Consider the following 56130-nt stretch of genomic DNA (forward strand, 5'->3'; position numbering starts at 1 on the left):
GTTCCTCGCCCTTGTCCTCCTGCAGAAAATGCCCCGCGTCCCCGATCACCGGGTGCTCCAACCCCCGCGCTCCCCTCATCGAACGCCGCAACACCGGAGCCATCCCGCCAGTGATCGGATCACCATCCGAAAACGCCACCAGAAACGGCAATTCCAGCTCGCTCAACGTCTTCCAAGCAGCACGGTTGGCTTCCGACGCCGGGTTGTCAGGCCGGTACGGCACCAATCCCGGCATGGCCCTCGGCCCTGCCTTGTACATCTCGTTCGGGAACGGTGCGTCGTAAGCCGCCCGGACCTCCGATGACAGCGATGTGCGGCACCCCGCCTGCACCGACCGGCCGACGTCGAGCACCGGGGCCTTTTCGATCGCTTCACGGAACGCGTGCCACACCGGTGGCATGTCCTGGTCGCCCGTTGGCAGGCCGGTGTTCGAAGCCACCACCCGCGCGAACCGGGATGGCTGCGAAGCGACCAGGCGCAAGCCGATCAACCCGCCCCAGTCCTGGCCGACCAGCGTCACCTCGCGCAGGTCCAGTGCGTCGAACGCGAACGCGCGCATCCACTCCACGTGCCGGGCGTACGAGTGGTCCGCCATGTCGGCCGGCTTGTCCGACCGGCCGAAACCCACCAGGTCCGGTGCGATCGCCCGCAGGCCCGCCGCCGCCAGGACCGGGAGCATCCTGCGGTACAGGAACGACCAGCTCGGCTCGCCGTGCAGCAACAGCACCACCGGGCCGTCGGCCGGGCCTGCCTCGACGTAGCCCACTCTGATCCGGCCGCCGTGGGGGTCCGCCAGCTCCGCGTAACGGGGCTGGTACGAAAAGTCGGGCAGGTCCGTGAACCGGTCGTCCGGTGTCCTCAGCAGGCGCACGGACCCCACGGTAGTGGCGAACGTCAGGAGATGCCGACCGCCACCACGAGACCCAGGCCGAGGTGCGCCGCCGCGACCACGATGCTCACCGGGGCGAACTTCTCGCTCTCGATCGTCGAGGCCACGTCGATGCGGGTCGCCCACTCCAGGAGCCGGACCGCGATCACCTGGACCGCGATCCCGAGCAGGCCGTAGACCAGCGATGTGATCAGGCCCTCGGTGAGGTCGCTCGCCGAGTTGAAGATCGCCACGACCACGATGAACGCCATCGAGAGCATTCCGGACGCCGTCACAATCACCGCGTTCGGCAGGCCCTGCGTCACCAGCTTCGACAGCTTGCCCGGTGTGGTCCAGTCGATCGCGTAGAAGCCGGCGAACATCAGCAGCAGGCCGACGACGCCGTACAGCAGGATCGCGCCGATCCCCCGCACGAGGTCGGAGCCGAACGTGTCGGACAGCGCAAGGGTCGTGTTCACGAATTGTCTCCCGGGAGAAAAGAGCTGATCAGCAGCGGTGTTGTATCACGACTCGGGGATGCGGTGTGGGACGAATGCCGCACCGTCGTCCGTCACCAGGCCGCCGGTCTCGCGGATGCCGAGGCCCGCGGAGCTGTCGCCGACGATCCACGCACCCAGCGCCGGCCGGTAGCCGTCGAACTCGGGCAGCGGGTCGAACGCCTGGTAGACGAAGCCTTCCGCGCCGTAGACGCCGTCGGTCTGGGTCTCGTAGCCGGTCGCGACGATCTGGACGTTCGCGCCCTCACGGCCCAGCTTCGGCTTGCGGACGTACTCGGTGAGGATGCCCGGGTCGTCGGCGAACGCGGGCAGCAGGTTCGGGTGGCCCGGGTAGTTCTCCCACAGGATCGCCAGCAGCGTCTTGTTGGAGAGGATCATCTTCCACAGCGGCTCGATCCACAGCGTCCGCGGCAGCGACTCGACGGCGTGGCGGCCGAACTCCTCGTCGACCACCCACTCCCACGGGTACAGCTTCAGCACGGTCGCCATCTGCGCCTCTTCGAGGTCGACGAACCGCTTGAGCACCGGGTCCCAGCCGATCTCCTCGATCGCCAGGCCCACCGTGTCGAGCCCGGCCTCGGCCGCCGTCTCCTGCAGGTACGCCGTGGTGACGTTGTCCTCACCGGACGGATCCGCCGCCGACCAGGTGAAGTGCAGCTCGTTCGACGGCAGCTTGTCGCGCAGCAGCGACCACCGCTCGACCAGCTTCTCGTGGATCGAGTTCCACTGGTCGTCGTCCGGGAAGACGTCGGTCTTCCAGTGCCACTGCAGCAGCGACGCCTCCAGCAGCGTGGTCGGCGTGTCCGCGTTGTACTCGAGCAGCTTCGCCGGCGACTTGCCGTCGTAGCGCAGGTCGAACCGGCCGTAGACGTGCGGGTCCTGCCGCTTCCACGACTCGGCGATGTGCGGCCAGACCCACTCGGGGATGCCGAAGCGCTGGTAGCCCTCGGTCGTCACGACGTTGTCGACGGCCTCCAGGCACATCGAGTGCAGCAGCTCGACGTCGGCCTCCAGCGAGAGGACCTCGTCCATGTCGAAGACGTAGTGCACCGACTCGTCCCAGTACGGCCGCACCCGGCCGCTGGCGTCGCGGGCCGGCGTGCCGTAGACGAGTCCCTGCTCTTCGACGATCCGCTGCCAGTCGCGCCGCGGCTCACGCCGGTCCCGGTACACCTACGATCCCCCGCTCTTGCCGCTGCCGCCGCTGCCGCTCTTGCCGCTGATGCCGAACCCGCCCCGCTGGACGGACTTGCCGGACTTGGTCGTGACGTTGGTGCGCGACGACGGCGCGTCGAACGTGCCGCCGGAGACGCGCTGGCCGACCACACCGGTGCCGCCGTAGTTGTAGCGGTAGCTGTTGTAGCCACCGCCCGGGATCGGCAGGAACAGGAAGCCGCCGCTGTGGTAGCCGCCGTGGCTGGTGACGTAGTTGTCGTCGCAGTAGTCGTCGTTCTGGACGACGACGCCGTCCTTGTCGGTGCAGACCGCCGTGACGTTTTCGGTCTTCGCGACCGTGTAGAAGGTCGCGACCAGGCCGACGAGCCCGACCGTGACGCCGCTGCCGATCAGGATCTTGCGCCGGGTCGCCGCCTTGGCGTCGGCCTGGCGGGCCAGTTCCTCGTTGCGTTCCTCCTGGGCCAGCGCCTGCTGGCGGGCCCGCTGCTCGGCCAGCGAGGGCTGACGAGGCTGGGTGTTCGAATCCTGAAACCTCATCGAGCCGCGCTTCGGCGACTCGGGGGGCGGCTGGTCCCCAGTATTGTTGTCCTGCGTCATGTGCGCTCCGTAATCACCGGCCACCGCGAAACCTTGACCACCCTAACCACCCGGATCGCGCACGTCATGCGCGGCGCGGGCATCATGGAGTCCGATGTCTTCCAGCGCCGATCGGTTCCCCACCGCCAGCCAGACGCTGCGCACCCGCGTCGTGATGGGCGGGATCTTCGCGGGCGCGCTCATCGCGCTCGCGCTCAGCGTCGTGTTCTCGTGGAGCGACGGCATCACCGGCGGGTCCGGCGGTGGCGCCGGCAAGCTCTCCGCGGCCGCCCAGGAAGCGTTCCACTCCCCACCGGGCAGCTGCCTGACCTGGGACAACCCGGACGCCAGCGACGCGCGCAAGGTGGCCTGCACCGAGCCGCACCTGTTCGAGGTGACCGCGCTGGTGGACATCGGCCCGCAGTTCCCGGAGGGTGCACCCGTCCCGTCGCTGGACCAGTGGCAGCAGATCGCGCAGCAGAAGTGCACCGCGGACGTGAAGCCCTACCTCGGGCACAAGCTCGACCCGTACGGCAAGCTCACCACCAACCTGCTCCGCCCCACGCCGTCGCAGTGGGAGGACGGTGACCGCCAGCTGCGGTGCGGCCTGCAGTGGGCAGGCCCCGGCGGCAAGCTGCTGCCGACCACCGGGCCGGCGAAGGACCAGGACCAGTCGCTGGTCTTCGAGCCGGGCAGCTGCCTGGCGCTGCTCGGCAAGGGCGTCGGCGACCCGATCGACTGCACGAAGCCGCACTCCTACGAGATCATCGCCACCCTCGACCTCAAGACGAAGTTCAAGGAGGGCTACCCCTCCCAGGACGACCAGAAGGCCTGGCTCGACACCGAGTGCAACAAGGCGGCGGCCGACTACACCGGCGGCGCCGACCTCGACGCGAAGAAGCTGATCCTGACCTGGGACCTGCGGGAGCAGGAGAGCTGGGACACCGGGTCGACCAAGGTCAACTGCAAGGTGGCCTCGGCGCTGCCCGACAAGAGCGGCCTGCAGGCGGTGACCGGCAGCATCAAGGCCGCCCCGGCCGGCCCGGACGGCGGCCAGCCCCAGGACGGCGGCCCGCCGTCGGACGGCGGTGGCGGCCCGGCCACGCCGAGCTCCGCAGCGCCGTCGACGAAGCCGAGCAGCTGATGCCGGTCGAGATGAGCCGCGAGCGGTTCGAGGAGCTGGTCTCCGAAGCACTGGACGAGGTGCCGCCCGAGTTCGCCAAGGCGATGGACAACGTCGTCGTGCTCGTCGAGGAGTTCAACGACGAGGCGCCGGACATCCTCGGGCTCTACCACGGCATCGCGCTGACCGAGCGGACGTCGTCCTACGGCGGGGTGCTGCCGGACCGGATCTCGATCTACCGGCAGCCGATCCTGGCCATGTGCGAGGACGAGGACGAGGTCGTCGAGGAGGTCCTGATCACCGTCGTGCACGAGCTGGGCCACCACTTCGGCATCGACGACGCCCGGTTGCACGAGCTCGGCTGGGGCTGACCCGGCGAAATCCCCCGTCCAGTCCGGACGGTCCACCGAATTCCGCGCTTCCGGCCGTAAACTGTCACGAGTTTCACTGGTGGTGACAACGTGACCACGCGCAGCCATCACCGCGGTTATCCTCGTACCCGGAGTCGTTGGGCGTCGATTCGTGCGGGGAGGCACAGTGACCGAAGCCCGGAACGACGGCGGTGGCCGAAGACTCACCTGGCTGCTGACGTCGAGCGCGGCGTCCCACCTGGGGGACGGCATCGGCAAGGTGGCGCTGCCGCTGCTGGCCACGACGCTGACCCGTGATCCGGTGCTCATCGCCGGGCTGTCCGCCACCCAGTTCCTGCCGTGGCTGCTGTTCGCCGCGGTCGCCGGCGCGCTGGTCGACCGGATCGACCGGCGGCGGGCGATGATCGCCGCGAACACCGCCCGTGCCGTCGCGGTCGGCGCGCTGGCCGTGCTCGTCGCCGCCGGCGGGATGACGATCTGGCTCGTCTACCTGACCGCGCTGATCATCGGGACGGCCGAGACGATCGCGGACAGCGCGGCGAACGCGCTGATCCCGGCGGTCGTCGGCGACGGCTCTTTGGACGCGGCCAACAGCAAGCTGCAGGCCTGCGAGATCGTCGGCCAGACGTTCCTCGGCGGCCCGGTCGGCAGCCTGACGTTCGCGCTCTTCGCCGCCTTCCCGTTCGTCCTCAACTCCGCCGGCTTCGCGATCGCGGCCGCGGTCCTGCTCGGCCTGGCGGGCACCTACCACGCGAAGGCGGAGACGCCGGTCGCGCCGGCGAAGCTCCGCACCGAGCTCGCCGACGGCCTGCGCTGGCTGCGCGGGCACCCGCTGCTGCGGCGGCTGGTCGTCGTCGCGGGGCTGCTCAGCCTGGTCAGCGAGCTCGCGCAGGCCCAACTGGTGCTGTACGCGCTCGAGGACCTCCACCTGTCCGACGCGACCTTCGGCTTCTTCGCGTTCGTCGGCGGGATCGGCGGGCTGCTCGGCGCGGGCGTCGCCCCGCGGCTGGTGCGGGCGACCGGACGGCTGCCGGTCGTCGCCGGCGGGATCGTCTGCTGCGGGCTCGGCTTCGGCGGGATGGGCCTGGTGCGCTCGCCGGTCGCGAGTGCGGCGCTGTTCGGGCTGTTCGCGGCGGCGGTGGTGGCGGTGAACGTGGTGCTCGCGACGGCCCGGCACACGCTGGTGCCGGGTGAGCTGCTCGGCCGGGTGCTCGGCGTGTGGCGCACGGTCGTCTGGGGCGCGATCCCGCTCGGCGCGCTGCTGGGCGGCGTGCTGACCGAGCGCCTCGGCTCGGCCGCGCGGACGTTCGCCGTCTCCGGTGTGGCGATGCTGGTGATCGCCGCGTTCGCCTTCGTCGCGCTGCGCCGGTTCCCCCTCGGTGACGAATCGGACTCAGCCGCGGCGCTGACCCACCACGACCCCGGATTGTGAGCTGAAATAGCCCCTCACCCAGGTGGTGGTGAGGAGGCCGTCATGCACACCGTCGACCCGGGGACCGGCACCGACGCCGATCCCGACTTCGACGCGTCTTCGTCCGAGCCGGTGCCCACCCCGCCGTCACGCCGGTTGCTCGTGCTGTGCGGGGTGGCCGGGTTCGTGCTCGGCGGCAGCGTGCTCGGGCTCCTGTGGGGACTGTCCGGAGTGCACGCCGGCGCGCTCGAAGACGCCGTCGCGGCGTGCCAGGCGCTCGACCGCGTCGGCGAGCTGCCCGACACGAGCCGGGACGCGCAGCCGAAGCTGACCCCCGCCCTCAGCGGGGAGCGGCTGCACCGGATGGTGGCCGCGCGCGAGCTGTCGGCGGCCGCCGCCCAGATCAACGCCAACTACCAGCCGCTGGCCGACCACATCGACGGCGTCAGCCGGATGGTGCTGAGCCTGCACTTCAACGACATCTCCGGGCAGCGCCACCTCACCGAAGCGAAGGAGATCTGCGGCCGCATTTAGGCGGGGTGGACGGTCTTCACGGCGAGCTGGTTGCCGGGGATCTTCGTGCTCGCGCAGCCGGTGCCTTCGCTCGGCACGAAGTTCGACGCGGTCTCCTGCGGCAGGTAGATGCGCAGGCCCTTGACCGGCGTCGGCTGGCAGGTGCCCGGGTCGAAGTTCTGCACGTTGACGAACTGGATGTCGGCGGCCGCCGTCTGGCCGGGGTTCAGCTTCACCGCGTTGCCCTTGGTGCCTTCTCGGAAGGCGTCCTTGCCGACCTGGTGCCCGTCCGAACCGGCCACGTAGGACACGCCGGGGAACCCCTGGATGGTGCAGGGCTTCGCGCTGGCGTTCTTGATGAGCAGCGGGCGGTACGTCGAGCCGGCACCCGCGTCGCCCTGGCCGAGCGAGAGCTTGACGTCCCCGGCCTTGCACAGCCCGTTGTCCGCGGGCTGGGCGGCCGGCGGCGGGGCGGGGGTCGAGGCGGAAGGACTCGACGTGGCGGTGGTGACCGTCGTGGTGGCGGTCTCCGAGCTGGACGGCGTCGAGCTGCTCGCCGCGTTCGTGGTGCCGCCGCCACCGCAGGCCGACAGCGCGAGAACGCCCGCCGAGGCCGCGACGACCGGGAACAACCGTGAAAGCTTCATGTCATTCGCCTCCCTGGTGTGGTGCTACTGGGTAGACGTACCGGGGCGCGGCCGGGTTGGCTGCTTTCGTAAATTCCCCACCAGACGTGTTCTAAACGTGACGATCTCACACGTTCGGGTGCTCAGAGGGGCGTGTCGACCCAGGTCAGGCAGCGCCACTGGCCATCCGGCCGGGCGACGAGCTCCACGAGACCGGTGTTCGGGATCAGGGCCGCGTTGGCGACGTCCGCGTGCACGTTCGGGGCCAGCCACTCGGCGGCCAGCCGGATCGCACCGCCGTGGCTGACCAGTGCGACCACCCCGTCCGGATCGGCCTGCTCGTGCTTGGCGCGCAGCCGGCCGACGGCGTCCAGCATCCGGGTGCGCACGCTCGTGCCGCTCTCGCCGCCGGGCAGCGAAGGCGTCAGCTCGCCGAGCGTCCAGCGCCGGACGGTCTCCATGTACGTCCGGATCGACGTGTGGTCGGTCGCCCCTTCGAGATCACCCGCGACGACCTCGTGGACGCCGTCCACGACCTGCACGTCCATCGAGAACCGCGCGGCCAGCGGCGCCGCGGTCTGCTGGGCGCGCGTGGCCTGCGACGCGTACACGGCGACCAACGGCTCCTCCGCCAGCCGGGCCGCGAGGTCGTCCGCCTGCCGTCGGCCGAGGTCGGTCAGCGGCGGGCCCGGCAGGGCGGTGTCCAGCGCGCCGCGGACGTTCCCGTCGGTCTGCCCGTGCCGGATCAGCAGCAGCCTCACGCCTGGGCCCCCTTGCGGACCGCGTCGGCCCACGCGGCCGCGTCGACGAAGTCGTCGTTGCCGAAGCCCGGCTCGATCGTGGTGGGGATGCCGTCGGCGCGGGGGTGCGAGCCGAGGAAGCGCAGGTTGCGGCAGTGCCGGCGCAACGCCGTCAGCGCGTCGAGGACCCGCGGCTCGGCCACGTGCCCTTCGAAGTCGATGAAGAAGCGGTACTCGCCGAAGTTGTTGCGCGTCGGCCGGGCGTCGAGCCGGGTCAGGTTGATGCCCCGGCCGGCCAGCTCGGTGAGCAGCTCGGCGAGCGTGCCGGTGCGGTTCGCGGCCGCGGCGACCACGGACGTCCGGTCGGCGCCCGTCGGCTCCGGCAGCTCGCCCGGCCGGCGGACCAGCAGGAACCGCGTCGCGGCGTCGGCGACGTCGCCGACCTCGGTGGCCAGCACGTCGAGGGCGTAGTGCTCGACCGCGACCGGCGCGCAGACCGCCGCGTCGAAGTCGCCCTCCAGCACACCGACCGCGGCGGCGGACGTCGACGACGACGCCACCGCATTCGCGCCCGGCAGGTTCGCGTCGAGCCACTCGCGGACCTGGGCCAGCGCGTGCGGGTGGCTGGCGACGGTCTTGATCTCCCCGCCGCCGGGCCGGGTCAGCACGCTGAAGTGGACCGGCAGGATCGTCTCGGCCACGGCGACCAGCGGGGTCGACTCGCTGAACCCGTCCAGGGTGGCGGGCACGACGCCTTCGACCGAGTTCTCGATGGGGACGCAGGCCGCGTCCGCCTCGCCGTCGCGGACCGCCGACATCGCCAGCCGGACGGTCTCGTAGGGGATCAGTTCCTCGCCGGCGGCGAGCAGCCGCGCGGCCTGTTCGGTGAAGGTCCCTTGGGGCCCGAAGTATGCGATCCGTGACACAGCACCCAGGCTACGGGGGCCGGCCGTGGCGACATTCACTCGGACAGCCGGTACGCGAACCGGTTACGCCGGGTGGCATTTTTTGCGATGCTGAGGGCGTGACCGCCGAATCGGGCACGCACACCGGACGTGAGGGCACCAGGCCGCCGGTCACCCCTCGCGCACCCGAGCTGGTGCTGTGCGCCGTGGATGACCCACTCGCCGACGCCTGGACCGCCGCCGCCCGGAAACTGGCCGGCCGGGTCCGGGTACACCGCGGGTCGGTGCTCGACGTCGTCGCACAGGCCGTGGTCAGCCCGGCCAACTCCTACGGCTGGATGCGCGGCGGCATCGACGCCGTCTACGCACAGGCGTTCCCGGGTGTGGAGCAGAGCGTCCGCAGCGCGGTGCTGGCCTTCCACGGCGGCGAGCTGCCGATCGGCGACGCCGTGGTGGTGCCGACCGGCGAGGCCGAGCCGGCCTGGCTGATCAGCGCCCCGACCATGCGGGAGCCCGGCGAGCTGCTGCCCGCCGACACCGTCCACCCGTACCTCGCCGCCCGCGCGGTCTTCCTGACCTGGCGCGACGGCCGGCTCGACGAGGGGCCGGTGCGGGAGCTCGTCGAGACGATCGCGATGCCGGGGCTCGGCACCGGCGTCGGCGGCGTCGCCCCGGAAACCTGCGCCCGGCAGGTCGCCGCGGCCTGGGCCGAGGTCTTCGAATCGCGTAACGCTGGGTGACCAACCCCGGTTGGGGGGTGGACTACATCACAGCGCGTTCACCGGCCGTAAGCCCTACCGTTAATCACGCAGGTGAAACGCGTCCGCCAGTGCAGGCGACGGCCGGAGGAGTGTGCGATGACCCGGGTCCGCGAACTCAGCCCGTATGTCGAGCTGCACCGGGAACAATGGAAAGAACTGCGAAGTTCGACGCCGTTGCCGCTGACGGCGGCGGAGCTGCTGCGGCTGCGCGGCCTCGGTGAGCAGGTCGACCTGGCCGAGGTGGCCGATGTCTACCTGCCGCTGTCCCGCCTGATCAACCTGCAGGTCGCCGCGCGCCAGCGGCTCTACGAAGCGACCAAGACGTTCCTGGGTGACGACTCCCGCAGCACGAAGGTCCCGTTCGTGATCGGCATCGCCGGGAGCGTGGCGGTCGGCAAGTCGACCACGGCCCGCATCCTGCGCACGCTGCTCGCCCGCTGGCCGGACCACCCCCGCGTCGACCTGGTCACCACCGACGGCTTCCTGTACCCGCGCGCCGAGCTGATGCGGCGCGGGATCATGCACCGCAAGGGCTTCCCGGAGAGCTACGACCGGCGCGCGCTGCTGCGGTTCGTGACCGAGGTCAAGTCGGGTGCCGAGCGGGTCGCCGCGCCGGTGTACTCGCACCTGGCCTACGACATCCTGCCCGGCCAGGAGCAGGTCGTGCAGCAGCCGGACATCCTGATCGTCGAGGGCCTCAACGTGCTGCAGCCGGGCCCGCGGCTGATGGTGTCCGACCTGTTCGACTTCTCGATCTACGTCGATGCGCACACCGACGACATCCAGCGCTGGTACATCGAGCGGTTCCTGGAGCTGCGGCACACGGCGTTCGCGGACCCCGCGTCGCACTTCCACCACTTCGCCGGCCTGCCCGACGACGAGGCCCGCGCCGAGGCGCGGCACCTGTGGCACTCGATCAACGAGCCGAACCTGATGGAGAACATCAAGCCGACCCGGCCGCGGGCCACGCTGGTGCTGCGCAAGGACTGCGACCACACCATCAACCGGGTGCGGCTGCGCAAGCTCTGACTTGTCACGCACCTCGTCACCCACATGCCGCACATTCGCACGCTGAGCGAGTGCGCAGGCACGGTTCGTTGCGCCCCGGCGACTCTCCGCGCCGGATTCCGGCCGATCGGCCGAGGCGGCCCGTTCAGCCGTAACCGGTTGGCCGATACCGGGCGTGCGTTGTGAAAGCGACCCTGAAGGAGTCAGGAAAACGGCTCTGAGCTGGGGAGGAGGCCCACGATGTTCTCGATGATCCTCACGTGGGTCGGTGCGGTGCTCGGTCTGGCCTTGCTGATCGCGATGGCCGCCGGGACGTTCGTCGTGGACTTCGACGACCGGCTGCAGGAGCGCCGCCGCAAGGGAAAGCCCGCCGAACCGGCAGGCCCCCTCCCGTAAGCGTCAGAGCGCGGCCAGCGCCTCGAGGTAGGCGTCGGCGTCGTATTCGAGGTTTTCCGCGTCCAGCAGGCTGTTTTCCAGTGCGTCGATGAGCTGCTCGAAAATCTCGTCGCGGTCGAGCTCACCCTCCTGGAGGCGCTCGACGGCCTGCCAGACCTCGGCGGGCTCGTTGTCCCACAGCTGGTCGACGATGGTCGCGCGCAGGATCAGCCGCTGCTCTTCCTCGTCTTCGTCGGCCTCGGCGATGACGAGCGCGCGGCGCTGGTCGGCGTCGGTCGGGTCGAGGTCGACCTCTTCCTCGTCGATCTCCGTTGTCGTCGACGGCACGGCGAACATCCGCCGCTCCAGCGCGTCGGCCAGCTCGGTCGGCGACAGGTCGGCGGTGTCGGCGAAGTAGCGCTCCAGCGGCGAGTCGTCATCGTCGGCGTACTCGCTCAGGTAGTCCTGGACGGCTTCGTCGAGCGCGGCGATCGCGGTCTCGGTCAGGTGGGCCCGCTCGCCGGTCCACTGCACCCAGGCCAGCACGACCGGTTCGACGGCGTCTTCGTAGTCGGCGTCGAGCTCGTACTCCTCGCCGAGCAGCCCCTCGAGGAACCGCGCGATCTTCTCCGGCCCGACGCGCAGCGGGTTGCCGGGGTCGGTGCGCAGGCCGTGCTCCAGCAGCAGGCCACCGATCGCGCGGGCGGCGTCGGCGTCCTCACCGCTCGCGGTGACGAACTGCTCGACGACGGCGGCGCGCTCGGCGTCGGACCACTCGGCCACCTCGGGCACGAGCGCGGGCTCCGGCAGCGCGCGGCACCAGGTGAGCGCGACCGCGTGGAAGCGCGCGTAGTCCTCGCTGACGTCGGCTTCGTCGAGGTGGTCGGTGGCGGCGAGGCCGTCCGCGATCAGGCGGTGGGCCTCGGCCGGGTCGACGGCCTCGAAGACGACCAGCTCGGGGTCGGCGTCGGACTGCTCCCGCATCTCGGCGACGACGTCGGCGGGCCGGTCGATCACGACGAGGTCCCGCACGCGGCCGCCCTCGGTGTAGTCGAGCAGCGCGAGCAGGCCGTACGCCTGGTCGCCGTGGGAGAAGACGCAGAGCAGGGAGGACTCGTCGCCGTAGATGTCACCGGTCCGCCAGCACTCGCCGGCGACGACCCGGCCGAGCCCGGCGGCGAAGGCGGGCTCGGGGATGCCGCGGCCGAGCACGACCTGCAGCCCGGCGTCGGCGGCCTTGCGCTCGACGTCGGTCTCCGCGACGACCTTCAGCGCGGCCAGCAGCCCGGCGGCGCCCGGCGTGATCTTGCGCTGCGCGAAGCCGATGAGCTCCAGGCCGAGCGGCTCTTCGCCGTCCTCGACGGGCAGGTCGTGGAACTGGCCGAGCACCTCGGAGGCGAGCAGTTCGACGTCGACCGGCGCGGGGTCGGCGCCCAGCGCCGAGAAGTCGTTCAGGACGTCCTTGAACAGGCCGGTCACGCTGTGCGTGACGGGCTGCGGCTGCCTCTTGCGGGCGCGACTGACCGGGCTCATGGCCTCATGCTTTCACTTCACCGCGAGTGGGTCGCGGTGGCCCTGGCGCGGGTCCCGCCGCGGGCCCGGCGGGGAGGCGCCGAGCCGGGGCGGCGGAACTGGGCCACCGCGACGCCTGGCGCGCTCACGATGTCCCGGTGCACGTGTATCACCGGTTCTCCCGGCTCAACGAGGGCTGCGCGGGGAGGTTACGGCCTTCGGAAGAGCGATCCTGGCGGTCCGGATTTCCGTGATGAGCCGGGTTTTCCGCCGGTGGTTTTCCACCAGCGCGGCCAGGTAGGCGGTGAATTCGTCCGGCGTCTCGGCGCGCTTGTGCAAGGTGCGCAACAGCTTCAGCCGGCGGGCCGCTTCCTGGTACGCCTGCGGGTCCTTGCGCTCGATGAGCTCGTCGACGTGTTCGCGGAAGACCGGGATCGTCTCGGCCGGGTGCTCGGCCGCGCGCTGCTCGGCCAGTTCGAGCTTGAGCTCCGGCGAGGCCCCGAACCGCACGCAGGCCCGCCAGGCTTCGTCCGGACGGCCGTCGTCGAGCAGCACGCGGACCAGCTCGTCGGCCTGCCCGGTCCCTTCGGCCGCCCGTTCGCGCAGGCGGGCGAGCGCTTCCCGGCGCTGGACCGTCCACTTCCCGTCCTTCGTCGCGGCCTCGCGCAGGGCCGCGAACGTCTCGCGGCCCGGCTCGGCGTCGAAGTCCTTGCGGCGGCGGGAGGTTTCGCTTTCCGGCTCGGGCGACACCGACGGCGGCTGCTTGTCGTGGGTGAGCGCGCGGGCGGCGTGCGCGATGGCCTCGCTGTGCCGCCCGGCCGCGCGCAGCACCCGGACGATCTTGAGGCTGACGTCCACCCGCGGCGGCTTGGCCGACAGGATCGCCACCAGCTCGTCGACGTCGCCGAGCACCTCGGCCAGCTGCTCCCGCAGCCGTTCGGCCACGTCACGGCGGTGGCCGGAGCCGTTCGCGGCCAGCACGTCGTCCACAGTGGACTTGATCCGCTTGAGGCCGGGCTCGCCGAGCGCCGTCGCGAACTCGGCGAGGTCGATGACCGGGCGGCCGGGGCCGTCGAACTCGACCTCGAGGATCCAGTCGGCCAGCTTCTCCGGGTCCGGCGGCCGGGCGGCGCACGCGCGGGCGTACAGCTCCACGGCGCGGTCCAGCCGGTCGGCCAGGTCGCCGGCGTGGTCGCCGGACTGCTCCAGCACCTCGCTGATGTCGTCGACCGTGCGCCGGGCCAGCGGGGCCAGGTCGGCGCGGCTGCCGGCGTCGAGCATCCGCTGCAGCGTGTCGAGGACCGCGCCGATCTTCGCGGTGTACTCGACGTTCCCGTCGGTGACCGCGGTGTCCAGCAGCCGGTGCGCCTCGCTGACGTCACCGGATTGGGTGGCGGCGCGCAGTTCGAGCGAGTGCCGCAGCTCGGGATCGCGCTCGGCTTGGGCGTGCAGCAGGTCCGCCAGCGTCTCCGCGTCCAAAGTGCGCAGGTAGGGGCGAAGATCCGAGTGGGGACTCACGCGCACCAGTCTGCCCGACGGCCGCCGGCACGCGTGTGGGCCAACCGCGTGCTCTTTTCGGAGTAATCGTTGACGGACAGTGAGCGGCTCACCGACGCCGCAAGTCGTCGAACACGGCTTTCAGCGGCCACGGATCCGGCAGACCGGACCGTGGTGACCGTGCGTGGCGGGGGCGCGGGATGGCCGGGCGGACGGTCGGCACCATGATCGGGACGACCGGGACCGGCACCCGCGCCACGAGCCGCCGCACGACCACCATCAGGAGGACGGCGAACAGCAGGAGCGCCGTCCCCGCCGCGAGGGCACCGGCGAGGGTGCGGCGGCCGTCATCGAGCGTCAGCTGCACGGCGTACTGGCTCTGCTGCGTGTACAGCAGGCCGAGCCGGGCGGACACGGCGTAGGCGGCACTGCGCCACGTGGACTCGGGCAGCGGAAGCGGTTCGGCGGCGGTGAAAGCGTTCTCGGCCGCGGTGAGCCTGCTCCATTCGGCGCTGCGGGTGAGCGACTCGTACGCCATCCGGCCACTCTCGGTGAGCTGCGGGACGACCCGGGCCAGGTCGGCGCGGTAGGAGGCCACGGCGGAGGTGAACGACCCGCGCGTCACGTTGTCCAGCCCGGCCAGCGCGAGGGAATCGGAGCGATCCATCCCTTCGGCGACGGAAAGCAGCTCGACGGCGGTGGTCTGCTGGTAGGCGGACTCGGCGTCCGGGGCGTGGCGCGCGTAGTCGCGCAGGCCGGCGATGGCGGACTCGATCCGCTGGGTGTAATTCGCGTACGCGGCACCGCGCTGGTCGGGCGCGGCCATCGCCGCGCTCCGCTCGGCCTGCAGCGCGACCACCGCTCGGGCCGTCCGGTCCGCGGCGGCCGCCGTCTCCACGGCCTCGTCCCGCGTCCGAACCGCTTGGTGGATCAGGAGAATCGCGATCACGACAGCCACGGCGACGAGCGCGCCACCGGGGATGAACGCGATGCCCAGCATGCGGCCGCGGACGGATCGCAGGTACTTCAAGACGTTCCCTTCCCAGCCTTGGTCCCCGCAACAATCCCGACGGGATTCAACCTATTGAGTGAGAGATTCACCGGTCAACGGCAGTCCGCCATACGGGCGTTAGCTCACTGTGACGATGGAGGCACAATCGCGCCCGTGACCTTCGACGACGTGACCCAGCGGCTGCGCGGCTTCGCGGCGGCCCGTGCCTGGGAGCCGTACCACACCCCGAAGAACCTCGTGATGGCGCTTTCCGGCGAGGTCGGCGAGCTGACCTCGCTGTTCCAGTGGCTGACGCCGGAGGAATCCGACGCGTGGCGCGCGGACCCGGCGCTCGAGGAGAAGGTGCTGGACGAGATCGCCGACGTCACGCTCTACCTGCTGCAGCTGGCCGACCGCCTCGGCGTCGACCTGGCCGCGGCGGCGCACGCGAAGATCGACCGCAACGAGGTCCGCTTCCCGCCGCCGTCCTAACCCCAGAACACCCCGCCGGGGTTGCGGTCGATCTCGGCGAGCAACGCGGGCGGCGTGCTGGCGACCGGCGCGTCCGGGTGGTTCAGCCACTGCCCGGTCTGGTCGGTCCACCAGACCGACCAGATGCCGAACTCGTCGAACCGCAGCTGCGCGATCTCGTGCTCGCTCCACTCGGGCCCGGCCTGCGCGCGGCGTTCGACGATGGTGACGGCGCGGCCGCGGGTCCGGCACTCGACCCGGACCCGGTCCTGGAGGTGCTCGGGGACGCGCTGCGCGCACCACCGTTCGATCTGCCGCAGCGCGAGCTCCGGAATTGCCATGACTCCAGTGAACCGGACCGCGTCAGCCGGCGCGCAGGTGGGCGAGCACGGCTTCGTAGGTTTCCGACGGCGCGCACCCGTCGGTCGGCACGACGACGCAGCCGGGCCGCTGCGGCAGGTAGGCGGCGAGCTGGTCGTGGATCCGCCCGACCAGCGCGGGACCGCCGCGTTCCTGCACGACGTCGTCGACGCCCTTGGTCGCGGCGTCCCCGTTCGCCGCCCGCTCGGCGAACCGCCCGCAGGCGACGGACTTCTCGGCGGTGAGCAGGATTTCCCGGTACTCGGCCCGGCACGCTTCCGCGGCGGCCTCGAAGGGTTCGACGTCGGCAACCCGGGTGGCGAGCTGCGGCATGACGACGTCGTGCCCGGTCCGCAGGTGCGTTTCGGCCATGGCGACGGCGAGCAGCTGCGCGGCCTTGAAGGTCGGGAAGAAGGTCTCCCGCCAGCCCCCGATCAGGCAGACGACCCGATCGGTGTCCAGGTTCAGCACCCCGGGATGCGCTTCGGCGTAGGCCTGCGCGATCGTCGACTTCCCGATCCCGGACGGCCCGTTCAGGTGGATCAGTCGTGGCACCGGACCGAGGCTAGCGCGCCGCGGGCTCGGCCAGCCACCAGCCGCCGAGCAGCGTCCCCACCCCGAGTACGGCCAGGAAGATCCCGCCGGCCAGCGGGGTTCCGCCGAACATCGCGACCACCACGATGAACATCAGCAGCAACCCGACGCCCATCATGATCCGCCCGCCGACGAGCTTCGACGTCCCAGCCGCCGCCGCAACCGGCGGCGCGGGCGGCGGCTCGAAGCCGAGGGCCACCGGAGCGGCGTCGACGTCGAGCAGGACGGCGCCCAGTTCGGCGGCACGGGCCAGCCTGGGCTCGTTCGCGGGCACGGTCGGGTCGGCCACCAGGTGGGTCACGCTGGCGGTCAGCTTCTTGGCCAGCTGGACGCCCTCGGCGAGGACGCGCGCCCGCAGCCGGTCCGCCGCCACGGTGGTGCCGAGCACCAGCACCCGCGTCGGCTTCCCGCCGTCGGTCGGCCGCAGGTCCGCGGCGCCTGCCACGCCGAGCGCGGTCGCCACCTGCCGCAGTTCCCGCGCTTCGGCCGCGGTCACCACGCCGTCCCGTTCCGCGATTTCCCGCAGCGCGGCCACGAACTGCTCGTGCGTCGACCGCACGTGCGCTTCCGACAGCCCGGCCTCGCTCGCCAGCGCGGCCAGTGCCGTCACCTCGTCGGCCGTCAGGTGCTGGTCGGCGACGACACCGGCGAGCAGGTCCAGGTAGGCGTTCCCGGCCCCGCTGCCGGGGATCCGCTCGACGGCCTCGGCCATCCACCCCGGTTCGGCGGGCAGCTCCTCGGCGCGGGGCAGCAGCCGGCCACCGGCGAAGCGCGGCAGGCCGGGGAAGACCGGTGGGGTCGCGAAGGTCAGTCCGTAGCGCCCGAACAGGACCGTCGCCAACCGCGCGGTCGTCCTCGCCGCCGACAGGGCCGAGGTCCCGGTGGGCACGCCGAGGGCATGCGCCACGGTCGCCGTCCGGTAGTTGGGCAGCCGCAGCACCGACCGGGCGGCCGCCGTCGTCGAAACGCCCGGCAGCGCGGGCACCCGGACCCCCACCGCTCCGGTTTCGCGGTCGAGGAACGCCCCGGTGAAGGCGGGGTCGGGCGCGACGACCACGCTGCCGGCGCACAGGTCGAGCAGCGGCCCGAGCACCTCGCCGAACGACGGCGCGCCGTCGAGCTCGCCGCGCGTGATGCCGTGCACGAACGCCGGGCCGGGCGGCACGCCGGGCCCGGGGTCGACCAGCGTCGCGAACTCGCCGACCAGCGAGCCGTCGGCGTGGACCCGCGCGGCGGCCAGCTCGACGATCCGGCCCGGCCGCAGGCCGGTGGTCCGGATTTCCAGTGCGGTGAAGTCGAGACCGTGGGCGGGGTGGCCGCCGGCGCCGAGCAGCGGGAGGGATTCGATCACGTCCGCTGGTCGTTTCCCGGCCGGCCGTTGTGACAGCTTTTCGGCGTGGCCGCGTGGTTCGTGACGTGATCGTGACGGCAACATTCCGCCGGATAACGACTGGTGGTCGATCACGAGCTCGCCCGTAACAAGGACGGGAGATTTCCCGAGTACACCGTCGGCAGGTCGCTCGAGGAACGAGGAAATCCCGCATGCAGGCGAAGAAGCGCTTTCCGAACTGGCTGAAGATCGTCCTGGCCGCGTTCACGGTCCTGTTCGTGCTCGGCGCGATCTTCGGCGAGGCACCCGAGCCGAAGCTCGCCACCGCCACCGCTCCTGCACCCTCGGCACCCCCGGCGACCAGCACATCCGCGACGCCGACGCCGACACCGGTTGCCGTCACCTACACCGTCGGCAGCGTGCCGGACGGGGCGACCGTGGTGGTCAAAGGCAGTGACGGCAGCGTCAAAACGGTGCACGTCCTCGGCGTGCTGGCTCCTCCCGCGAGCAACGGCTGCTACGCGGCGGAATCGCTCGCGTGGGCGTCCTCGACGCTTTCCGGCAAAGCCGTCACGCTCGGCGCGGAAACCGCGCAGGGCATTGCCTTGACGCTCCCCGACGGCCAGGACTACGCGACGCTGGCCATTCGGCAGGGTTATCTCAAGTACGCGGCCACCGCCGCATTGCCCGCGCTCGCCGATACCGAAACCGCGGCCAAGACCGCCGTCGCCGGGCTGTGGGGACCGCCGTGCCGCGGAACCATCGACGCGCCCGCGCCGACGACCACCGCGCCGGCGCCGCCTCCGGTGGTGACGCCGAAGCCGGCGCCGGTCACCAAGGCGGCTCCCCCGCCGCCGCCCGTGGAAACCACCGAGGAAGCCCCGGCGCAGGCGTACTACGCGAACTGCTCCGCGGCGAAGGCCGCGGGTGCGGCGCCGCTGCACCGCGGCGAACCCGGCTACCGGCCCGCGCTCGACCGCGACGGTGACGGCGTCGCCTGCGAACGGTGATCTAGCCTGGTCCGATGACGACCGCCGGCGAACTGCTCGGCAGGCTCGCGGGCCTGGACAAGGACGCACTGGCGAAGGTGCTGGCCCACCGGCCGGACGTGCTGCTGGAGCCGTGGCCGCGGCGGCTGGACGTCGTCGCGGCGCGGCTCGCCGCCGCCGAGTCGATCGAGGCCGCGCTGCTCCGGCTGCCCGCGCCGCTGCTGCAGGTGCTGCGGGCCGTCCAGCTGTGCCACGCGCTCGGGCGGCGGCCGGCACCCACCGAAGAAGTGGCCCGGCTGCTCGGAACGGACGCCCGAACCGTCGAAGCCGCCGTGGCGGAGCTGGCCGAACGCGCCCTGCTCCTGCCGGGCACCGACGGCATCGGCCTGCCGGACCCGCTGCGCCGCAACACCTTCGCCGCCGAGGGCCTCGGCCGTCCGCTGGCCGGCCTGTTCGAGGAGTTCGGCACGAGCCGGCTGGCGAAGCTGTCGCGCACTCTCGGCCTGCCGGGCACCGGCCGGAAGGCCGAGCTCCTGCTCGGGCTCGTGGAGTTCTTCCGGGACGGCGAAACCGTCCGCGCCCTCTTCGACACCGCGCCCGAGGAGACGCGGAACCTGTTGCGGGACATGGCCGACAGCGTTCCCGAGGTGCAGGGCCTTGCCCCCGCGGGCTGGGCGTTCGACCACGGCTTCCTGGTCGGCACCTTCCACGGCACGGTGGCCATGCCGATCGAGGTGTCGCTCGCGCTGCGCGGCCCGGACCACCAGCTGCCGTTCACGCCCGACGAACCGCCGTACCCCGTCACCCACACCGGGGCCGACGCCGCCGAAGCCGCGTCCTCGGCCGCCGCGCTCCGGTTGCTCGACCGCGTGTCGGCGATCCTCGACCTGGCCGCCACGGACCCGTTGCCGCTGCTCAAGGACGGCACGATCGGGTCCCGGCTGGTCAAGAAGATCGCCAAGGACACCGGGGGCACGCCCGCGGAGATCGAGCTGGCCATCGACCTCGCCGCGCAGGCCGGCCTGCTGGTCGCCGACGAGCCACCGCCGCCGCGCCGCGGCCACAAGGCCCCCGCGCCCACGCTCGCGCCGGACCCGGACCTCGTCCGGCCCGCTCCGGCGCTGCTCTACCGCCTGCTGCTGACGACCTGGTGGGACGCGGCGGCGCCGGGCTTCGAGGCCGACGCGCTGGTCCGGCAGGTGATCGTGCGGCTGCTGGCGCGGCTCGGCCCGGGCGAAGCCGTCACGGACGTCGAAGCGCTGACCGGGCTCGTCGGGTGGCACGCGCCGATGCTGCCGGCCGACGACCTCGCCGGGTACGTCCGGGACGCGCTCGGGGAATGCGAGCTGCTCGGCGTGGTCGCCCACGGCGCGGTGACCGCGGCCGGGCGCGCCCTGCTCGAGCCGCACACGCTCGTCAACGTCACCGACGAGCTGGTGTCCCGGGCGCGGACGACGGCGTTGTTCGGCACCGACCTCACCGCGATCGTGCCCGGCTCGCCCGACGCCCGGCTCGCCGCGTTGCTGGACAGCGTCGCCGACCGCGAGGCCCAGGGCACCGCGACCAGCTGGCGGTTCTCCCCCGCGTCCGTGCGGCGCGCGTTCGACCAGGGCGCGACGACCGGCGAGCTGCTCGACGACCTGCGCACCATCGCCGCGGGCGAGCTGCCGCAGCCGCTGGTGTACCTGGTCAACGACGTCGCGCGGCGGCACGGTGAGGCGCAGGTGATCGACGTCGCCAGCGTCGTCGTCGGCGAACCCGCCGTGCTGGCCGAGCTCGCCGCGCACCGCAAGCTGGCCAAACTCGGCCTGCGCGCGGTGGCACCGACCGTGTTGACGTCCACTGTGGACGCTTCGGGGACGCTGGCGGCGTTGCGCGAAGCGGGTTATGCGCCGACCCGCCACGCCGCGGACGGCAGCATCGTGCTGCCCGCCCGCGACCAGGCCGAGCCGACGGTCGCCGTCCGCGACCCCGAACCGGATGAACTCCCCGCCGATCCCGCCGGCCACGCCGAGCGGCTGCTGGCCGCCCCCTCGACCGGGCCGGTGCTGCTGCGTGGCCAGCTCGCGCGGGCGATGAGCGACCGCTACGCGGGCCGTCTCACGCCGAAGCAGCAACAGCTCTGCTGGCAGCTCGAAGCCGGGCTCCCGGTCGACGTCGCCTACGACGGCGAGCACCTCGTCATCGCCTACCCCGAGCTCGACGGCGACGTCCTGGACGTCTGGTCGCTCCTGGAGCGCACCTACCGGCGGCTGGAGCTGGCGCGGATCGAGCTGGCTCAGGCCTCGACCGCGGTGAGCCTCGCGTAGGCGACGACGTTGTCGAGGTAGTTGCCGCTCGCCCGGTCGAACGCCCCGCCGCAGGTGATGAGCCGCAGTTCGGGGTCCGGGGTGTCGCCGTAGACCTGGTCGGTCGGGAACGCCGCCTTCGGGTAGCGGTCGACGCGGTAGACCGTGAAGACGGCGATCCGGCCGTCCGCGCGGGCGACCTCGGCCTGCGCGCCGGGCTGCAGGTCCTTCAGGCGGGAGAAGGCACCGGGCACGTGCTTGTAGTCGACGTGCGCGGCCAGCACGGCCGGGCCCGCCTCCCCCGGTGACGGGGCGCCGGTGAACCAGCCGACCGTCGTGGCGTCACCCGGCACCTCCAGCGCGCCTTCCGGGGTGAGGCCGAGGTCCTTGATCCCCTCGGCCCGCACGCCGATCGCCGGGATGGTCAGCGACGCCGGTTTCGCCGCGGGGAGGCCGTCGGCGGTCGTTGCCGGGGTGCGCGCGACGCTGGCGGTGCCCGGCGGGTCCGGGGCGGCCGGACTCGGCGGGGCGACGTCCTGCGGCGCCCGCGGCGAGAGGACGAGGACGAGGGCCACGGCCAGCACCACGCCGAGCGCGGCGACGACCGCCGTGACCGCCGGCCACAGGCGCGGGTGCCTCAACTCGGCCGCCGGCGCAGGTAGAGCACCATGCCGCCGGACACCGTCGCGGCGAGCAGCGTGCCGCTGAGCACGAGGAAACCGGGAACGTCTTCGTCCGGTTCACCGCCGCCGGTGGCGACACCGCCGACCGGCTTGACCTTCACCTGGGCGTCCGTCTTCTTCCTGGGCGGGACGGGCTTTTTCTCCGTCGGCGGGTTCTGCGTCGTCGTCGTGCTCGTGCTCGGTTGTTTCGGCCGGTGCGCCAGTGATTCGCAGGCGATTCCGTCTTTGTCTTCGTCCAGGTGGTAGGGGTCGCCAGGGGTGGCGTCGAGGACGTCCTGGGCTTCTTCCTGGTATTGGAAGTTCTTGCAGTCGACGTCGCCGGTCAAGGGCGTCGCGAGCTGGGCGGAGGCGAACGGGGCGGGGCCGAGGAGAGCGAGCCCGGCGACGGCGACGGCCGTCGTCAGGGCACGGCGGAACAGGGACAACGGAATTCCTTCCGAGCGGAATCGGGGCGATTGCGTGGTTACTATCGCGGCCTTGCCGGAGCCGTTACGGACGATTCCGGAATTCCGGAAATGCCAGCGCTCCACGAAGAAGGCCGGGTTCCGTGATTCTTTCGCGTTTCGGTGTTGACCTGCGGGTATATGACACAGGAATGCATACCCGTTGGAATGTTACGGAGCACGCGGTCACACCTTTGAGGTAATTCACGTGTGACGGTGCCGACCGGCCGCCACCGCGGCGCACGCACACCCCGTAGCCTCGGGGTATGCCGATCCAGGTACTGCTCGTCGACGACCACGAACTGGTCCGCCGCGGGCTCCGCGACCTCCTCGGCGACGAGCCCGACATCGAGGTCGTCGCCGAGGCGAGCAGCGTCGAAGAGGCCCTGGCGGTGGCGATGCACGTCGAGCCGGAGGTCGCGGTGGTCGACGTCCGCCTCGGCGACGGCGACGGCATCACGCTCTGCCGCGAGCTGCGGTCCAAGCCGAACCCGCCGGCCTGCCTGATGCTCACCGCGTTCGACGACGAAGAGGCGATGGTCGGCGCGATCATGGCCGGCGCGGCGGGCTACCTGCTGAAGCAGGTGCGCGGGCAGGACGTCGTCAACGCGGTGCGCGAGGTGGCGGCCGGGCGGTCGCTGCTGGACCCGGTGAGCACCGCGCGCGTGCTGGACAAGATGCGGCACCCGCCGACGGACGAGCTGGCGACGCTCACCGAGCGGGAGCGGGACGTGCTGGAGCTGATCGGCCAGGGGCTGTCGAACCGGGAGATCGCCGAGCGGTTGTTCCTCGCGGAGAAGACGGTGAAGAACTACGTCACGTCCGTGCTGGCGAAGCTGGGGATGCAGCGCCGGACCCAGGCCGCGGCTTGGATCGCTCGGCGCGAGAAGTAACTCTTCGCCACGGTTGCGGCCGCAATCCGCCGTTCGCTGCGACCTTTTCAGGCCCCGTCACGGTCCGCCATCTCGATCAGGCGTTTTCCGGGTCAAGGTTCACCCGAAGGTGAGTCGAATATATGTTCGATGACTCGGTAAGATCATTGACGAGGGCGTGGAAGGGAGGATGGATGACCCGAGAAGGTTGAGTCGCAGGAGCAGTGGTCAGTCGAGAGGCAGGTCGAACGCGACGAGCGTGCCGAGGCTGGGCGAGGAGTTCAGGAAGAACTTCCCGCCGGCGGCGTCCGCGCGTTCGGCGAGGTGGCGCAGGCCGCGGGTGGCGACACCCTGGGGCACGCCGGAACCGTTGTCGCGGACGCGGAGTTTGACGCCGCGGGAGTCCCTGGTGAGGGTCACGCGGGTTTCACTGGCGCCGGAATGCCGGACCACATTGGACAGTGCCTCGCGGAGAGCGGCCCGGATGTGGTCGGCGCGTTCCGCGGGGATGTCGGCGAATTCGCCGGACAGCTCGAGGGTCGGCGGGTAGCCGAGCAGCTCCCCGGCGATGCGCACTTCGCCCCGCGCCGATTCGGCGAGGTCGGTGGGCGTCCCGGTGTCGTGCCGGGGCTCCGGTGACCGCAGCGCGCGCACGGTGCCGCGGATTTCCTCGATGGTCTGGTCGAGCTGGTCGATGGCGTCGGAGAGCCGCGCGCCGTCGGCTTGGGCGAACCGCTTGCGCATGTTGCGCCGGACGCGGTCCAGCTGCATCCCGGCACCGTAGAGCCGCTGGACGATGACGTCGTGGAGCTCGCGGGCAATGCGCTCCCGCTCTTCGTAGAGGGCAACGCGGTGACGGGCGTTGGCGCCTTCGGCAAGAGCGAGAACGACCCCGGCTTGCGCGGCGAAGGCCACGAGCATCTCGACGGTCCCGGCGGAGAAGGGTTCCCGCCCCCGCTTCCGGTAGACGGTGAGCGACCCGAGAACCCGCCCCCCGGACCCGAAAGGAGCGGCGGCGAAGGGACCGTAGCCGTGGAGCTCGGCGGGCACGTAGGGCGCGGTCCGCGGATCGACGGTGAAGTCCGCGCTGGAGACGGGCTCGCCCCCGCGAGCGACCTGGCCGGCCGCGGAGTCGGCGGGCAGCGCAAGGCCGCGCAGGGATTCACCTGCGCCAACACTAGAGGCGCCACCGGTGGAGGCCTGCTCAGCGAGTGCACCTGCGGCCGGGCTTTCGGCCGGCTCGGCAGCGCTGTCGGCGTGCACGTCACCCGCCGGTGCGGCCGAACGCGGCACCGCACTCGAAGCTGACGAGTTGCCCGAACTCGCGTCGGCCGTTGGCGAGGCGGCGGTGGCATCCGCTGTTCGCGGTGGCTCGCTGGTGGCGTAGTGCGCCGCCTCGACCACTACCCTGCCGTCCTCGGTGCTGACCATGGCCAGGCCCAGGTCGGCGTCCGCGAGCTCGGCCGCCCTGGCCACGACCGTGTCCAGCACCGCTCCCGGGTCGTCGCCGGACAGGGCGGTGCTCGTGATCTCGGTGGCCGCGGACAGTGCTCGTGCGGCAAGCGTCGGGTCCATGAGTTCCGTCATTATCGCGCGCGGCTGTGCCTGCCCGCCGAGGGCTCCGCAGGAACCGATCACGGGACCGGCACCCGCGTGACGACCCGGCCGTCGCGGATCTCGAGGACCACGTCCGCTTCCGCCGCTTCCTCCGCCGTGTGCGTCACGTGCAGCACCGTCCGGCCCGCCAGCGCCTCCCGCAGGTTCGCACGGACCTCCCGGGCCGTCGCCGAGTCGAGGTGCGCCGTGGGCTCGTCCAGCAACACCAGCCCCGCCGACGGAGCTCCGAGCAACGCACGCGCGAGCGCCACCCGCTGGGCCTGGCCGCCGGAGAGGCCGCTGCCGCCGCTGCCGAGCAGCGTTTCCGTCGGCAGCTCGGGAAGGGCCGCGGCGCTCAACGCCGCGCGCAGTTCCTCCTCCGTTGCCGCCGGGCGGGCCAAGCGCAGGTTCTCGGCGATCGTCGTCGCCGCCAGCAGGGGCTCCTGCGGGGCCCATGCCACCTCCGCCGGCACCTCGACCACGCCGCGCCGCGGCGAGAGGAAGCCCAGCAACGCCGCGACCAGCGTTGACTTGCCCGCTCCGCTCGGGCCGACCACCGCCGCGTACGTGCCCGGCCGCAGGTTCACGTCGACGTCGTGCAGCACCACCGGCCCGCCCGGCCAGCCCAGGTCCACGCCCCGGAGCGCCACGGCCGTCCCGAGCAACGGCGATGGCGGTGCCGGCACGTCGGCGAGGCGGCGACGCGCCCGCTGCACCGTGTCCCAGTGCTGCGCCACCGGCGGGAGCAGCGCGAGCACCTCCGCCAGCGCGAGCGGGACCAAGGCCAGCAGCGGCGCCAGGACCGGGTCGAGCCGGCCGGCGGTGACCGCTTGGGCCGCGAGGGCCGTGCTGATGACCGCCGCCGCTCCGCAGGCCAGCGTCACCAGGGCCTCGGCCGCTCCCGCGCCGAACGCCTGCCGGCGGGCCTGCGTCACCAACCGGGTGTCCGCGTCGGCGAGGGCCCGGCGGTGGTCATCCGCCCGGCCGAACGCCAGCAGCTCGGCCGCCGCCTCGAAGATCGTCAAGACTCGGGTGGCCACCTCACGGCGGCCGGCCGCCAGGGCCGAGGTCGCCCGGCGCTCCACCTTCAGCGCGATCCACGGGGCGCACAGCCCCAGCGCCACCGCCGCCGCGAGCGTCCAGCCCGCCGACGGCAGCACCCACGCCTGCACGGCGATCGCCCCCGCCGCGACCAGGGCCACCACCAGCGGCGGCGAGACCACGCGCGGCAGCAGGTCGCGCACGGTGTCGACGTCGCCGACCAGCCGGCGCTGCCCCTCTCCCGCACGCAGGCCGCGCGCCGGCCCGAGGCGGACCAGCGAGTTCCACAGCCGCACGCGGACGCGGCCGGCGATGCGGAACGCGGCGTCGTGCGTGACGAGCCGTTCGACGTACCGCAACCCCGCGCGGCCGAGGCCGAACGCGCGGACGCCCACCACCGCCACCGTCAACGTCAGGATCGGCGGCTGCTGGGACGCCTTGGCGATGAGCCAGCCGGACGTCGCGGTCAGCGCCACCCCGGCCAGCAGCGCCAACGCGCCCAGTACCGCACCGCCGAAGAGCCGTCCGCCGAGGAGCGTGCGCCACCCCAGCGGCGCGCCCGGAGAGTCCACTGTGGACTCCTCCGCGGATTTCGGCGCCTCGGCGGGCAGGTCGACCGCCGCGGTGCGCTCGTGGGCCGCGATGACCGCCGCGGCGCCGTTGGCGACCGCGCGCTGCACCGCGTCGAGCACCAGGCGGGCGCTCGCTTCGTCGAGGTGCGCGGTCGGCTCGTCGAGCAGCAGCAACCACGCACCACCCTCCACCCGGTGCAGCGCGCGGGCGACCGCCACGCGCTGGCGCTGCCCCAGCGACAGCTGGGAAACCGGCCGGTCGGCGAGCCCGACCAGCCCGAGCTCGGCGAGCACCGCACCGGCGGAGCCCACCTCTTCGCGGACCGTGCCGCCGGTGAACACCGGCGACTGCGGCACCCACGCGGCCTGCTCGCGCCAGCGCGCGAGGTCGGCGTCGGCGAGGTCCGTCGAGCCGGCGGTGATGGTGCCGTCCGCCGCCGGGACGAAGCCGAGCACGGCCGCGAGCGTCGTCGACTTACCGCCGCCGCTCGGGGCGCGGAGCCAGACCGTCTCGCCGGGCCGGACCGTGAACGACTCGCCGTCCGGGGCGAACCCACCGCGCCGCTCGACGCGCAGGGACGACACGCGCAGCTCGCCCCGCGAAGGGACCGCGGTTCCCGCAGCGGGCGCCGGGATCGCCAGCAGGTCGGCGACGCGCCGGACCGCTTCGACGCCGTCCTCGCTGGCGTGGAACGCGGCGCCGACCGCGCGCAGCGGCTGGTAGCACTCCGGCGCCAGGATCAGCACACCGAGCCCGATGGCCAGCGGCAAGTGGCCGCCGGCGAGCCGGACACCGATCACCACCGCGACGAGCGCCACCGACAGCGTCGCGACCAGTTCCAGCACGAACGCCGAGGAGAAGGCCACCTTCAACGTCTTGAGCGTCGCGCGGCGGTGGCGTTCGGACAGCCGCCGGACGGTCTCGGCCTGGGCCGCGGCGCGGCGGAACGCGGTCAGCACCGGCAGCACGCGCACGAGTTCGAGGAGCCGCTCGGACATCCGGTGCGTGGCATCGGTCGCGCCGGCGACGCGGTCGGCGGTGTACTTGCCGACGAGGATGGCGAACACCGGCAGCAGCGGCACGGTCAGCGCGACGATCACGCCGGAGGGCCAGTCGGTGAACAGGATCGCCGCGCCGGCGCCGAGGGGCACGACGGCCGCCGTCACCAGCGCGGGCAGGTACTCGCGGAAGTAGGCGTCGAGCGCGTCGAGGCCGCGGGTGGTGAGCGCGGTCAGCTCGCCGTGGCCGCGCCGGGCGATCCACTCGGGACCCAGGCGCAGGACGTGGTCGACGGCCTTGGCCCGCAGCTCGCGGTGCGCCGTGGCGGCGGCGCGGGCGGAGACCGTGCGCACCGCCCAGCCGGTCAGCGCGCGCGTCGCGACGAGCGCGAGCAGCACGGCCAGCTGGGCGGTGCGTCCCCCGGACCCTGCTCCGGCGATCGCCGCGAGGACGTCGGCGAGCAGGAACGCCTGCGCCACCAGCGCGGCGGCGTTGACGAACGACAGGACAGCCACCAGGGCCAGCGCTCGGCGCACCGACGGCACCAGGGCCGGCAATGCGCCGAGCGGGCCCTTTCCCGGCCGCGCCGAGTCCACTGTGGACTCCGAGGCGAGAAGGGGTGCGCGCCCGGGAAGTTCGCTCATGGTGCGTGGACCGCCGGGATGTGCTGGGTGCCGATGCGCTTGCGGAACACCCAGTACGTCCAGCCCTGGTAGATCAGCACGGCGGGGGCACCGAAGACGGCGACCCACGTCATCACCGTCAGCGTGTACGGGCTCGACGCGGCACCCTCGATGGTCAGCGTGTTGGCGACGTCGGCCGTCGACGGCAGGACGTTCGGGAACAGCGACCCGAACATGACCACCGCGGCCCCGGCGATGACCACGCCGAGCGCGGCGAACGCCTGCCCGTCGCGGTCGGCCCGCAGCCGCAGCCAGGCGGTGGCCGCGGCGACGGCGCTGATGCCGAACGCGAGCAGCGTCCACAGCGTGCCCGAGCGCCACTGGACGACCGAGAGGAACGCGACCATCGGCACCATCGCGACCGGCAGCAGCCGCAGCGCCAGGGTGCGCGCGCGTTCCCGCAGGTCACCGCTGGTCTTGAGGGCGAGGAATGCGGCACCGTGGGCGATCGAGAAGGCGGCGATCGCGAGCGCGCCGAGCAGGGTGTCCCAGCGGATGGCGGCGAACGCGGAGCCGGCGCGGTTGCCCTGGGCGTCCAGCGGCAGGCCGAGGACGGTGGTGGCGAGGATCAGCCCGACACCCAGCGGCGGGATCCACGAGCCGAGCACGATCACCCGGTCCCAGTTGTGCCGCCAGCGGTCGGAGTCCACCTTGCCGCGGTACTCGAAGGCGACGCCGCGGCCGATGAGGGCGAGCAGCACGAGCAGCAACGGCAGGTAGGCGGCCGAGAACAGCCCGGCGTACCAGGCCGGGAAGGCGGCGAACATGGCCCCGCCGGCGACGATGAGCCAGACCTCGTTGCCGTCCCAGACCGGCCCGATGGTGTTGACCATGACGCGGCGCTCGGTGTTGTCCCGGCCGAGCACCTGCAGCAGCATGCCGACGCCGAAGTCGAAGCCTTCGAGGAAGAGGTAGCCGAGCCAGAAGAAGGCGATCACGACGAACCAGGCGATTTCCAGGGTCATCGCACGCCTCCGTGGCCCTGAGTTATCCACAGCGGGCGGAGTTGTCCACAGACGGGCTGTGGGTAACTCGCCAGAGTGGTCACATCGACACTCATCGTCAGCACCTCAGTAGGCGAAGGCGAGGGTGTCCTCGCCCGGTTTGTCGGAATCCTTCGGCTTCTCGGGAGGCATGACCGCGTCGACGCCACCACGGACGTACTTGCGCATCAGGTACACCTCGACCACGCCGAGGGCGGCGTACACCGTGGTCAGCGCGATCAGCGACGTCCACACCTCGCCCGTCGTCAGCCGTGAGACCGCCTGGGCGGTGAACATCCACACGCCGTCCACACCCGTCGGATTGGGCACCACCACGAACGGCTGACGCCCCATCTCGGTGAAGATCCAGCCCGCGCTGTTGCCGAGGAACGGCGTCGCGATGCCACCGAGGACCAGCCAGGGGAACCAGCGGCCGCCGGGGACCCGGCCGCGCCGGGTCAGCCACAGCGCCAGGACGCCGATGCCCGCCGAGACCGCGCCGAAGCCGATCATCATCCGGAAGCCCCAGTACGTCACCGGCAGGTTGGGCACGTAGTCGATCGGTTTGCCGGCCAGCGAGCCCAGCGCCGGGTCGTCCGGGTAGTTCGTGCCGTACTTGGCCTGGTACTCCGTGACCAGGTTCTCCACACCCTTGACCTCGGTGGAGAAGTCGTTGTGCGCCAGGAACGACAGCAGCGCGGGCACGTTGAACGTCTTGACGTCTTCGCAGTTCGCGCCCGAGACGTCCCCGATCGCGATGATCGAGAAGCTCGCCGGCTGTTCGGTGTGGCACAGCGCTTCCGCCGAGGCCATCTTCATCGGCTGCTGCTCGAACATCAGCTTGCCCTGGGCGTCGCCGGTGATCGCCAGCACCGCGAAGGCCGCCACGCCGACCCAGCCGCCGAGACGCAGCGAGGAGCGCCAGACGTCTTCGTGGTCGCCGCGCCGCCACAGGTGCCAGCCCGCGACGCCGACCAGGAACGCCGCCGCCACCGAGAACGCGCCGGCCAGGGTGTGCGGGATCGCGGCCAGGGCCGTGTTGTTCGTCAGCACCGCCCAGATCGAGTTCATGGTCGGCTTGCCGTTCTCGAACGTCACGCCCACCGGGTGCTGCATCCACGAGTTGGCGGCCAGGATGAAGTACGCCGAGGCCATCGTGGCCAGCGAAAACGCCCACGCGCAGGCCAGGTGGACCTTCTTCGGCAGCCGGTCCCAGCCGAAGATCCACAGGCCGAGGAACGTCGACTCGACGAAGAACGCGACGAGCCCTTCCATCGCCAGCGGCGCTCCGAAGACGTCGCCGACGAAGCGGGAGTACGCGCTCCAGTTCATCCCGAACTGGAACTCCTGCACGATCCCGGTCACCACGCCCATCGCGAAGTTGACCAGCAGGAGCTTGCCCCAGAACTTCGTCATCTTCAGGTGCCGCAGCTCGCCGGTGCGGACCCAGCGGGTCTGCATCGCCGCGACCAGGATCGACAGCCCGATGGTCAGCGGGACCATCAGGAAGTGGTAGACGGTGGTGATGCCGAACTGCCACCGCGCTAGCTCAAGGACCTCCACGTGGTCCAGCGTGCTCCGGGCCCGGGGAGGCGGCCAGATCAACTGGTCCCGTTCGCGGCGGGACCAACGTCCCGGGTGACTACAGCTGGTCGAGCGCCTCCCGCGCCTCCTCGGCCACAACCCGCCGCGGGCCCTCTTCGCCCAGCTCGAGGACGTGCCGGAGGGCCAGCGCGTACGCGGTGTCGAAGGCCTTGTCCGCGGCGACCGGGATGTCCGGCGTCACGCCGACGCCCTCCCAGTTCTCCCCCGTCTCCGGGTCGTACGACCGGGCGATCGGGACGGTCACGTCCAGGTGGGTGTCCACTTTGTACCGGTCACAGGGGTGCGCGCCGCCGCGCGTCACTTCGCCGACGGTCTTCGCGCGGCCCTGCCGCTGCAGCGAGAAGGCCAGGTCCTCGCCACCGGAGAACGTCACCGGGCCGGTGAGCACCCAGATCGGCTTGGTGCCGCCGAACTTCGGCCCCGGGACGTACGGCAGCGTCCACATCTGGGTGACGCGGTCGGCGTCGCGCTCGTAGAAGTCGAGGTAGTGGGTCCGCTCGTCGACGAGGTAGCTCTGCAGGAACGCGCTGGTCTCCGGGTCGCCACCGCGGTTGCGCCGGACGTCGATCAGCAGCGCGTCGGCCGGCGCGACCAGCGTCATCGCCGCCGAGAAGGCCGGGGCCGCGAGGTCGATCGGGTAGAGCATGGTCGTGTCGAGGTAGCCGACGTTGCCCGGCAGCCGCCGGACCGCCGCGACCCCGAAGTTCTCCAGCTCGCCCGCACGCCGGAAGGTCTCGGACGCGTGCTCCGCGTCACCGTCGACGGCGACCGGGTCGACGTGGTGCCGCAGCCGCAGGTGCTTGTCGCCGTTCACCGACTGCAGGTCGGCTGTGACGGCCGTCGCCAATTCCTCCTCGCCGAGGTCCGCGTACGCGCCTTCGTCCAGGCGTGCGCGCACCACCTTCGCGACCTTCACGGCGACGTCCGGGAAGACGTAGTGCGCTTCCAGCCGTCGGATGACCTCTGCTACCTGCTCGGCACGTGCCAGTGACCCCATGCCGGTGAACCTACCGCAGGCCACAACCGGAAATTCGGCGTACCGAAGAAAATTGTGTGCCGCCCCGAGTTGTCAAATTCATGGCCGCCGATCAGGCAATTTCGCGCAAGCCATCAGCTTGCGGTTCGGCTGAACGCCCCTTTATCGTTGCAGTGAAAGGGGCGAAAGAAATCTCATGACTACCGCCATGGTGGCGTTGATCAGCGCGTTCGGCCTGGTCCTCGCCGTGGAGCTGCCGGACAAGACGCTCGTCGCGACCCTGGTGCTGACCACCCGTTTCCGCGGCTGGCCGGTTTTTGCCGGGGTGTGCGCCGCGTTCGCCGTGCAATGCGTCATAGCGGTCGCGTTCGGCAGCATCCTGACGTTGTTGCCTGACCTCGTCCTTTCCCTCGTCGTCGCCGCGATGTTCGGCCTCGGCGCTTTCATGCTCCTCCGCGAGGGGTTCAGCGAAGCCGACGAAGCAGGCGAAGACGCTTCGCGCACCGGCCCCTCTCCGCAGACCTTCTTCCGCTCCGCGATGACGTCGTTCGGCGTGCTCTTCGCCGCCGAATGGGGTGACGCCTCCCAGCTCGCGACGGCCAGCCTGGCCGCCCGCATCGGCAACCCGGTCGCCGTCGGCGTCGGTGCTTTCGCCGCGCTGGTCGTGGTCGCCGGGCTCGCCGTGTTCATCGGCGGGAAGATCCGCAGCCGGATCAAGCCGAAGCTGATCCAGCGCTGCGCCGGGTTCGTGTTCGCCGGGTTCGCCGCGTTCGCCCTGCTCCAGCTCGCTTTCTGACCACTGCCTCACAGGTTCACCCGGTAACCTTTCGGGAACGAAAGGGAGAGCACCAGGTGAACTCGCCGAAGACGCGCGCGGTCTCGCCGCTGCACGGCCGGATCGCCCTCGGCGGCATCGGCCTCGCCGTGGCCATCTCGATCGACCTGCACCTGCGGCTGTCCGGGCAGGTCAGCCCGGTCTGGCAGACGCTGTCGGAGTACGTCTACGGCAAGCTCGGCACGTCCTCGGCCGCGCCGTTGTTCAGCGTGATGTGCCTGGCCCTGTCGTTCGGCTCGGTCGCTCTCCTCGCCGGCATCGCGAAGGCCCACCGCCCCGGCACCACCGCCGTCTGCGCGCTGCTCGGCGTCTGGTCGGCCGGGCTGCTGGTGTGCGGGCTGGTGCCGGTCGACCCGGACGGCCAGGCGCGTTCGCTCGCCGGGCAGGTCCACAACCTCGCCGCGCTGACGGCGTTCGTCGCGCTGCCCGCGGCGACGTTCGTGCTGACGAAGAAGGGCCGCGAGCGTTGCCCGTGGGAACCCCGCCGGACGACGATCCGGCGGCTGGCCACGGCGAGTTTCACCAGCGTCGGCGTGGTGCTCGCCGGGTTCGTGCTGACCCTCGTCCTCGGCCCGGCCCGGCAGGACGTCACCCTCGGCCTGTTCGAGCGCCTGCTGTTCACCGTCGACGTCGCCCTGCTGCTGACGATGGTCCGGCCGCTGCTGGCGGTCTCGCGGCGCTAGGAGCCGTCCGTCTTGAGGATGTCGGCCAGCCGGCCGGCGGCCGCGACGACCTGCGGGCCGACCTCGGCGGCCTTCAGCGGCTCCATCGAGACGACACCGACGCTCGCCCGCAGCCCCGGCACCCCGCGCACCGGCGCCGCGACACCGGACGCGCCGGCCTCGAGCTCACCCGTCGACGTCACCCAGCCGCTGCCGCCCGGCCGCAGGCTCATCGCCTTACCCGCCGCGCCGGCGGTCAGCGAGTGCCGGCTGCCCACCCGGTAGGCGACGTGGAAGCTCGTCCAGGACGGCTCGACGACGGCCACCGCAAGCGCTTGCGTCCCCTGCGCGACCGACAGGTGCGCGGTCGCGCCGACCTTCTCGGCCAGCTCGCGCAGCACCGGGCCGGCCGCGTCCCGCAGCTGCGGCAGCACCTGCCCGGCCAGCCGGAGCAGCCCGACGCCGAGCCGGACCTTCGTGCCGTCGCGCCAGACCAGGCCGCGCTCGGACAGCGGCACGAGCAGCCGGTAGACGGCCGCGCGGCTGGCCCCGATGGCGACGGCCAGCTCGGAGATGGTCGCCGCGTCACCGCCGGCGTCGGCGACCGCCTGCAGCAGCGCCAAGCCCCGGTCGAGCGTCAGCGACCCCTCCCGGCTGGTCACAGCAAGCCGAGTTCGCCCAGGTCGGAGACCGGCTCATCGAATGTCGCCGCCGCGTAGGACGCGAAGAGCGCCCGCACGGCCTTCGCGGCCGGCTCGGACAGCGCACGGGCCTCGTCGGCCAGCGCCTGGGCGTCCGTCGACTCCAGCGCACCCCGGACGTCGCCGCCCGCGAGGCTGCGCGCCGAGGCCACGAGCAGGTTCAGGAAGCCGTGGTGCACGAACCCGGTGTCCGGGTCGGTGTGCCGGACCGCGCGGTGCAGGCTGTTCGTCGCCTTGAACGACGCCCCGCTGGAGCCGCTGACGACGGCGAGGAAGTCCGCCACCTCGTCGACGCTGGGGAAGTTCTCGCCCGCCTGCCCGCCGCAGCGGATCTTCGGCCAGCTGCCGTGCTCGATCACCTTGCGGACGCCGTCGAGCCAGCCGACGCCGCGCCGCGGCTCGACGACCCGGATGACGTCCTCGGGCACGAACTCCGAGACGCGCTCGAGCCACACCTCGTCGACGTCCGACGGCGCGGGCATCTCGACCATCCGGAGCGCGAGCAGCTCACTGCGCGACTCGACGATCGAGATGGCCTTCGGCACGCCGCCCAGCCCGGTGTCGATGATCAGCGAAAGCGGCAGCGGCTGCTTCGGCTTGATCTTGATCAGCTCGGTGATGAGCTCGGGCAGCCGCGACGCCTGGCAGAGGAAAACCCCCAGTACACCGGCGTGTTCGGAGTCCCGGCTGGCGAAGTGCGCACGCAGCGCTTCGGGCATGGCCGCACCGACCGGAGGGAACAGCGCCGAGTCGTCGACGAGCCTCGCGAACAGGGGAGGAATTCCACGGGGGCCGGGGGGCGTGAGTTCCACAGCGCTTGACACGACTGACACGCTAGTAGCGTACGACATCAGGACAAAATCGTTCGCACAACGGACACGTCAGAAGGGGGCGTCGATGCCTTACTACCGGCGAGTAGGCGAGATCCCGCACAAGCGGCACACCGCGTTCCGCAAGCCGGACGGCGGGCTCTACGCCGAAGAGCTGATGGGCGTCGAGGGCTTCTCCGCCGACTCCGCGCTGCTCTACCACCGCGGCCTGCCGACGGCGATCGTCGACGCCGTCGCGGTCGAGGAGGACCGCGGGTCGCTCACCCCGAACCACCCGCTCAAGCCGCGGGCGTTCAAGACCCAGGACCTCAAGTTCGGCGGCGAGGCCGACGCGGTGACCGACCGGCGGCGGCTGTTCGGCAACAACGACGTCACCATCGGGTTCGTCACCGCGACCGCACCCAGCCCGCTGTACCGCAACGCGGCCGGTGACGAGCTGTTCTACGTCCACGGCGGCGCCGCGACCTTCGAGACCATCTACGGCCGCCTGGAGGTCGGTGACGGCGACTACGTGGTGATCCCGACGTCGTGCACCTACCGGGTCGTCCCCCACGGCGAAGTCAACCTCTTCACCCTCGAAGCACGCGGGCACATCGGGCCGCCGAAGCGCTACCTGTCGGCGAAGGGCCAGTTCCTGGAGCACTCGCCGTACTGCGAGCGCGACATCCGCGGGCCGGAAGAGCCGCTGCTGGAGGACGGCGAGGACGTCGAGGTGCTCGTCCGGCACCGCGCCGGGCTGACCCGCTACACCTACGCGACGCACCCGTTCGACGTCGTCGGCTGGGACGGCTGCCTCTACCCGTGGGTGTTCAACATCGACGACTTCGAGCCGATCACCGGCCGCGTGCACCAGCCGCCGCCCGTGCACCAGACGTTCGAGGGCCCGAACTTCGTGGTCTGCTCCTTCTGCCCGCGGAAGGTCGACTACCACGAGGACTCGATCCCGGTGCCGTACAACCACGCGAACGTCGACTCCGACGAGCTGATGTTCTACGTGCGCGGCAACTACGAGGCCCGCAAGGGCTCGGGGATCGGGATCGGCTCGCTCTCGCTGCACCCGTCCGGCTTCACGCACGGCCCGCAGCCGGGCGCGGCGGAGGCGTCGATCGGCGCGGAGTTCTTCGACGAGACCGCGGTCATGGTCGACACGTTCGCGCCGCTGGAGCTCGGCGAGGCCGCCGACGCGTCCGAAGACCCCGGCTACGCCTGGACGTGGTCGCGTCGCGGGCCGAAGAGCTGACGGGACCGGGCCCTCCCCCGCGCGTGCGAGGGAGGGCCCGTCCGATCAGGCGTCGTACCAGCCGTAGTTGGTGATCGTCCCGTGGCCGTAGCAGTTGCCACCGAAGATCCAGTAACCCGGCCCCTGCGCCGGCCCGTAGATGTCCGCGCCGTCCGAGCAGTGCGTCCAGGCGCCGGTGCGGCCGTAGTCGACCCGCACGTTGGCCTCCCAGCGCGAACCGTCGTAGAACGTGGTCACCCAGCTCTGCACGTGGTCGGTCGTCGCCTGCCCGCTGACCGCCGAGTGCGTGCCCTTGGGCAGGTCGGCGGCCGAGGCCGTGCCGGCCCCGAGCAGCCCGGCGGCGGCCAGCGCGCCCGCGCCGAGCACGGCGGCCCCGGCCCGCTTCATCGTGGTGCTGTCCATCGATCCCTCCAGTGTTCCCCCGTCGGCCGGACCGGTCGATCCGGCCACGTCCCGGTCTAGTGCGTTGGGGTTGTCCTGTCCGGCTCACTGGACAGCGAACGACAATCTGCGAACAATGGATTGCGCCTAGGGGGGTGGCGTAATGCCGCGTGGGGAACGTCCGATTGATACGGACGACGAGGTGTTGTCACAGTTCGCCGCGGATTTGCGGCGATTGCGGGAGAAGGCGGGTCGTCCGCCATATCGGCAACTGGGAAAACGAGCGCATTACTCGGCGGGGACATTGTCCGACGCCGCAGGCGGCCGGAAACTGCCGACGCGCGCGGTCGCACTGGCATATGTGCGCGCCTGCGACGGGCCGGTCGCCGAATGGGACAGAAGGTGGCACGAAGCCGCCGCGAAATTGAGCGAGCGAAGACGCGCGGCCGCCGGGGCCGCCGCGGAGCCGCCGTACCCGGGCCCGGCCGCGTTCGGCGCCGGGGACGCAGGCCGGTTCTTCGGCCGTGAGGACGTCGTCGACCTGCTGCGGAACCGGCTGGCCGGGGCCCGGTTCCTGGTCGTCTCGGGCCCGTCCGGCAGCGGCGTGACGTCGGTGCTGCGCGCGGGCCTCGTCCCGGCCGTCCGGGAGCCCGCGGTGGTCCTGCGGCCGGGCCGGCGGCCGTTGGAGGAGTGCGCGGCCCGATTGGCGGCGCTCACCGGGACCCCGGCCGTCCGGCTGCGCGCCGAACTCGCCGCCGGCCCGGGCCACCTGCACCTGCGGATCCGCCAGGCGCTGCCGCCGGACGCCGAGTTCCTGCTGGTCGTCGACCAGTTCGAGGAGGTCTTCACCGCCGAGGCGCCCGAGCGGGCGTGGTTCTTCGCCGCGCTGGCGCGGGCGGCGCAGGCCCCGGTGCGGGTGGTCGTCGGCCTGCGCGCGGACTTCGCGGACGCCTGCGCGCGGCACCCCGCACTGGCGGAACCGGCCCGGAACGCGGTGATCCCGCTGGCGCCGCTGACCGCGGGCCAGGTGCGGGCCGCGCTCGTCCGGCCCGCCGCCGAAGCCGGCCGGGGACTGGAGAACGCCCTGGTCGCGACCCTGATGGCCGAGGTGGCGCGGCAGCCGGGGGCGCTGCCGTTCGCCACCGAAGCCCTGCGCCGGACCTGGCAGGCCACCCAGGGCGTCACGCTCACCCTCGCCGCGTACGAGGCCACCGGCGGGATCACCGCGGCCGTGGCCGGCGCGGCCGAAGCGGTCTTCCGCCGGCTCTCGCCGGCGGAGCAGGACGAGGCCAGGAGCCTGTTCCTGCGCTTGGTCGGTTTCGGCGACGGCACGCCCGACACCCGGCGGCACGTCCCGTACGCCGAACTCGGCGTGACGCCGGTGGTCGCGCAGTTCGTCCGGGCCAGGGTGGTCACCGCCGGCCGGACGGGACTGGACCTCGCGCACGACGCGGTGATCGACGGCTGGCCCCGGCTGCGGGGCTGGCTGGCGGCGGACCGGGACGCCCTGCGCGTCCACCGGCGGCTCACCGAGGCCGCCGGATTGTGGGAAACCGCCGACCGGGATTCCGCCGTTCTTTATCGCGGCCGCCACCTCGACGAAGCGCTGGCTTGGGCAAAGCGGTCCGACGCGCGGCCGAACCCGCCGGAACGCCGGTTCCTCCAGGCGAGCGCCGGCCTGCGGGCCGCCGAAGAATCGGCGACCCGGCGACGGCGACGGCTTTCCGTGGCGACCACACTGACCGCGTTGCTCGGCGCGGCGTCGACGGCAACGGCGATTTTCCGCCGTCGACGCGGCGGTTTTTCGAGGATTTCGACCACCCGTTCACCGAGCAGGTGAACGAAATGCGCCGGCGGCAATTTTACCGTCGGCGCGCCGACGGAGGGCGGTTTCCGGCGGCAACGGTTCGGCAACGCGCCTCCGGCCACCCGCCCGTCGCCGGATAATGACCACAGACGCGGAGACGGGGAGGGCTCGATGATCAATTCCCAGCCGGTGCGGCGAAGGAGAAAGATTTTCCCGTTCGTCGCCGCGATCGTGGTCGCGATCGCCTTGATCATCGGGATCCGGTACTGGACCAGCGGCTCGAGCGACGACGCCGAAGCGCCGAAGTGCTCGGGCGCCGACGCCGTCGCGCTCACCATCGCCTCCTCCCCGGAGAAGGCCGGGATCGTCCAGGAAGCCGCGAAGGCGTACTCCGGGCGGACGGTCGCCGGGCACTGCGTCGACGTGGTCGTGCGGTCGAAGTCGTCCGGCGTGGCCATGCAGGCGCTGGCGAACGGCTGGAACGAAGCCACCGACGGGCCGCGCCCGGACGTCTGGACGCCGGCCGCGAGCGGCTGGGTCAACCTGCTGCGCGTCAACGCGAAGGGCGACACCGGCTCGATCGTGCCGGACGGCGACCCGCCGTCGGTCGCGAACGCGCCGCTGGTCGTCGCGATGCCGAAGCCGATGGCCGAGGCGCTCGGCTGGCCCGCCAAGGCGATCGGCTGGAAGGACCTGGCCGGGCTGGCCACCGACCCGGCGGGCTGGGCGAAGTACGGCCACCCCGAGTGGGGCAAGTTCCGGCTCGGCAAGACGAACCCGAACATCTCGACGTCGGGCCTGAACGCGACGATCGGTGCCTACTACGCCGCCACCGGCACGTCGTCCGACCTCACCGCGGCCGCGCTCGAGAAGCCGGACGCGAAGCAGTTCGTCACGAACATCGAGCAGGCGATCGTGCACTACGGCGACACCACGCTCACCTTCCTGACCAACCTGCAGAAGGCCGACGACAAGGGCGCGGCGCTGTCCTACATCTCGGCGGTCACCGTCGAGGAGAACTCGCTGATCGGCTACAACCAGGGCAACCCGACGAACGACCCGGCCAAGGTCGGGCAGCACGGGCCGCCGAAGGTGCCGCTGGTGGCGATCTACCCGGGTGACGGGACGCTGAACTCCGACCACCCGTTCGTCACGCTGAACTGGGCGGACGCGACGCGCAAGCAGGTCGCCGCGGACTTCCTCGGCTACCTGCGCCAGGACGAGACGCAGGCGAAGTTCGCCGCGCTCGGCTTCCGGTCGTTCGACGGCAAGCCGGGCCCGCAGGCGACGCCCGCCAACGGCGTCCGCCCGGAGGCGAAGATCAGCTTCCTGCGGCCGCCGTCGCCGTCGGTGCTGTCGAAGCTGCTGGCTTCCTGGACCGACCTGCGCAAGAAGGCGAACGTGCTGCTCGTGGTGGACGTCTCGGGCTCGATGGGTGACGAGGTCAAGGGCACCGGCAAGAGCAAGATCGACCTGGCGAAGCAGGCCGCGATCGACTCGCTCGGCCAGTTCGTGCCACGCGACCAGGTGGGGCTCTGGCAGTTCTCGACCCACCTCGACGGCGACAAGGACTACCAGGAGCTGCTCCCGGTGCAGCCGCTCGGCACCGGCGGCAAGGAGACGCTGGCGATGCGGCTGAGCGGGCTGACACCGCAGTCCGGCACGGGGTTGTACGACTCGTCGCTGGCCGCGTACGAGTACATGAAGGCCCACCTGGACCCGACGGCGATCAACGCGGTCGTGGTGCTGACCGACGGCCGCAACGAGGACTCCGGCGGCATCGACATCGAGCACCTGGTGCCGCAGCTGCGCCCGGAGGGCAACGCGGAGTCGGTCCGGCTGTTCACGATCGCCTACGGCTCGGACGCCGACCAGGACGTGCTGAAGCAGATCGCGGAGGCGACCGCGGGTTCGGAGTACGATTCGTCCAAACCGGACTCGATCAACCAGGTGTTCACCTCCGTGATCTCCAATTTCTGACATGAAGTTCGCCCGTGAGCTCGCCGAACCGTGGGGCCTGCTGCTGGCCGCCACGTCGGCCGGGGTGGCGTGGGCCGTGCAGCTGCCGGTCGTCGCCGCGCTCGGGATCGGCGTGGCGGTGCTCGCGGCGCGTGCGGGCGCGGCGGCGCTGGGCGGGGAGCAGGAGCCACCGCAGCGGGAAGCACGAGTGCTGGACGTCGCGCCGGGGTCGGCCGAGGAGGGCTGGCTCCGCAGGGCATCGGCGGCGGCGGAGGGCTTCGCGTCGCTGAGCGGCTCACTCGCGTCGGGTCCGCTGGCCGAGCGCGTCGCGGACATGGAGCCGGTGGTCCAGGAGACGTTGTCGACGCTGCAGCGCTTGGCCGGCCGCGCGTCGGCGACGGGCCAGGCACTGGCCAGGGTCGATCTGGAGGCGGTGGCGCACGAGCGACGTCGCCTCCAGCGCGAGTTGCGCACGGCGAGCCAGGAGGTCCGCGGCGACCTCGAGCAGGCGTTGACGGCGGTCCAGGCCCAGGCGGACGTGCACCAGCGGCTGTCCGGCGCCCGCGACAAGCTGCTGGCCCAGCTCCAGTCGGGCGCACTCGGCCTGGACAGCTTGGTGGCAAGGGTCGCCGAGCTGACGGCGGCGACTTCGGACGTCACGGTGGACACGGGCGCGGTGCGCGAGCTGAGCGACCAGCTGGAGGGCATCCGGCAGGGCGTCCTGGAGACCGAGCAGGCCACCCGCAAGTCCCTGGGCTAGGCGGCCACCGGCGTCCGGTCACGGCGGGGCAGCAACAGCGGCGTCGCCAGCACGAGAACGCCGGCGATCCCGATCGCCCACCGCGGCCCGGCCAGACTGGCGAGCAACCCCCAGAGCGCGGTCAGCGTGGCGATCGACGCCTTCGTGCTGACCGACCACGCCGACAGGGTCCGCGCGATGCGGTCCGCCGGGAGCTGTTCGAGCCGATAGGTCGCGAGCACCGGGTTGAAGACGCTGCAGCTGGCGATCAGGCCGAACTCGACGACCATGACGTAGACCAATCCGCCGGTGCCCGCCGGGATGAACGCCAGAGCGGGCAGCCAGAGCGCCCGGATCGCGCCCGCCGTGATCAGGACGGGGTGCCGCCCGAACTTCGCGACGAGCCGCGGGGTCAGCCGCGAGCCGGCGAGCCCGCCGAGGCACGGGACGGCGAACGCGAGCCCGTACTGCCAGGGCGGGAACCCGAGCTGGTTGAGCATCAGCACGGCGAGCAGCGGTTCGGTGCCCATGACCAGGCCGTTGAACACCATGGCGTTGAACAGCAGCGGCCGCAGTCCCCGGTGTGCAAGAAGGAAGCGCCAGCCGTCGGCGAGATCGCGCGGCCGCAGCCGGGTGGCGCTGCGCGGGCGCGGTTCGTCCCCGCCGATCGCGCGGATCCCGAGCGCGGAGAGCAGGAAGCTGACGGCGTTGGCGACCACCGACGTCACCGGCCCGAACAGCGCGAACGCGGCGCCGCCGAGAGGCGGCCCGAGCGCGGTGGCGGTCCAGTTGGTGGACTCGAACCGGCCGTTGGCGACGAGCAGGTCTTCGGGCGGCACCAGGCCCTTGAGGAAGGCACCGCTGGCGGAGGTGAAGGTGATGTCCGCCGCGGCGACGACCACCGAGACGGCCAGCAGCTGGGCGAAGCTCAGCACACCGAGGCCATAGCCGGCCGGAACGCTGACCAGCGAGCCGAACCGCACGAGGTCCATGGCCACCATCACCGGCTGCTTCCGCCGCCGATCGACCCAAGGCCCCAGCGGAACGGCAACAAGCGCCCCCACGGCAGGCCCGACGGCGGCCAGCGCCGAGACGGCCGCGGGTCCGGAGTGGAGGACGAGGATCGCGAGCATGGGGAAGGCCCCGAAGCCGAGCCAGGTCCCGAAGGCGCTGACTGCGTAGGCCGACCAGAGCCACCTGAACCGCGGCCCCAGCGACCGCCCGCGCATCACCTGCCAGATCAAAGCGGCGCCGGCTGCGCAGGGCAACCGACATACCGCAGCGCGGCCGACATCTTGCGGTGAAGCCGGTTGTGCACATGTGGCACCGGTTGTGGACAACTTCGCCTGGAGGCCGGGCTTTCCGGGTTTCCGTCGTGCCCCGCCGATAGAATGGACTTGGGGTCGCCCCCCTGGGAGCGGTGGGGGATGTTTTGGATCCTCTTGGGCCCTTGGCAACGTTTTGTCGAGTTGCGGGCTGGGGTCAGCCGAGCCAGACCGTGCCCAGTACCGGGTAGCCCGGCAAGCCCGTCTTGGCCGCTCCCGGGCGGGGGACGCCCGCGATCCACAAGCGGCCCGTTGCCGCGATGTTCGCCGCCATCGAGGGGTCGGCCTTGGGGAGGCGGAACGGGACCACGCGGCCGTCCGCCAGCATTGTCAGGCCGCTGAGCCTGGCCGCTCCGTGGCGGGTCATGCGGACCGGGCCGTCGAGGACCGCTCGGAGTTCCGTCCAGTGGTCCGCCGCCAAGGGACGGTCGTGGGCGAACGCGCGCAGCACCGCCGCGACGGCTCCCAGCAGTGCGCCCGCGCCGAACGTCCACGCCAGCCAGCCCACGGCCGGGAAGTCGAGGGCGACCCAGCCCGCGAACCCAGCCAGCACCAGCAGGAACGCCGCCGTCGCGCGGCGGTCGCGGGCGATCTGGCGGCGGTGGGCCGTCAGCACCGGGTCGAGCCTCGGGGAACCGGAGCCGGCCGGTGCCGGCACCGGGAGCGCGCCCGGCGGCGGGCCGTCGTGGACGCGGCCGCGGCGGAGGCGCACCACGCCGGAGAAGCCGACGAACACCTTCGGGCCGCGGCCCAGCAGCCACACCCGCCGGTGGCCTGCCACCAGCAAGCGGTGGGCTTCGTCGAGGCGGACGCGCAGCCAGCGCCCGTCCGGCAGACGGACGGCGACCGTCCGCCCGGCGGCGACCAGGCCGTCGGCGGTGATGTCCACCAGCCGGAACGCTTCCCGCTTGAGCCGCGCCTCGGGCACCCGCACGTACGCGCGGTGGAGCCACCACGCCTCGATCGCGCCGGCCAGCGCGAACGTGCCGATCAGCAGCGCCACCCCGGCGCCGGCGACGAACTGGACCACGCCGAACGCCAGGAAGAACCCCGCCACCAGGCGCTGGTTCGCGGTGTCGCGGCCCAGGCGGTCGAGGTACTCGCCGAAGATCGGCAGGGCCCCGGAGGGCATGGCGGGGTCGAGCTCGAAAGCGCGGACGCTCTCGGGGACCGGGACGATCGGCACGCGGAACCCCCAGGGGCTCGGGTTGTCACCCCCTTTTCGGCAAAGTGGGCACCGGCGTTACCGGATGCGCCGGTCAACGGAAACGACGTGATCGCCACGACTACCCAGACCGTCGAATTCAGGTTAGGCTCACCTAACTAGGAGGTGAGCCGTGACCGAGGCACCCACATCCGTCCGCCGCCCGCCGGCGCCGAACCCCGCCGAGCGCGCCAAGACGATCGCGACCCGCAACGGCCCCGCATCGTTGCTGCCGACCTGCGACCGCGCGGACCTCGACGGCGAGCGCGTCGTGCCGCTCCTGCACCACGTGCACCACAGCGGCAGCGTCAGCGTGCTGCTGCCCGACGAGCACCCGATGGTCCGGACGGCGAAGCAGACCCAGCGCGGCGAGCTGGCCGTGATGGTCGAGCTCGCCGACCAGGCCCCGGTCGCCCTGCGGGAACCGATCCGCGGGCTGCTGTGGATCACCGGCTGGCTGCGGCCGCTTTCACCGGTTTCGGCCCGTTCGCGAGCGGTGGCGATCGCCGAAACGCGGCCGGACGAGCGGCTCCTCGACGTCGGCCACGGCGTCACGCTGCTGCGGCTCACCCCGGCGTCGCTCGTGCTCGCCGACGCCGAGGGCACGCACTCGCTGCGCCCGCACATGTTCAGCGCCGCGCCGCCCGACCCGTTCCACGACTACGAGGCCCACTGGCTGCGGCACTTGGAGAGCGACCACGCCGACGTCGTCGAGCAGCTGGCCAAGCACCTGCCGGCGGAGCTGCGCGGCGGCCGGATCCGCCCGCTCGGGCTCGATCGGTTCGGGCTGCGGCTGCGCGTCGAGTCCGCCACCGGCGACCACGACGTGCGGCTGGCGTTCTCGAAGTCCGTCGAGAACCCGGCGCAGCTCACGTCGGAGCTGCGCCGGCTCGTCGGCTGCCCGTTCCTGCGCGGGCGGTCAGGCTAGTTCGGCGGGGAAGCCGCCCTTCGCGATCGGCCCCCAGCTTTCGATCGTCACGCGGATGATGCTCTTGCCCTGCTTGACCATGGCCTCGCGGTATTCGGCCCAGTCCGGGTGTTCGCCGGAAATGGCGCGGAAGTACTCCACGAGCGGCTCGACCGATTCCGGGACGTCCAGCACCTCGGCGGTGCCGTTCAGCTGCACCCACTGGTCGTTCCACTCGTCGGACAGGATGCAGGCCGACACCTTCGGGTTGCGCTTGACGTTCACGACCTTCGCGCGCTTCGGGTAGGTCGAGATGACCAGCCTGCCCTCGGCGTCGACGCCGCAGGTGACCGGCGAGAGCTGCGGGCCGCCGTCTGCCTTCGTGGTCAGCAGGATCGCGCGGTGGCGGGTCGACAGGAACTCGACCAGCGCGGCACGGTCGACGGTTTCGTTGGTGGCGATGCTCCTCGGCATACCCCGAAGGTAGCGTGCGTCCATGACGTTCACCGCGCGATCGTGGCTGGCCCCGGCCCGGCCGTCGTTCCCGGAGCCGATCGACGACCCGCGCGAGCGCCGCGCGATCAAGCTCGAGCTGCTGATCGTCTTCGGGATCACGCTCGGCCTGTCCGGCGTGCGCAGCCTGCTGTCCCTTGTGGACTCGCTGTTGCAGCCGGTGCCGCTGGCCCAGCAGCAGACCCAGCTGAACGTGCCGCAGGCCGCGGCGAGCCTGATCGACCTGCTCAAGCAGCTGCTGTCGGCCGCGCAGCTGGTCGGCTGGGGCGCACTCGGGCTGTACCTGCTGTGGCGCGCGGGCATCAAGGTCGCTCAGCTCGGCCTGGACCGCCGGTCGCCGGGCCGGGACGCGCTGCTGACCGTCGGGCTCGCCGCGCTGATCGGGATCCCGGGACTGGCGCTCTACTTCGTCTCCTACCACCTCGGGTTCAGCCTGGCCGTGCAACCGTCCACTTTGGGCGATACGTGGTGGCGGCCGATCACGCTGACGCTCTCGGCGTTCGGCAACGCGTTCGCCGAGGAAGTGCTGGTCATCGGCTACCTGCTGACCCGGCTGCGGCAGCTCGGCGTCCGCGAGAACAACGCCTTACTCGGCGCCGCGGTGCTGCGCGGGTCGTACCACCTATACCAGGGGTTCGGCGGGTTCGTCGGAAACCTGATCATGGGACTGGTGTTCGGACGGCTGTGGCAGAAGACCAACCGGCTGTGGCCGCTGGTCGCCGCCCACACGCTGTTCGACTTCGTGTCGTTCGTCGGATACTCGCTGCTCAAGGGGCACGTTTCCTGGCTCCCCTGACTAGGATCTGGGGGGTGATCGACGAAACGGCACCTCCCCGGGTGGACAGCGAAGTCGGACCCCTGCGCGCGGTGCTGCTGCACCGGCCCGGCAACGAGCTCAAAAGGCTGACGCCCCGCAACAACGACCAGCTCCTGTTCGACTCGATCCCCTGGGTCGACCGGGCCCAGGACGAGCACGACGCGTTCGCCGAGGTGCTGCGCGGCCGCGGGGTGAGCGTCCTGCTGCTGGCCGACGCGCTCCGGACGGCGCTGGAGGACGACCGGGCCCACGCGGCGGGCGTGCACGCGGCGGTCGACGACCGGCGGCTCGGCGGCGACCTGGCCGACTCGCTGCGTTCGCACCTCTCGAGCGTCGACGCGGCCGGCCTCGCCGAGGTGCTGATGGCCGGGATGACGTTCGAGGAACTGCCGTCGGCCGAGGGCGCGTCGCTGGTGCGGATGATGAACCACCCGCACGACTTCGCCGTCGATCCGCTGCCGAACCTGCTGTTCACCCGCGACTCGTCGGTGTGGATCGCCGACCGGGTGGCGATTTCGTCGCTGAACATGCCCGCGCGCCGCCGCGAGACCGCGGTGCTCGACCTGATCTACGCCTACCACCCGCAGTTCCGCCACGCCGCCCGGGCGTACGGCGCCCATTCGGCGCCGATCGAAGGCGGCGACGTGATGCTGCTGGCGCCGGGCGTGCTCGCCATCGGCGTCGGCGAGCGGACGACGGCAGCGGGTGCCGAGTCGCTGGCGCGGTCGGTGTTCGCCGACGGCATCGCGCACACCGTGCTGGCGGTGCCGATCGAGCAGTCCCGCGCGACCATGCACCTGGACACGGTGTGCACGATGGTCGACGCCGACGCGGTGGTGATGTACCCGCTGGCGCGCGACTCGCTGACAGCGTTCACGCTGCGCCCGACCGGCGACGGCGGGGTGAAGGTGGCCGGCCCGGCGCCGTTCCTGGTGGCCGCGGCCGAGGCGATGGAGATCGACCGGCTGCGCGTCATCGACACCGGCCTCGACCCCGTGACGGCCGAGCGCGAGCAGTGGGACGACGGCAACAACACCCTCGCGCTGGCGCCCGGCGTGGTCGTCGGCTACGAGCGGAACGTCGAGACGAACGAGCGGCTGGAGGCGGCCGGCATCGAGGTGCTGCCGATCGCGGGCTCCGAACTCGGCTCCGGCCGGGGCGGGCCGCGGTGCATGTCCTGCCCGATCCGCCGCGATCCCCTGCGCTGAACAAAGCAAGCCTTCCCTAAATTGCTTTCGCGATTTAGGGAAGGCTTACTTAAATTAGGCTCGTCTTCTTTAGGAATGGTAACCCTAATAGGGGGCAGATCACCAGTGCCGAGTGGCATTTCGGCCAATCTTGATCTATTCTGATCTGCATGGCCCTCACCAAGAAGAAAGAGCCGCGCTCGAAGTTCTTCGAACTGCTGCAGGCGCAGATCCACAACGAGTTCAACGCGTCCCAGCAGTACATCGCGCTCGCGGTGTGGTTCGACGCCGAGGACCTGCCGCAGCTGGCGAAGCACTTCTACAAGCAGTCCGTCGAAGAGCGCAACCACGCGATGGCGCTCGTGCAGTACATGCTCGACCGCGACCACCACGTCGAGATCCCCGGCACCGGGGAGGTGCGCAACGACTTCTCCGGCGTCACCGAGCTCATCGAGCTCGCGCTCGAGCAGGAGAAGGAGGTCGCCGCCGACATCTCCGCGATGGCCAAGGCCGCGCGCGCCGAAGAGGACTACATCAGCGAGCAGTTCACGCAGTGGTTCCTCAAGGAGCAGGTCGAAGAGATCTCGCAGATGAACACGCTGCTGAACGTCGTCAAGCGCGCGAACGGCAACCTGTTCGAGGTCGAGAACCACCTGTACCGCGAGTCCGTCGGCGACGGCGGCACCGACTCGCAGATGCCGCCGGTGGCCGGCGGCGCGCTCTGATCCTCTGAGAATCGGAAAACCCGGGCTCTCCCCCTGTGGACAGCCCGGGTTTCCGCATGCCGCCGGCCCAGTCGTTCAGCCGGCTCGGTCTGTTCAGCCGGCGCAGTCCTGAGTGGCGCTCGTCAGGCTCGTCTGCACGACGCCGGTCTCGCCCAGCCGGAAGCGGTACTCGGCGGTGGCCCCGGCCGGGGCGACGACGCCACCGGCTTCTTCCTTGGCCGCCGGGTAGACGGTGAGGACCTGGTCCTTCGTCGACCCGGCACCGATGCCCTCGGCGGTGTGCACGGCCACGTCCGGCGTGACGGCGACGAGCCCGGACGTCTTCGAAATGACGACGCTCGCGGACGCGGGGAGCCCACTGCCCTCGGCCTTGTAGATGGTGCAGCCGGCGCCGGCCTGCGCATCGGTGAGCGTGATGGTCTGTGCGGCGACGTCGGCCTCGGACATGCCCAGCTTGAGCTTGCCGAAACCGTCGGCCGCGAGCAGCGGTCCCGTGGTCACGGCGGGGAGCTTGGTCGGCCGAGGCGTGGCCGACGGCCGCGGCGACGTCTGCGGTGGCGCGGAAGCGCTGATGCTCTGGGTGCCGGTCGGCGCCGCCGGCGTCGACGGCTCCGGCGCCCGGCCCTGCGTGAGGTCCTCGGGCGGCTTGACGCTGGTTCCGGTCCCGGCGGCGGACATCGCCGCGGTGCCGTCCTCGGTGTGCAGCCGGACCATGGTCAGCCCGCCCGCGACAGCGACCGCGGCGGCCGCAACCCCGGCGACGGCCTGCACGACGTGCCGACGGCGACGACGCCGTCGCGCCCCGGTGACGATGACCGTCCCGGCGTCGGGCGGCGGGGGCAAGTCCAGCCGCTCGTCGGCGAACAGCGCGCGCAGGCGCTGCTCCAGTTCGTCTTCGGAGATGTTCAACCCGCACCACTCCCTTCGCCGTCGGCCGACTTCAGCTTCATCCGCAACGACGTGATCGCCTTGCTGGCCTGGCTCTTCACGGTGCCCTGCGTGACGCCGAGGGCGCTCGCGATCTCCGCTTCCGACAGACCCTCGTAATAACGCAGCACCATGACGGCCCGTTGTCGCGGCGGCAGCGTTCGTAACGCACGCCACAGCGGCTCGTGCTCGAACGGATCGGCCGGCACGTGCGGGCTGGTGTCCGGCAGGTCGGCGACGAGGTTCTCCCGCCGCGTCCGCCGCCAGCGGCTCACGTGCGCGTTCGCCATGGACCGGCGGACGTAGGCCAGCGGGTCGCCGGTCTTTTCGTGGACGTACGTCCAGCGCGAGCCGATCTTCTCCAGCACGGTCTGGACCAGGTCCGCGGCGTCGTGCGGGTTGCCGGTGAGCGCGTGGCCGTACCGCAGCAAACCCGGCAAGGTGGCCTGCACGAACTCGCCGAAGTCGACGAACTCGCCAGCCAACGTCGCGGCCCTCCCTCGGCCTGCGCTCACCCAGGCGTCTCCCCCGGTGAGGACGGGTGCCGCAGCGGTCACCGTATCGCCTCCCATCGGGGTCGGGTAGCCGGAAGCCGGCTCGCTTTCCTCCCCAACACGCATCACAGCCCCCTCAGGTTGCCTGCGTTCCCGGCCGAATTCCCTCTTGGTCGGCCGGGCGCTGATCTGCCCACGTCAGCGGTGGGCGAGCGAGTCGGGCAGCCGGAAGCCGGCGCCCTCGGACTCACGGAATTCGTGCACACCGACCACGGCGGCGTGCGGGATCGGCCCGTAGACGTGCGGGAACCAGATCCCGGCCGGGTGCGGCGGCACGCCGTCTTCCCAGCGGACCGGCGCGTCGACCTTCGCCGGATCGATTTCGAGCAGCACGAGGTCGGTGCGACCCCGGAACCGGATGTTGGCCGGCAGGGTAGCCGTGCCGAAGTCGGAGCAGTGGATGAACCCGACTTCCTCCAGGGACGGATCCCGGTACTCGCCGCCCTCGCCCACTTCGGCCCAGTCGGCCGCCCCGCAGATGTGGAGTATCACGTCGAGAATGGTCCCACCGGCACGAACCGGCGGCGGTGTCTCGTGCGCCACATAATGCCTGGTTGAACGCTCATCGAGCGAGTGGAGGACCCGCGGTTCGTACCGATGGTCCGGCACCTGCCGACGGGTTGGGCCAGCCGGGTGGCGGGGAGGCTGCGGGGTCGGGGCCCCTTGGGCGAGCCGGGTTGGTGCCGGGTCGCCGGCCGAGCCGGGCCATCATCGGCGGCCGGTTTGGCCGCCGGGCCGAGGCTGGGGGTTCGCGCCAGTCGTGGCCTGGGTTGCACCAGGTCATCGACCGGTTGGCCGCCGACCGGTGCGTCGGTCGGCGGCCGGCGGGTCAGCGCAGGGTCAGCTGGCGGCCGATGAGGCCGTCGCGGGCGCGGCGCTCGGTTGCGTTCAGGGGCTCGTCGTCGAGGGACTTCAGCGCCGTCTCGAGGCGGGTGCCGAGGGCTTCCTTCGCGTCCGCCCACTCGCGGGCGTGGGCCTCGGGGTCGAGGTCCCAGACCGGGACGAGCAGGCCGTGCGCTCGGAACGAGCCCGCGTACCGCGAGCCCTCGCCGAGGCCGAGCTCGCCGGCCGCGGACAGCCGGGCGAGGGCCTGGAGCAGCAGGTTTTCCGGCTCCGGCCGGACCCAGCGCAGGTGCGCCTTCTCGCCGGCGAGGACCCAGTAGGCGCCCGAGCCGAGCCGTTCGGTGGGCATGATCGCGGCGTTCGCGCGCTCGAGCGACACGGCGACGTCACCGGTCGCGTCCGCGTCCTCGGGCAGCCACCAGCCGAAGTCCGTGTGCAGCGTGACGTCGAGCTCCGCGCCCGGCGCCAGCAGGTCCTGCAGCCGCGCGTGCTCGTCGGCGGACGGCGGGGTGGTGGTGTCCGGCACGCCGAGGACGTCGCCCTCCTTGGCGTCCAGCAGCCACTTCAGCGACCGGCCGAGGTCACGGCTGATGTCGGACGAGCGGGTCTGCACCTGCAGGCCGAGGTAGCGCCGTCCGTCCGAGCGGACGAACGCGGCCGCCGCCATGGGCAGCACCGTGCCGAGGGTGACGTCGCCACCGTCGGCGAGGGTGAGCTGGGCCGTCGCGGACGGGACGAACTCGCGCAGCGCGATCAGCTCGGGCTCCGCCGCCAGCCCCTCGAAGGGCTGGCCGACGAAGACGTCGCGCACCTTCTGCTTGCGGTCCGACGCCTGCTTGGGACCCTTCTTGCGCGCGCCCTTGCCCACTGCTGCCTCCTCTGGCTCGGCTTGAGACGCTATCGAAGGGTTAGTCTCGCGACGTGTTCGACCCCCGCGATCCCGCGTTCCTCGATGACCCGTACCCGGCGTTCGCCGCGCTGCGCGCACAGGGCGAAGTCCATTTCCACGAAGGGCTGGGCATCGCCATCGCGGTGTCGCACGCCGCGTCGTCGGCCGTCTTGCGGCACCGCGGCCTGGGCCGGATCTGGCAGGACGCCCAGCCGCTCGAGCGGTTCGCCTCGTTCAACCTGCTGCACCGCAACTCGCTGCTGGAGAACGAGCCGCCGGCCCACACCCGCCTGCGCCGCCTGATCGCGGGTGCGTTCGGCCGCGGCCACGTGCAGCGGCTGCGTCCGATGGTCGCCACGCTCGCCGCCGGCATGGTCGACGACCTCGCGGCCGCGATCGCCGCGGACGGGAGTGCCGACCTCCTCGAGCACCTCGCCCAGCCGCTGCCGGTCGCGGTGATCGCCGAGCTGCTGGGTGTCCCCGGCACCGACGGGCCGCGGATGGTCCAGCTGTCCAACGCGATCGTGAAGATGTACGAGTACGGCCTGCCCGAGGAAGGACGCGACGCGGCCGAGCGGGCCGCGGCCGAGTTCGTCGACTACGTCCGTTCGGTCGCCGCGGATCGCGCGGACGCACCGGGCGACGACATCATCAGCGATCTGCTGCGCAGCGAGCTGACGCCCGACGAGCTGGTGGCCACAGCGGTGTTGCTGCTGATGGCCGGCCACGAGGCGACGGTCAACGTGCTCGGCAACGGCATCACGGCCCTGCTCACGCACCGGGACCAGTGGGAGCGCTTGCTGGCCTCACCTGCCCTTCTGGATTCGTGTGTCGAGGAGCTGATCAGGTTCGACGCGCCGCTGCAGCTGTTCGAGCGGACGGCGACGGAGGACGTGTCGATTTGTGGGTACGTCGTGCCGCGCGGGCAGAAGATCGGCGCGTTGCTGGGTGCTGCGGCCCGGGACCCGGAGGTGTTCGAGGAGCCGGATCGGCTGGACATCGGGCGGACGCCGAACGCTCACCTGGGGTTCGGGATGGGGATTCACTACTGCGTGGGTGCTCCTCTTGCTCGGGTGGAGATCGCTGCCGCGTTGAGTGCTCTGACGGAGAAGTTGCCGGGGCTGCGGTTGGTGGAAGCGCCGGCTCGGCGGCCCGAGTTCGTTATTCGTGGGTTGCGGGAGCTTCGGGTCACGGTGTGATGGGGTCCCGCCCGGGTCGTGCGTGATTCGGGGCGGGACTCGCGTGATCGGGGCCGGGTTCCGTGTGATTGAAGGCGGAACTCGCGTGATTCTGGGCGGATCTCGTGTGTGGAGTTGCCCCGTGGGGCCGGACACCTTGATTCCAGACAGTGGTCTGGAGGGAGGATGTCCTGGTGTCTCGCAGGTCGAAGTATCCGGAGCAGTTCCGTCGTGACGCCGTCGAGCTGGTCAACTCCAGTAACCGGCCGTTGCGGCAGATCGCCCGCGAACTCGGGGTCAACCACGCAGGCCGCCGAGGGCGGGCCGCCGGCAGAGGACCCGGCGGTGACCCGGTGAGGTGGCGCGGTTGCGGAAGCAGGTCGCTGAGCTGCAGAAGGAGAAGGAGATCCTGCGGAAAGCGGCCGCCTATTTTGCGCGCGAGATGGATCGATGAGCTACCGCTACCGGTTCATCTCCGAACACCGCGCCACCTTCGGTGTGCAGCGGTTGTGCCAGGTCCTGGGCTTGCGCCGGCAGGGCTTCCACGAATGGGTCGCCGCGGAGGAGGCCCGGGCCGTGCGGGCGGACGCCGAGGCTGAGCTGGTGCGGGTGATCGCCGGGATTCACGCCGAGCACCGTGGTGCCTACGGTGTCCCGCGGATCACCGCCGAACTGCACCGCCGCGGCCACCTGGTGAATCACAAGCGGGTCGAGCGGCTGATGCGGGAGCACGGGCTGGCCGGGATCACCGCCGCAAACGCCGAGCGTTGACCCGGCCCGCGGCCGGCCCGACCGCGCCGGTCGGTGATCTGATCCGCCGCGACTTCACCGCCACCGCTCCCGGCCTGCGATTCGTCGGGGACATCACCTGCCTGCCCACCTTCGAAGGCTGGCTCTACCTGGCCACCGTCATCGACCTGCACACCCGCGAAGTCGTCGGCCACGCCATAGCCGACCACATGCGCACCACCTTGGTTTGCGACGCCATCGACCTGGCCGCTGCCCGCGGCCTGATCGGCGATGATGCGGTGTTTCACTCTGACCGCGGCGTCCAGTACACCTCCGGCCAGTTCCGCACCGCCCTCGCCGAGCACCGGATCCGCCCGTCGATCGGGCGGGTCGGGTCCTGCTACGACAACGCCGTCGCCGAAGCCTTCCTCGCCACGTTGAAGACCGAGATCGGCACCACGATCTGGCCCACCAGAGCAGCAGCCCGCCACGACGTGTTCACCTGGCTGCGCTACTACAACCACCACCGGCTGCACTCCACCAACGGCCACCACACCCCAGCCGAAACCCGCACCAACTACTCTCAGGCCCTGACTGCCTGAAAACCCCGTGTCCGCCCCACCGGGGCAACTCCACTCGCGTGATTGGGCGGGCTTCACACGTGATTGGCGGGGCTTCATGGGGTTACTCCGGTGAAGAGGTCGTCTTCCACTTTGGGGCCGGGGGTTGAGTGGGCCAGGTGGTAGTCCTCGTGGGGCCAGGTCTGGCGTTCGATTTCTCTTGAGTGGGTGAAAAACGGGTGGGCCGGGTCTACTTGGGTCTGGTGGGCCAGGAGGGCGCGGTCGCGGGTGGCGAAGTGGTTCTCGCAGCGGATTTTGGTGGTGATGGGGAGTTTGTCGGGTGGGAGTTCGTTCAGGACTTCGGCCATTGAGGACTCCAGGCCGGCGGCGACGGTTGCCTTGTGGATGGCCTCGAACCAGGCTCGGCTCAGAGTTGCTTGGTAGTACAGCTTTTGGGGGCGCCAGGGCTCGCCGGTGCCGGGATAGCGGGTGGGGTCGGCGGCCGCGGTGAAGGCTTCGGTCGTTATCTCGTGGGTGCGGATGTGGTCCGGGTGGGGGTAGCCGCCCGTTTCGTCGTACGTGATCACCACGTGGGGGCGGAACTCGCGGATCAGGGCCACCAGGGGTGCCGCTGCCTCGGCCAGGGGCAGGGCGGCGAAGCAGCCTTCGGGCAGAGACTCGCCGGGGTCGGGGAGGCCGGAGTCGACCATGCCGAGGAAACGTTGGCGGACGCCCAGGATTTCGGCAGCCGCGGCCATCTCGCGGCGGCGGATCGCCGGTAGGTCCGCCCATGTCTCGGCTGTGTCGAGGGCCGGGTTGAGGATGTCGCCGCGTTCGCCGCCGGTGCAGGTGGCCACCAGGACGTCGACGCCTTCGGCGGCGTAGCGGGCCAGCGTGGCTGCACCCTTGCTGGACTCGTCGTCCGGGTGGGCGTGGACGCTCAGCAGGCGGAAGGTCATCAGGGGGCTCCTTCGGGAAGTGCGGGAATCGGGGACGGCGCCGGCGGCGCTCGGTGGGCGGATGCGGCGGAGTGAGCTCGCGCCGAAAGGTCGCCGATCAGGGAAGGGGCGGGAATCGAGGCCGGAGGCGCTCGGTGGCGCGCGGCGCGGTCAGTTCGCGGCGAAGGGTCGCCGCCTAGGAAAGCGCGGGAACCCCGCTCGGCGGCGCTCGGTGGGCGGGTGCGGGGGGGTGAGGTGGCGGCGAACGGTCGCTGCCGGGAAGAGCGGGAATCGGGGCCGGGTGCCGCGGCGCTCGGTGGTCCGGGGCGGCGGCGTGAGGTCGCGGCGGGGGTGGCCGAGGTCGTCGGGCTGGGGTCTGGTCGGGGCGGGAGTCAATGTGGGCTTCTTTGGGGGAAGAACAGGGCCGGAATCAGGGTCAACGCCGACAGGGCGAGGGCCCAGGTGAACGTGGTGCCGAAGGCCGTGGAGGCCGGTGCGGCGGTGAGCTCGTGGTGGAGGATCGCGGCCAGGAGGGCCGTCCCCAGCGAGCCTCCGATGCGGTTGACCACGTTGAACGCGCTGGCCGCCCTGGCGATGTCGGGCTTCTTCAGTGAGCCGTAGAGCGTTGTCATCCCCGGGGCCGTTGCCGCTCCCAGGCCGACTCCTCGGATCAAGAGGGACAGCGTCAGCACCGCGCCGCCAGGTTCTGCGGCCACGCAGGCGAAGGCGATCGTGCCCAGCAGGGACAAAGCTATTCCGCCCAGCATCAGGCGACGCGGGCCGAAGCGGGACAGCAAGCGGCCGCTTGCCAGCATCACCGCCGCTGAGCCCAGAGCCTGAGGCGCCAGCAGCAGGCCCGCCCGCAGCGGGCTCGCCTGCTCCACCTGCTCGTAGTACAGCGGGAGCAGCAACATCGAGCTGTACAGCGACGCCCCCAGCAGGAACGTGCTCCCGCTCGCCACCGCGAATCCCTTGTTCCGGAACAACGCCAGGTCGAGCACCGGTGACGCCGTGCGGGACGCGTGGATGCCGTACGCCACCAGCAACGCGGCCCCGGCCAGCCAGGCGACCGCCACTCCCTCGGCCAAGCCGTAGACGAAGCTGCCGAGCCCGGGCGACAGCAGCGCGATCCCCCGGACGTCCAGAGGTGCGGCCGCGCCGTCGGGGGCTGGGGCCGGGAGGAGGCGGCGGGCGCAGAGGAACGTTGCCACTCCCAGCGGGACGATGCCGAAGAACATCCAGCGCCAGCCGAAGTCCGCCACCAGTGCGCCGCCGAGCATCGGGCCCAGTACCGGGGCCACCGTGGCCGGGAGGGTGATCACGCCGATCATCCGGCCCAGCGCCGGGCCCGCCGCCTGGGCGAACACCGCCTGGCCGACCGGCTGCATCAACCCGCCGCCCAGCCCGTGCAGCACGCGGAACGCGATCAAGGCCGGCGCCGACCAGGCGAAGCCGCACAGCAGGGTGCCCGCCGTGAAGATCGCCACCGCCGCCAGCCAGACCGCGCGGCCGCCGAACCGGTCCGTCAGCCAGCCCGACAGCGGGATGGCCGCCGAGGCCGCGAGCAGATACGCGCTCGCCACCCACTGGACCGTCGTCAGCGGGCTCTCCAGGTCACGGGCGATCGAACCGATCCCGACCGTCACGATCGTCGCGTCGAGGATCGACAGCACCGCGCCCATGATCAGCACCCCGCCGAGCCGCCACGGCGCCGCATCGGGTCGTACCGCCGTTGTCATGCCCACCCCCGGTTGATTAGGTCGAACCTCAGATTAGGTTCGACCCACTCATTGGGTCAAGCACAATCTTGGGTCCGACCCAGTAGAGTGACGCCATGAGCGAGGGACTGCGGGCCCAGAAGAAGCACGAGACCCGGAAGACCATCTCCGACGTGGCCACCCGGCTGTTCATCCGCAACGGCTTCGAGGACGTGACGATCGCGGACATCGCCGCCGAGGCGCGGGTCGCCAAGATGACCGTGACGAACCACTTCCCGCGCAAGGAAGACCTGGTCTTCGACATCCGCGAAGACTTCGCGTCCTGGCCCGCCGCCCTGATCCGCGACAGCGTCTTCCACGACACGCGCGAGCTCTACTTCGAAGCGCTGGGCGCCGAGCGCGCGCTGGTCGGCTTCTCCGGCCCCGGCTTCGTGCGGATGATCAAGGAGAGCCCGGTCCTCACGAACGCGCTGCACGAGATGCACCGCGAACGCGAGTCGGCGTT

General features: G+C 71.7%; 57 protein-coding genes (2 of these 57 running past the window's edge). 25 read left to right on the forward strand and 32 right to left on the reverse strand.

The window, feature by feature from the left end:
• The 4 genes in view from ABZX11_RS00260 to ABZX11_RS00275 are tightly spaced (at most 45 nt apart) and all read right to left on the reverse strand, a layout consistent with a single transcriptional unit that may run on beyond the window.
• Positions 1–871: the 5' portion of a haloalkane dehalogenase gene (locus ABZX11_RS00260; RefSeq protein ID WP_354908469.1), read on the reverse strand. Its footprint begins 35 nt before the window's first position; only the first 871 of its 906 coding nucleotides appear in the window; it begins with the start codon at positions 869–871; the stop codon falls past the left edge of the window.
• A 23-nt stretch (positions 872–894) separates the two neighbouring features.
• Positions 895–1347 (reverse strand): DUF350 domain-containing protein, encoded by a 453-nt coding sequence (locus ABZX11_RS00265; RefSeq protein WP_176173687.1) that lies wholly within the window; start codon positions 1345–1347, stop codon positions 895–897.
• A gap of 45 nt (positions 1348–1392) precedes the next feature.
• On the reverse strand, positions 1393–2559 hold the full coding sequence (locus tag ABZX11_RS00270; protein ID WP_176173688.1) for a glutathionylspermidine synthase family protein: 1167 nt from the start codon (positions 2557–2559) through the stop codon (positions 1393–1395).
• Positions 2560–3159, reverse strand: coding sequence for a hypothetical protein (locus tag ABZX11_RS00275; RefSeq protein WP_354908473.1), 600 nt, complete (start codon positions 3157–3159; stop codon positions 2560–2562).
• A gap of 94 nt (positions 3160–3253) precedes the next feature.
• On the opposite strand from ABZX11_RS00275, the gene ABZX11_RS00280 reads away from it, so the two are divergent.
• The 4 genes from ABZX11_RS00280 (at position 3254) to ABZX11_RS00295 (ending at position 6577) form a co-directional block, all read left to right on the forward strand.
• On the forward strand, positions 3254–4282 hold the full coding sequence (locus ABZX11_RS00280; RefSeq protein WP_354908476.1) for a septum formation family protein: 1029 nt from the start codon (positions 3254–3256) through the stop codon (positions 4280–4282).
• Positions 4282–4632 carry a metallopeptidase family protein gene (locus ABZX11_RS00285; RefSeq protein ID WP_004558570.1) on the forward strand — a complete coding sequence of 117 codons (351 nt, stop codon included), beginning with the start codon at positions 4282–4284 and terminating at the stop codon, positions 4630–4632. Before ABZX11_RS00280 ends, ABZX11_RS00285 begins: the two co-directional genes overlap by 1 nt.
• Before the next feature lie 166 nt (positions 4633–4798).
• Positions 4799–6064 carry an MFS transporter gene (locus tag ABZX11_RS00290; protein ID WP_176173690.1) on the forward strand — a complete coding sequence of 422 codons (1266 nt, stop codon included), beginning with the start codon at positions 4799–4801 and terminating at the stop codon, positions 6062–6064.
• 42 nt (positions 6065–6106) lie between these two features.
• Positions 6107–6577 carry a hypothetical protein gene (locus tag ABZX11_RS00295; RefSeq protein ID WP_176173691.1) on the forward strand — a complete coding sequence of 157 codons (471 nt, stop codon included), beginning with the start codon at positions 6107–6109 and terminating at the stop codon, positions 6575–6577.
• Here the strand turns inward: ABZX11_RS00295 and ABZX11_RS00300 are convergent.
• From ABZX11_RS00300 to pheA, 3 genes are all read right to left on the reverse strand, one after another.
• Positions 6574–7203 carry a DUF4232 domain-containing protein gene (locus ABZX11_RS00300; protein WP_176173692.1) on the reverse strand — a complete coding sequence of 210 codons (630 nt, stop codon included), beginning with the start codon at positions 7201–7203 and terminating at the stop codon, positions 6574–6576. The genes ABZX11_RS00295 and ABZX11_RS00300 overlap by 4 nt on opposite strands.
• 122 nt (positions 7204–7325) lie before the next feature.
• Positions 7326–7943 carry a histidine phosphatase family protein gene (locus ABZX11_RS00305; RefSeq protein WP_354908480.1) on the reverse strand — a complete coding sequence of 206 codons (618 nt, stop codon included), beginning with the start codon at positions 7941–7943 and terminating at the stop codon, positions 7326–7328.
• The gene (gene pheA, locus ABZX11_RS00310) at positions 7940–8848 is read right to left on the reverse strand and encodes a prephenate dehydratase (RefSeq protein ID WP_354908482.1); all 909 of its coding nucleotides are present in this window, start codon (positions 8846–8848) and stop codon (positions 7940–7942) included. Before pheA ends, ABZX11_RS00305 begins: the two co-directional genes overlap by 4 nt.
• A 98-nt stretch (positions 8849–8946) precedes the next feature.
• Between pheA and ABZX11_RS00315 the strand changes: the two genes are divergently transcribed.
• From ABZX11_RS00315 to ABZX11_RS00325, 3 genes are all read left to right on the forward strand, one after another.
• Positions 8947–9567 carry a macro domain-containing protein gene (locus tag ABZX11_RS00315; RefSeq protein ID WP_176173695.1) on the forward strand — a complete coding sequence of 207 codons (621 nt, stop codon included), beginning with the start codon at positions 8947–8949 and terminating at the stop codon, positions 9565–9567.
• A gap of 117 nt (positions 9568–9684) precedes the next feature.
• On the forward strand, positions 9685–10617 hold the full coding sequence (gene coaA / locus ABZX11_RS00320) for a type I pantothenate kinase (protein WP_176173696.1): 933 nt from the start codon (positions 9685–9687) through the stop codon (positions 10615–10617).
• A 228-nt stretch (positions 10618–10845) separates the two neighbouring features.
• Positions 10846–10992 (forward strand): hypothetical protein, encoded by a 147-nt coding sequence (locus tag ABZX11_RS00325; RefSeq protein WP_176169279.1) that lies wholly within the window; start codon positions 10846–10848, stop codon positions 10990–10992.
• Between the two features lie 3 nt (positions 10993–10995).
• Here the strand turns inward: ABZX11_RS00325 and ABZX11_RS00330 are convergent, their stop codons facing one another.
• The 3 genes from ABZX11_RS00330 to ABZX11_RS00340 form a co-directional block, all read right to left on the reverse strand.
• Positions 10996–12504: a hypothetical protein gene (locus ABZX11_RS00330; RefSeq protein WP_354908485.1), complete on the reverse strand. Its 1509-nt coding sequence runs from the start codon at positions 12502–12504 to the stop codon at positions 10996–10998.
• Between the two features lie 165 nt (positions 12505–12669).
• Positions 12670–14001 (reverse strand): hypothetical protein, encoded by a 1332-nt coding sequence (locus ABZX11_RS00335; RefSeq protein ID WP_354908488.1) that lies wholly within the window; start codon positions 13999–14001, stop codon positions 12670–12672.
• An 88-nt stretch (positions 14002–14089) separates the two neighbouring features.
• Positions 14090–15010: a nitrate- and nitrite sensing domain-containing protein gene (locus ABZX11_RS00340; protein WP_176173698.1), complete on the reverse strand. Its 921-nt coding sequence runs from the start codon at positions 15008–15010 to the stop codon at positions 14090–14092.
• 135 nt (positions 15011–15145) lie between these two features.
• Between ABZX11_RS00340 and ABZX11_RS00345 the strand changes: the two genes are divergently transcribed.
• Complete coding sequence (locus ABZX11_RS00345) at positions 15146–15463, forward strand: nucleotide pyrophosphohydrolase (protein ID WP_176173699.1); 318 nt, start codon at positions 15146–15148, stop codon at positions 15461–15463.
• Here ABZX11_RS00345 and ABZX11_RS00350 read toward each other — a convergent pair.
• Genes ABZX11_RS00350 through ABZX11_RS00360 form a run of 3 tightly spaced genes read right to left on the reverse strand, consistent with a single transcriptional unit; the run spans position 15460 to position 17747 of the window.
• Positions 15460–15783, reverse strand: a complete 324-nt coding sequence (locus ABZX11_RS00350; protein WP_354908492.1) for a DUF3024 domain-containing protein — start codon at positions 15781–15783, stop codon at positions 15460–15462. The genes ABZX11_RS00345 and ABZX11_RS00350 overlap by 4 nt on opposite strands.
• A 22-nt stretch (positions 15784–15805) precedes the next feature.
• The gene (locus ABZX11_RS00355) at positions 15806–16357 is read right to left on the reverse strand and encodes an AAA family ATPase (RefSeq protein ID WP_354908494.1); all 552 of its coding nucleotides are present in this window, start codon (positions 16355–16357) and stop codon (positions 15806–15808) included.
• Between the two features lie 10 nt (positions 16358–16367).
• Positions 16368–17747: a 3'-5' exonuclease gene (locus tag ABZX11_RS00360; protein ID WP_354908497.1), complete on the reverse strand. Its 1380-nt coding sequence runs from the start codon at positions 17745–17747 to the stop codon at positions 16368–16370.
• 191 nt (positions 17748–17938) lie between these two features.
• Here ABZX11_RS00360 and ABZX11_RS00365 point away from each other — a divergent pair, with 191 nt between their 5' ends.
• Both ABZX11_RS00365 and ABZX11_RS00370 read left to right on the forward strand, forming a co-directional pair.
• Positions 17939–18736, forward strand: a complete 798-nt coding sequence (locus tag ABZX11_RS00365; protein WP_354908499.1) for an excalibur calcium-binding domain-containing protein — start codon at positions 17939–17941, stop codon at positions 18734–18736.
• A 14-nt stretch (positions 18737–18750) separates the two neighbouring features.
• On the forward strand, positions 18751–21024 hold the full coding sequence (locus ABZX11_RS00370) for a helicase-associated domain-containing protein (protein ID WP_354908501.1): 2274 nt from the start codon (positions 18751–18753) through the stop codon (positions 21022–21024).
• On the opposite strand, the gene ABZX11_RS00375 is transcribed toward ABZX11_RS00370, so the two are convergent.
• Both ABZX11_RS00375 and ABZX11_RS00380 read right to left on the reverse strand, forming a co-directional pair.
• Positions 20994–21644 (reverse strand): class F sortase, encoded by a 651-nt coding sequence (locus tag ABZX11_RS00375; protein ID WP_176173705.1) that lies wholly within the window; start codon positions 21642–21644, stop codon positions 20994–20996. The genes ABZX11_RS00370 and ABZX11_RS00375 overlap by 31 nt on opposite strands.
• Entirely contained in the window at positions 21641–22111 is a 471-nt protein-coding gene (locus tag ABZX11_RS00380; RefSeq protein WP_354908504.1) for an excalibur calcium-binding domain-containing protein, read from the reverse strand. The genes ABZX11_RS00375 and ABZX11_RS00380 overlap by 4 nt, the downstream gene beginning before the upstream one ends.
• Before the next feature lie 284 nt (positions 22112–22395).
• Here ABZX11_RS00380 and ABZX11_RS00385 point away from each other — a divergent pair, with 284 nt between their 5' ends.
• Positions 22396–23022, forward strand: coding sequence for a response regulator transcription factor (locus ABZX11_RS00385; RefSeq protein ID WP_043788689.1), 627 nt, complete (start codon positions 22396–22398; stop codon positions 23020–23022).
• Between the two features lie 207 nt (positions 23023–23229).
• Here the strand turns inward: ABZX11_RS00385 and ABZX11_RS00390 are convergent, their stop codons facing one another.
• From ABZX11_RS00390 to ABZX11_RS00410, 5 genes are all read right to left on the reverse strand, one after another.
• The gene (locus ABZX11_RS00390) at positions 23230–24576 is read right to left on the reverse strand and encodes a histidine kinase (RefSeq protein ID WP_354908506.1); all 1347 of its coding nucleotides are present in this window, start codon (positions 24574–24576) and stop codon (positions 23230–23232) included.
• 59 nt (positions 24577–24635) lie between these two features.
• Positions 24636–27854, reverse strand: coding sequence for a thiol reductant ABC exporter subunit CydD (gene cydD / locus ABZX11_RS00395; RefSeq protein WP_354908508.1), 3219 nt, complete (start codon positions 27852–27854; stop codon positions 24636–24638).
• Positions 27851–28858: a cytochrome d ubiquinol oxidase subunit II gene (gene cydB / locus ABZX11_RS00400; protein ID WP_354908511.1), complete on the reverse strand. Its 1008-nt coding sequence runs from the start codon at positions 28856–28858 to the stop codon at positions 27851–27853. Before cydB ends, cydD begins: the two co-directional genes overlap by 4 nt.
• 105 nt (positions 28859–28963) lie before the next feature.
• Positions 28964–30439, reverse strand: coding sequence for a cytochrome ubiquinol oxidase subunit I (locus ABZX11_RS00405; protein ID WP_176173708.1), 1476 nt, complete (start codon positions 30437–30439; stop codon positions 28964–28966).
• 79 nt (positions 30440–30518) lie between these two features.
• Positions 30519–31478 carry a S41 family peptidase gene (locus tag ABZX11_RS00410; RefSeq protein ID WP_354908515.1) on the reverse strand — a complete coding sequence of 320 codons (960 nt, stop codon included), beginning with the start codon at positions 31476–31478 and terminating at the stop codon, positions 30519–30521.
• A gap of 187 nt (positions 31479–31665) precedes the next feature.
• On the opposite strand from ABZX11_RS00410, the gene ABZX11_RS00415 reads away from it, so the two are divergent.
• The gene (locus tag ABZX11_RS00415; RefSeq protein WP_176178017.1) at positions 31666–32253 is read left to right on the forward strand and encodes a TMEM165/GDT1 family protein; all 588 of its coding nucleotides are present in this window, start codon (positions 31666–31668) and stop codon (positions 32251–32253) included.
• A gap of 56 nt (positions 32254–32309) precedes the next feature.
• Positions 32310–32975 (forward strand): DUF998 domain-containing protein, encoded by a 666-nt coding sequence (locus tag ABZX11_RS00420; protein ID WP_354908517.1) that lies wholly within the window; start codon positions 32310–32312, stop codon positions 32973–32975.
• Here ABZX11_RS00420 and ABZX11_RS00425 read toward each other — a convergent pair.
• Both ABZX11_RS00425 and ABZX11_RS00430 read right to left on the reverse strand, forming a co-directional pair.
• Entirely contained in the window at positions 32972–33616 is a 645-nt protein-coding gene (locus ABZX11_RS00425; RefSeq protein ID WP_176173711.1) for a helix-turn-helix domain-containing protein, read from the reverse strand. The two genes, ABZX11_RS00420 and ABZX11_RS00425, sit on opposite strands and share 4 nt — an antisense overlap.
• Positions 33613–34467: a hypothetical protein gene (locus tag ABZX11_RS00430; protein WP_354909178.1), complete on the reverse strand. Its 855-nt coding sequence runs from the start codon at positions 34465–34467 to the stop codon at positions 33613–33615. The genes ABZX11_RS00425 and ABZX11_RS00430 overlap by 4 nt, the downstream gene beginning before the upstream one ends.
• Before the next feature lie 85 nt (positions 34468–34552).
• Between ABZX11_RS00430 and ABZX11_RS00435 the strand changes: the two genes are divergently transcribed.
• Positions 34553–35725: a homogentisate 1,2-dioxygenase domain-containing protein gene (locus tag ABZX11_RS00435; RefSeq protein WP_176173713.1), complete on the forward strand. Its 1173-nt coding sequence runs from the start codon at positions 34553–34555 to the stop codon at positions 35723–35725.
• Between the two features lie 45 nt (positions 35726–35770).
• On the opposite strand, the gene ABZX11_RS00440 is transcribed toward ABZX11_RS00435, so the two are convergent.
• Entirely contained in the window at positions 35771–36127 is a 357-nt protein-coding gene (locus tag ABZX11_RS00440) for a hypothetical protein (RefSeq protein WP_176173714.1), read from the reverse strand.
• 403 nt (positions 36128–36530) lie between these two features.
• On the opposite strand from ABZX11_RS00440, the gene ABZX11_RS00445 reads away from it, so the two are divergent.
• From ABZX11_RS00445 to ABZX11_RS00455, 3 genes are all read left to right on the forward strand, one after another.
• A complete protein-coding gene (locus ABZX11_RS00445) occupies positions 36531–37946 on the forward strand; it encodes a hypothetical protein (protein WP_354908522.1) in 1416 nt (471 codons plus the stop codon).
• 138 nt (positions 37947–38084) lie between these two features.
• Positions 38085–39893, forward strand: coding sequence for a substrate-binding and VWA domain-containing protein (locus ABZX11_RS00450; RefSeq protein WP_176173716.1), 1809 nt, complete (start codon positions 38085–38087; stop codon positions 39891–39893).
• A gap of 1 nt (position 39894) precedes the next feature.
• Positions 39895–40632 carry a hypothetical protein gene (locus tag ABZX11_RS00455; protein ID WP_354908524.1) on the forward strand — a complete coding sequence of 246 codons (738 nt, stop codon included), beginning with the start codon at positions 39895–39897 and terminating at the stop codon, positions 40630–40632.
• On the opposite strand, the gene ABZX11_RS00460 is transcribed toward ABZX11_RS00455, so the two are convergent.
• Positions 40629–41843 carry an MFS transporter gene (locus ABZX11_RS00460; protein ID WP_354908526.1) on the reverse strand — a complete coding sequence of 405 codons (1215 nt, stop codon included), beginning with the start codon at positions 41841–41843 and terminating at the stop codon, positions 40629–40631. The two genes, ABZX11_RS00455 and ABZX11_RS00460, sit on opposite strands and share 4 nt — an antisense overlap.
• Positions 41844–42093: 250 nt before the next feature.
• Positions 42094–43122, reverse strand: a complete 1029-nt coding sequence (locus ABZX11_RS00465) for a hypothetical protein (protein ID WP_176173718.1) — start codon at positions 43120–43122, stop codon at positions 42094–42096.
• Positions 43123–43273: 151 nt separating this feature from the next.
• On the opposite strand from ABZX11_RS00465, the gene ABZX11_RS00470 reads away from it, so the two are divergent.
• On the forward strand, positions 43274–44068 hold the full coding sequence (locus tag ABZX11_RS00470; RefSeq protein ID WP_354908529.1) for a DUF2470 domain-containing protein: 795 nt from the start codon (positions 43274–43276) through the stop codon (positions 44066–44068).
• Here the strand turns inward: ABZX11_RS00470 and ABZX11_RS00475 are convergent.
• Entirely contained in the window at positions 44060–44521 is a 462-nt protein-coding gene (locus ABZX11_RS00475) for a PPOX class F420-dependent oxidoreductase (protein ID WP_354908531.1), read from the reverse strand. The genes ABZX11_RS00470 and ABZX11_RS00475 overlap by 9 nt on opposite strands.
• Before the next feature lie 22 nt (positions 44522–44543).
• Here ABZX11_RS00475 and ABZX11_RS00480 point away from each other — a divergent pair, with 22 nt between their 5' ends.
• The 3 genes from ABZX11_RS00480 (at position 44544) to ABZX11_RS00490 (ending at position 47289) form a co-directional block, all read left to right on the forward strand.
• The gene (locus tag ABZX11_RS00480) at positions 44544–45356 is read left to right on the forward strand and encodes a CPBP family intramembrane glutamic endopeptidase (protein WP_176173721.1); all 813 of its coding nucleotides are present in this window, start codon (positions 44544–44546) and stop codon (positions 45354–45356) included.
• 41 nt (positions 45357–45397) lie between these two features.
• The gene (locus ABZX11_RS00485; protein WP_354909180.1) at positions 45398–46585 is read left to right on the forward strand and encodes an arginine deiminase; all 1188 of its coding nucleotides are present in this window, start codon (positions 45398–45400) and stop codon (positions 46583–46585) included.
• Positions 46586–46734: 149 nt separating this feature from the next.
• Positions 46735–47289 carry a ferritin gene (locus ABZX11_RS00490; protein ID WP_176173722.1) on the forward strand — a complete coding sequence of 185 codons (555 nt, stop codon included), beginning with the start codon at positions 46735–46737 and terminating at the stop codon, positions 47287–47289.
• A gap of 93 nt (positions 47290–47382) precedes the next feature.
• Here ABZX11_RS00490 and ABZX11_RS00495 read toward each other — a convergent pair whose 3' ends face one another.
• The 4 genes from ABZX11_RS00495 to ABZX11_RS00510 form a co-directional block, all read right to left on the reverse strand.
• Entirely contained in the window at positions 47383–48198 is an 816-nt protein-coding gene (locus ABZX11_RS00495) for a hypothetical protein (RefSeq protein ID WP_354908534.1), read from the reverse strand.
• Entirely contained in the window at positions 48195–48701 is a 507-nt protein-coding gene (locus tag ABZX11_RS00500) for a SigE family RNA polymerase sigma factor (protein ID WP_176173724.1), read from the reverse strand. Before ABZX11_RS00500 ends, ABZX11_RS00495 begins: the two co-directional genes overlap by 4 nt.
• Positions 48702–48908: 207 nt before the next feature.
• The gene (locus ABZX11_RS00505; protein ID WP_176173725.1) at positions 48909–49262 is read right to left on the reverse strand and encodes a DUF952 domain-containing protein; all 354 of its coding nucleotides are present in this window, start codon (positions 49260–49262) and stop codon (positions 48909–48911) included.
• A 337-nt stretch (positions 49263–49599) separates the two neighbouring features.
• Positions 49600–50481, reverse strand: a complete 882-nt coding sequence (locus ABZX11_RS00510; RefSeq protein WP_354908538.1) for a DUF5926 family protein — start codon at positions 50479–50481, stop codon at positions 49600–49602.
• Between the two features lie 53 nt (positions 50482–50534).
• Here ABZX11_RS00510 and ABZX11_RS00515 point away from each other — a divergent pair, with 53 nt between their 5' ends.
• The 3 genes from ABZX11_RS00515 to ABZX11_RS00525 all read left to right on the forward strand — a co-directional run bounded on the left by ABZX11_RS00515 (position 50535) and on the right by ABZX11_RS00525 (position 53011).
• Entirely contained in the window at positions 50535–51701 is a 1167-nt protein-coding gene (locus tag ABZX11_RS00515; protein WP_354908540.1) for a cytochrome P450, read from the forward strand.
• A gap of 429 nt (positions 51702–52130) precedes the next feature.
• Positions 52131–52451 (forward strand): IS3 family transposase, encoded by a 321-nt coding sequence (locus ABZX11_RS00520; RefSeq protein ID WP_354908543.1) that lies wholly within the window; start codon positions 52131–52133, stop codon positions 52449–52451.
• A complete protein-coding gene (locus ABZX11_RS00525; protein WP_354908546.1) occupies positions 52448–53011 on the forward strand; it encodes an IS3 family transposase in 564 nt (187 codons plus the stop codon). The genes ABZX11_RS00520 and ABZX11_RS00525 overlap by 4 nt, the downstream gene beginning before the upstream one ends.
• Before the next feature lie 74 nt (positions 53012–53085).
• Here the strand turns inward: ABZX11_RS00525 and mca are convergent, their stop codons facing one another.
• Both mca and ABZX11_RS00535 read right to left on the reverse strand, forming a co-directional pair.
• Entirely contained in the window at positions 53086–53928 is an 843-nt protein-coding gene (gene mca, locus ABZX11_RS00530; RefSeq protein ID WP_354908548.1) for a mycothiol conjugate amidase Mca, read from the reverse strand.
• Positions 53929–54299: 371 nt separating this feature from the next.
• Positions 54300–55646 carry a DHA2 family efflux MFS transporter permease subunit gene (locus ABZX11_RS00535; RefSeq protein ID WP_354908551.1) on the reverse strand — a complete coding sequence of 449 codons (1347 nt, stop codon included), beginning with the start codon at positions 55644–55646 and terminating at the stop codon, positions 54300–54302.
• A gap of 95 nt (positions 55647–55741) precedes the next feature.
• Between ABZX11_RS00535 and ABZX11_RS00540 the strand changes: the two genes are divergently transcribed.
• A protein-coding gene (locus ABZX11_RS00540; RefSeq protein WP_354908554.1) for a TetR/AcrR family transcriptional regulator crosses the window boundary here: on the forward strand, positions 55742–56130 show its 5' portion. Its footprint extends 202 nt past the window's final position; the window shows 389 of its 591 coding nt (coding positions 1–389); the start codon lies at positions 55742–55744; its stop codon lies beyond the right edge, outside the window.

It is taken from the genome of Amycolatopsis sp. NPDC004169 (genome assembly GCF_040610315.1).
Classification (GTDB): domain Bacteria; phylum Actinomycetota; class Actinomycetes; order Mycobacteriales; family Pseudonocardiaceae; genus Amycolatopsis.

What these genes read in the sequence shown, in the direction of transcription:
- cydB (WP_354908511.1), bottom strand. Translation starts at nt 28,858, where the DNA reads ATGACCCTGGAAATCGCCTGGTTCGTCGTGATCGCCTTCTTCTGGCTC.
- ABZX11_RS00285 (WP_004558570.1), top strand. Translation starts at nt 4,282, where the DNA reads ATGCCGGTCGAGATGAGCCGCGAGCGGTTCGAGGAGCTGGTCTCCGAA.
- ABZX11_RS00365 (WP_354908499.1), top strand. Translation starts at nt 17,939, where the DNA reads ATGCAGGCGAAGAAGCGCTTTCCGAACTGGCTGAAGATCGTCCTGGCC.
- ABZX11_RS00300 (WP_176173692.1), bottom strand. Translation starts at nt 7,203, where the DNA reads ATGAAGCTTTCACGGTTGTTCCCGGTCGTCGCGGCCTCGGCGGGCGTT.
- ABZX11_RS00370 (WP_354908501.1), top strand. Translation starts at nt 18,751, where the DNA reads ATGACGACCGCCGGCGAACTGCTCGGCAGGCTCGCGGGCCTGGACAAG.
- coaA (WP_176173696.1), top strand. Translation starts at nt 9,685, where the DNA reads ATGACCCGGGTCCGCGAACTCAGCCCGTATGTCGAGCTGCACCGGGAA.
- ABZX11_RS00475 (WP_354908531.1), bottom strand. Translation starts at nt 44,521, where the DNA reads ATGCCGAGGAGCATCGCCACCAACGAAACCGTCGACCGTGCCGCGCTG.
- ABZX11_RS00415 (WP_176178017.1), top strand. Translation starts at nt 31,666, where the DNA reads ATGGTGGCGTTGATCAGCGCGTTCGGCCTGGTCCTCGCCGTGGAGCTG.
- cydD (WP_354908508.1), bottom strand. Translation starts at nt 27,854, where the DNA reads ATGAGCGAACTTCCCGGGCGCGCACCCCTTCTCGCCTCGGAGTCCACA.
- ABZX11_RS00330 (WP_354908485.1), bottom strand. Translation starts at nt 12,504, where the DNA reads ATGAGCCCGGTCAGTCGCGCCCGCAAGAGGCAGCCGCAGCCCGTCACG.
- ABZX11_RS00490 (WP_176173722.1), top strand. Translation starts at nt 46,735, where the DNA reads ATGGCCCTCACCAAGAAGAAAGAGCCGCGCTCGAAGTTCTTCGAACTG.
- ABZX11_RS00480 (WP_176173721.1), top strand. Translation starts at nt 44,544, where the DNA reads ATGACGTTCACCGCGCGATCGTGGCTGGCCCCGGCCCGGCCGTCGTTC.
- ABZX11_RS00275 (WP_354908473.1), bottom strand. Translation starts at nt 3,159, where the DNA reads ATGACGCAGGACAACAATACTGGGGACCAGCCGCCCCCCGAGTCGCCG.
- ABZX11_RS00450 (WP_176173716.1), top strand. Translation starts at nt 38,085, where the DNA reads ATGATCAATTCCCAGCCGGTGCGGCGAAGGAGAAAGATTTTCCCGTTC.
- ABZX11_RS00390 (WP_354908506.1), bottom strand. Translation starts at nt 24,576, where the DNA reads ATGGACCCGACGCTTGCCGCACGAGCACTGTCCGCGGCCACCGAGATC.
- ABZX11_RS00385 (WP_043788689.1), top strand. Translation starts at nt 22,396, where the DNA reads ATGCCGATCCAGGTACTGCTCGTCGACGACCACGAACTGGTCCGCCGC.
- ABZX11_RS00295 (WP_176173691.1), top strand. Translation starts at nt 6,107, where the DNA reads ATGCACACCGTCGACCCGGGGACCGGCACCGACGCCGATCCCGACTTC.
- ABZX11_RS00520 (WP_354908543.1), top strand. Translation starts at nt 52,131, where the DNA reads ATGAGCTACCGCTACCGGTTCATCTCCGAACACCGCGCCACCTTCGGT.
- ABZX11_RS00350 (WP_354908492.1), bottom strand. Translation starts at nt 15,783, where the DNA reads ATGGCAATTCCGGAGCTCGCGCTGCGGCAGATCGAACGGTGGTGCGCG.
- ABZX11_RS00535 (WP_354908551.1), bottom strand. Translation starts at nt 55,646, where the DNA reads ATGACAACGGCGGTACGACCCGATGCGGCGCCGTGGCGGCTCGGCGGG.
- ABZX11_RS00280 (WP_354908476.1), top strand. Translation starts at nt 3,254, where the DNA reads ATGTCTTCCAGCGCCGATCGGTTCCCCACCGCCAGCCAGACGCTGCGC.
- ABZX11_RS00455 (WP_354908524.1), top strand. Translation starts at nt 39,895, where the DNA reads ATGAAGTTCGCCCGTGAGCTCGCCGAACCGTGGGGCCTGCTGCTGGCC.
- ABZX11_RS00435 (WP_176173713.1), top strand. Translation starts at nt 34,553, where the DNA reads ATGCCTTACTACCGGCGAGTAGGCGAGATCCCGCACAAGCGGCACACC.
- ABZX11_RS00325 (WP_176169279.1), top strand. Translation starts at nt 10,846, where the DNA reads ATGATCCTCACGTGGGTCGGTGCGGTGCTCGGTCTGGCCTTGCTGATC.
- ABZX11_RS00410 (WP_354908515.1), bottom strand. Translation starts at nt 31,478, where the DNA reads ATGGGGTCACTGGCACGTGCCGAGCAGGTAGCAGAGGTCATCCGACGG.
- ABZX11_RS00440 (WP_176173714.1), bottom strand. Translation starts at nt 36,127, where the DNA reads ATGGACAGCACCACGATGAAGCGGGCCGGGGCCGCCGTGCTCGGCGCG.
- mca (WP_354908548.1), bottom strand. Translation starts at nt 53,928, where the DNA reads ATGACCTTCCGCCTGCTGAGCGTCCACGCCCACCCGGACGACGAGTCC.